The sequence below is a fragment of the Sphingomonas glacialis genome, assembly GCF_014653575.1.
GTDB classification, from domain to species: Bacteria; Pseudomonadota; Alphaproteobacteria; order Sphingomonadales; family Sphingomonadaceae; genus Sphingomonas; species Sphingomonas glacialis.
Genome location: NZ_BNAQ01000001.1, coordinates 677954 through 735624, shown reverse-complemented (window position 1 = coordinate 735624; position 57671 = coordinate 677954). Strand labels below are relative to the sequence as shown.

Sequence of the window (57671 nt, the reverse complement as noted above, 5' to 3'; positions counted from 1 at the left end):
TTGCGGGCCCCAGTGCGCCCACAGGCCAAGCTTGGCGTCGCGAAACCAGTCGGGATATCGATAGTTGGAGACGAGCGACGGCCAGTTGGGCTGGACCGGTCCGCGCGCCAGCCCCATTGGGCTTTGAGCGAGCGCGCCGCGCGCCATCGGAAGCGCCGCCATGCCGGCAAGGATCGAGCGCCGGGAGAAGGTCATTTGCTGCCTCGATTGCTCAGAGTCGTGGCGATCGAGGCGAGCGCAAGCGGGTGCATGATGGCATAGCCTTGCGGCGTCGGGTGAACGCCGTCGCTGGCGAGGCCCGGTTTCATGGCGCCGTTGGGCGCTGCGAGCGCGGCGAAATAATCGACGTACACGAAGCCGTTTGCCTTAGCGTAGGCGCGCAGCCAGGCGTTGAGCGTGGCGATCTGCTGAACCGGATGCTTCGACGGGCTCCACGGGAAGGCGGCGGCGGGCGGGATCGAGGCGAGAATCACCTTGATGCCATGTGCGCGCGCGAGTTCGGCCATGCTGGCGATATTACCCTCGACTGTCTCGAGCGTCGCCGCACCAGTATTGCCGGCAACGTCGTTGGTGCCGGCCATAATGTGCACTGCCCGCGGTTTCAGCGCGATCACGTCATCTCGGAACCGCGCCAGCATCTGCGGCGTCGTCTGCCCGCTGATCCCGCGATCGACTACTCCGCCCGAGAAGAGCGCCGAGTCGGAGTGGATCCAATTGTCGGTGATCGAATCGCCCATGAAGACCACGCGGACCGGCGCCCGGCTGGCCGCGAGCGCTTTATTGTCGGCGGCGTAGCGGCACGACTGGCTGAAGTCGCGCGTCAGCATGTGCAGGTTCCATACTTGCCAGCCGGCGCCGTCGGTCGGGCGGGGGTGTTGCCGACATGGTTGCGCCACGATGCCGACCGGATCGCCTGCATAGGGGTCGCCCGGCACATTGGTCTGCGCGTGCGCGGCCGGCGCCAATGTCGCCAGCAGCGGCAGCGTCCAGAGTAAGCGTCGAGCCATAGCGTGATCCTCTCCATGCCGGCTGTGTCCTGCGCGGCCGCGGAGCGAATGCGTGGCATAACCGATTTATCGGTGCATCTATAAAGTGAAATTTTATATATGCACAGGGGTCTCGCATAGCTGAAGCGGATTTCTGTGCGTCAGATGGCAAAGACCCCTTTGCTTACTCCGAAAGCTTGGAAGAGGTCGGGCCATGCCGATCCCGGCATGCTGCGCGGCAGGCGCACGCCGAAGCCATGCCCGCCCGCGTCGAACACGTGGAGCTCGCTCGGGCGCTTGAGCGCGATGAGCGCCGTGAACAGCCCGATGCTGTTGGCGACCGGCACCAGATCGTCATCGGCGGCATGGACCAGAAAGGTCGGCGGCGTATCGGCGGTCACGCCCGTCTCGACCGACCCGGCGTGGCGCAGTGCGGCGGGCGCATCGGCGCCGAGCAGCATGTCGCGTGACCCGCCATGCGTGAACGGCGCCTCCAGACTCACCACCGGGTAGACCAAGCCGACCAGATCGGGTCGCGCCGACACCGTGTCGATCCGGTCGACCGGCGCATAGACGGCTTCGCCGAAACGGGTCGCGAGCGACCCGGCAAGATGGCCGCCGGCCGAGAAGCCCAGAGCAGCGATCCTGTGCGGATCTACCCTGAACCGCGTCGCCTTGGCACGGATCAGCCGCAGCGCGCGCTGCGCGTCCTGCAGCGGCACGTGCGGCCGATCGGTCCAACCCTCGTTGGGCAAGCGGTACAGCAGGATGAAGGCCGTAATACCGCGATCGTTCAGCCACTGTGCCTGCGACGTCCCCTCATTGTCATACGATAGGAAGCCATAGCCGCCGCCCGGCATGATCAGCACCGCCGCGCCGTTGGGCCGAGCCGGTCGGCGCACCACCAGCACCGGTTCCGCGATCCCGCTGATCCAGCGATCGGGACGCAGCGGGTCGTGCGACTGATCGGCGACCTTGCGCACGATCGCGGCATGGCGATCGCCCGGTATCGCGCCGCCAACCAAAAGTGTTCGACGTGTCGGCATCACGTCACTCATCATTATTACCTTCCAGGGTGTTGTGGCTTCGTCGCGAGAGCGCCTCAGCGATCGCCTTCGCGGCGACGGGCGCCATGCGCGCATAGCCTTGTTCGAGTGGATGGATCCCGTCGGCGGTGTAGCGCGCGGTCATAAGACCATGTGGATCGACCAGCGCCGCATAATAGTCGGCATAAGCGTAATGCCGTCGCGCGCAAAAGGCGCGGAGCCAGGTGTTCAGCCGGCGGAGTTCGGCCGGGTCGCGTTTCTTGACGACGTCGCCCGCGGCATCGGTATAATTGTCGACCGGGAGTAATGCACCGAACACCACCGCAATGTGATGCTGGTCGGCGAGATCGGCCAAAGTCTCCCAATTGGACTCGATCTGCACTGCGCTCTCGTGCTGCAGAAAGCCCTGCACGTCGTTGACACCGGCGAGAATCACGACCGCAGCGGGTTGGAGCGCGACCACGTCCTGATGGAAGCGCAACACCATCTGCGCGGTCACCTGGCTACCAACGCCACGATTGACATAGGGGCGTCCTGGGAAGCTCGCCGCCAGGTCCCACCGGTCGGTGATAGAATCGCCCAGGAAGACCACGCGCCGCTCGCCGACGCGCGGCGGGGGGAGCGCGGCATTAGCACTTTGGTAGAGATAGCGTTCGCCGAAATCCTGCATCAGACTTGGGATCAGCTTGGCACGAAACGGGCCGAGCCACGGACCCCAGTCCTGATCGACCACGACGCGTCGATCGGGAGAACTCTGATATTGGTGCGGCGCGGCTAGGACGGGGCAGGCGAACGAGAGCGATAGCGCGAGCAGCGCGGACAAGGTGTCCTTCATGGTAACGCCCTCCATCCCAAAGCCTCTTCAGCATTGCCGAGCGTCGGCGAAGGCGACCGACTTGTATCGATCATGCGAATATTGTTCCAGCGTCGTCAGACAAAAGCTCGAGGTTATTACCGAAGACGCGTGGCGTCGGATGATGCTGGGTAGGAGATTTGGCGACATCAATGCCGTCGGCATCCGAATGGCGGGTTACTGCAACGACACACAAGGTAGGGCATATGGGTGTCAAGACGACGAATGTCGTGCGCTTCGCTCTCTCTCTCTCTTTCTTTCTTCCAACATTTTTAACGCGCGCCCGGCAGATCGATTCGCCCAATCGCCGTGTGGTGAGATCGGCCACGAAACCTGCACCCTGCGACTAAAATCTTCGAGCCCGCCGGCGCTTTTCGCGATCCGCCCGGGCGTCCCGCGATGCTGAAAGCTGTGCGCGGCGAAGTGTTTGGTGAACTGAACGTCCGTCGGTTCATATTAACCCGGAGACACGCAACCTTGATCTTTATCGTGACGTCATCGCGAGGTGCTGTCGGTCTAACGCGAACCGCTTTCTCCACGATGCATGTCCGACTTTTGTGCGCGGGCCTTATCCCATAACTGACCGCCACTCGGCGTGGGCGGCTGAGCGGCGTTCCTTGTAGGTCCTGCGATCGACGAGATGGCGTTCGAGGGTTAAGTGATTGTGGATGTTGGCGTGCACGTTGGCGAACTTTTGTAGGGTCTTCATCTGCCTGAATCTGAGCATCGCCCGCTCTCGTCGTCGGAAGGGCAGGTGGCTGTTTTCCACCCGGTTATTGGCCCAGCGAGCGACCTCCTGCTTCTCCTCGTTCCCAAGGTCCTTCATCGCTGCGCGATAGGAGCGAAGGCCATCGGTCCTGATCGCCTCCGGCGAGCCATGGCGCTTAAGCGTCTTGTTCATGAAAGTCAGCGCCGCGGCTTTGTAGCGCGTCCTGGTGACAAAGCTTTCGAGGATCTCGCCTTCGTGATCGACCGCGCGCCAGAGGTAAACCATCTCGCCATTAAGCTTCACGTACATCTCGTCGAGATGCCAGCGCCAGTGTCGGAAGCCGCGCATCCGGTTGACCCGCCGCCGCCGGATGTCGTCGGCGAAGAGTGGGCCGAACCGCCCCCACCATTGCCGGACAGTCTCATGGCAAATGTCGATCCCGCGCTCGAACAAGAGATCCTCGACGTCTCGAAGCGATAGCGGGAACCGGACATACATCATCACAACAAGTCGGATCACCTCGGGTGACGAGTTAGATCGGCGGAACGGGCTAGGGGGCAGGGCTCTCGATTTGCGGCTCATTGGGCCACGGTAGCGAACGCCTCGTTGGTCTGACAGAGCCGTCCTGACCCTAGCAATCGCGCTGCATCCGGAACATGCTATCGCTTGACGAAGGCACCCAGCGCCCTGGAGAATAGAGCTTGGCGGAAGCACTGAGCGCGGCAACGATGCATGCGTAGTGGGAGAAGTGGCGTGCGGCGAAATAAAGTGCGAGCGCTAATGCTCGCCGCACTGGCAACGGTCCTGACCGCCGGGCGGGAGCCGCCGCTTCGAGTATACGCCATCGACGTCGAGGGCGGCTTCGCTACCCTCTACGTGACACCTCAGGGGCACAGCATGTTGATCGACACGGGCTGGCGGGCCGGCCTGGGTGGCCAACTCGGCGACCCGGACAGCGTCGACCGTATCGTGTCGGTGATGCGAGAAGCTCATGTCCAGCGGATCAACACTTTGCTTGTTACGCACTACCACCGCGACCATGTCGGCGGAGCGGTGGAGCTAATGGCTCGTGTGCCGGTAGATCGGGTGGTCGACCACGGGCCGAACCGGGAGTTTCCACCGGCCGGACAGCAGCCTGGCCCGGACAGCACCGTCGTGCTGTACGCCGAATATATGAAGGCCACCGGGCAGCGCCCCCACATCGTGCTCAAGCCGGGTGAGCAGCTGTTCATCGACGACCTGCAGATTACAGCGGTCAACAGTGATCGCGCTACTGTTGCCGAGCCGCTGCCGGGAGCGGGGACGACCGGTTATGGCTGCGATCGGGCAACCGTCAACGACAAGCTGGGCGGAGAGGAAAACCCGCGTTCGCTGGGCGTCCTCATTCAATGGGGCGCTGCACGGATCCTGTCGCTCGGCGATATGACCTGGGACATGGAGAACAGCCTTGCTTGTCCGCTGGACCTGATCGGCCCCGTCGACGTGATGTTCGCGGACAATCACGGCTCTGACAACGCGATGAGCCCCGTGTTCGTCGATACAATCCGCCCCCGGGTTGTGGTGTTCAACAACGGCCCCCTGAAGGGCGCGGCGCCGAACAGCATACGCGCGGTACAGAGCTCACCTCGGCTCCAGGGCGCTTGGCAGCTACATCAAGCAGAGGCGTCGGGCGCCGCCAATGTTGCCTCAGAGCATATCGTGAACGTGTCGACACCCAAAGACGCGATCCACACGCTGCGGCTGAATTTGTGGCGAGATCGGGCGATTTCAGTGTTTAACGGCCGGACCAAAGCCACGGCTTGGTACCTCCCCACCTGACCGCTGTGCCCTCGGTCGAGCCCTGCGAAGTGTTTTAAACAGACGCACAGGGCTCTCGATTTGCGGCTCATTGGACCTCGGTAGCGAACGCCTCGTTAATTTGAAGGAGCCCACAAGGAGCATGCTTTGGGGGGGCGAGCTTAAAGGCTTTGTTTTGCTGATCGCCGCGAACTGCGTCCGAGCCTAAATGCTGCACTACCGGCTGCGGGCAGCCACACGACACTGCGACTGCTGACATCGGACGGCAAGGTCTCGAACTGGGGCCTGTTGACTATTCTTGCCTCCAAGTCGTGCTGAAAAGCTGCCAGCCGAGCGCGATGGTGTCAAATCGGGGTAGGCCCCTACGGTCGGCAAAGCTGCCGTGGCCACACGTCATGGACGGCGGCGCCGGGGGACGCTTACGCGATAGGTGGGCTCGTCACAGCAGCTTTCGCAACTTGCGCCGCCTCCGGTGGACATCTGCGCGACGATGCAGCAAAGTTCCACGCGGGAACATCAATTCTGCCGGAGTTCAACGACTTGATGAAGGTTCGCTGCATGCGTGTCGCTGCTTTGATGGGATGCTCTACCATCCTGTTTTCTATCGCCACGCTTGCCGGCGCGAAGACGTCGCCCCCTGCGGCGACGACCGAAGCAGGCGATCGCGACCAGACCACGCCGTCGCGTGACGAGCCGGGCAGCGGCGACCGGATGAACACGCTTCCCGGTGGCGGCGCGCGCGCGCAAAAGGCGCAAGCCGCCAAGCTTGGCGACTCGGACATCGCGACGGCGCCCGTGCAAGAGACGCGATCGGCGACGCGTCACAGCATTGTGATCGGCGGTCGTAGCATCGACTATCTTGCGACTGCAGGCACGGTGTCGGTGCGCGACGACGACGGCAAGCCAGTCGCAAGCATGTTCTACGTGGCGTATACCGCCGGTGGCGACGGACGCGCCAGCAACCGACCGGTGACCTTCATCTACAATGGTGGCCCGGGCTCGTCGTCGATGTGGCTGCACATGGGCTCGATCGCACCGATGCGCGTACAGACCGACAGCCCGCAATCCACCGCGAACGCGCCATTCCACATGGTGCCCAACGGCGACAGCCTACTCGACAAGTCCGATCTCGTGTTCATCGACGCGATGGGGGCGGGCTTCTCGCGACCGCTGGGTGATACCAAGCTGCAGACCTTCTGGGGCACCGATCCCGATATCGACGTCTTCGCGCGCGCGATCGAGCGCTACATGACGCTCAACGATCGTTGGAACAGCCCCAAATTCCTGTTCGGCGAAAGCTACGGCACGACGCGTTCCGCGGGTCTCTCCTATCGCCTGGCCCAGGACGGCGCGCAATTGAACGGCGTGATCCTGCTGTCGTCGATCCTGAACTACGGTCGCCGGGCGCTCGGGCTGGACCAGGACTTGATCAACTACATGCCGACCTATGCCGCGATAGCGGCGTATCATAATCGGTTGCCCAGCCCGCCGGCCGACCTCCAGGCGTTTCTCCAGCAAGTCCGCGACTGGACGCGCGGACCCTATGCGCAAGCGCTCGCCCAGGGGCAGACTTTGCCCGACGAGCAGCGCCATGCCATCGCCACGCAGATGGCCGCTTATACCGGGCTCTCTGCGCGCTTCATCCTCGACAATGACTTGCGCGTGCCGGCGTCAGCCTTTCGCAAAGAATTGTTGCGCGACCAGCGCCGCACGCTTGGGCGCTATGACGCGCGTTTCGAAGGAATCGACGTGGGCGCGAGCGGTGAATCGCCCGAATATGATGCGTCGGACACCGGCATCACCGGTGCATTCGTGTCAAGCTTTCACCATTATCTGACTAACGAGCTGCGCTACGAAACGAATTTGACCTACCGACCGACCTATTATTCGTCCGCGCTGAAATGGACGTTCGACCACCGTCCACCGGGCGCACGGGGTGGCGCCGGGCAGACGACTGAAGCAGATGTCGCGCTCGATCTCTCGGCCGCGATGCGGCAAAATCCGCATTTGCGTGTCTATTCGCTAAACGGGCTGTACGACTTGGCGACGCCGTTTTTCGGGACTGAATATGATTTGGGACATATGCAGCTGGACCGCAGCCTCACCCCCAACGTGCGCTTCGCCTATTATCCGTCGGGCCATATGGTCTATTTGAACACCGATGCGCTGCATGCGATGAAGCAGGACCTGGCGCGCTTCTACGACGATGCGGCACCGGGCGCCTCGTCGGTCCGTAAGACCATGGGCCCGCGTGAGGGCAAGCGCTGAAGTGCCGCCCCCCACGGGCCGCCCTGGCGGCCAGTGGGGAGGCTCAATCAATCTTCGCCGGTCGCGCTCTCGGCTTGCGGCATGTCGCCGTCGCCGTTGCCGCGCGTTTCCCACCACAAGCGCGCGCGGGTGCGGTTACCGGTGACCTGTGAATCGGCACCCAAAGCGGGACCCTAGTAAATTGTTGCCAAGCTATTGATTCTGCATCGGATCTTTACATGGGAAGGAACCCCGATCGGCGCCGATCTGGACCCCTTAATCAATCAAATTTTCTAAAAGATTACAAATACCTGCCTTGCTCAGAGCAAGTTCCCGCTTTGGCCGCCGATCTACACATATCGTTGAGGAGAGGTGCCCACGACACGTTGGAATTGCCGCGTGAAGTGGCTCTGATCTGCGTAGCCTAAACTCAGGCTAATTTGGGAAATGGGCTGGCCAGCGAGCAGAAGACGACGTGCTTCTGCCATACGGTGTTGGTCGCGGTAAGCCAGCGGGCTGAGACCGAACCTCTTCTTAAAAGTCCGGGCGAGGTGAAATGTACTGAGCCCGGTTAGGCTGCTGAGGTCGTGTAACCCGAATGCACCCGCATAATTCTCCGCGATAAACTGGCGGATATTGTCGGCTGCAACATGGAACGTTGAGGGTTCGGCTTTCCCAGACATAGCGCGGGGCTTTAACTCTTGAACAAGTGAGGAAATGGCACTTTCCTGTTCAAGTCTACCTGACTCCGCACATGCAAGAGTAGCATGAACCGCGCGCACGTGACAAAAGAGTTGGACCTGCTTTGACACCGGAGAATCGAACTGCGGCAACGTCGCTCCAGCGTCTAAGAATGATGCAACAATGAACTTTGGAACATACAACACCGAGTAACGCAGCGTATCCGCTCCAAGGGTACTGTTCGCGTGCGCTTCGGCTGGATTGAGGCGCAGGACTGTGCCTTCATCTGCAACGTGCTGGTTTCGGCCAACCGCAAGCATTTCAGCACCGGTGGTGACAGCCCCGATCACGTACTCTTCGTGGCTATGCTCGGGAAAGCGTCTGCCGTTGTACGCGACCGACACCAACTCGACCCCGGGCAGGAAGCGGGGACGGTAGAACCGGGCACCATCCGCTGAACAATCAACGCTCATGAATGCGCTTATAGTGGGGTGCCCACATCCAATCGGAGCAAGATCGTTCAATCCAGAATGGTCGGGGCCTGATAGCCGTGTGGTGTCGCCTAGCCGCGATACCCCGTTTTCTCGTGAGAATTTGTCGCATGAAATTCGCCAAACTGTTCCGCTGCATCCCGTCGATCATCGCCTTGCCACTGATGCTGCTGACGGCCGGTCCTGTCCAGGCGGATGATAAATCGCCGGCCCCCTTCGACGCCGCTATGGCTTGGTCATCGTTCGAGAAGCTGTTGCACGAGCAGTATGGCTACTTCGATCGGGCCGGCATCGATGGCGACGACATCCTTTCAACTTTTGCGGCCCGCGCCAAGGCTGCCCGCTCCGACAAGGAGTTCGTGGATACGCTTCAGCTTGTGTCCCACAATTTTGCAGACCCGCACTTCGTCGTCGGGCCGTTCGATCCGGAGGATTGGGCGACAATCCCGACGTCATCGGACCTCTCAGGTGTCTATGACGGCGCAACCTTCCGGACCGGGGCGGCAAGGTTCGGCGGCGATGCGCTTGCTAAGGGCGTCCGTTCGGGCATGAAAGTGATGCGGATCGACGGGAAGGCACCCCGCGCTGCAATCGAGGAAGTCACGGGTCGGCCGTTCACCACGCTCACCCCCGTGCAGATCGGGTTCGCGTTCAACGTGGCGCTGGCCGGCCGCTATCGGCACCCACGAACGCTGGAAGTGGCGTACGGGCATCAGCGACAAACCTTCGCCTTGGCGGCCACATCGGATCAATCGAAGCGCATCCAAACAGGCCCGCTCATTAGCATCGAGCGGAAGGGGACGCTCGGAATCGTTCACATCCAGAACTCGCTCGGCAATCAAGCGCTGATCGGCCAGTTCGCCCAAGCGTTGGCGACCCTCGCCGACACCACGGCGCTGCTGATCGATCTTCGTGATACGCCCAGCGGCGGTAACACAAGCGTGGCTCGTGGGATTATGGGCCACTTTGTCGATCATGACCTTCCGTATCAGATGCATGTCATTCCGAACGAGTCGCGCGTGCTCGGCCCGAAGCGGAAGTTCGTGGAGTACGTTGCTCCCTATGGGACCCGCTATGATGGAAAGGTTTATGTCGCGGGCGGACATTGGACCGGAAGCATGGGGGAAGGGCTGATGGTCGGGTTCGACGCGATCGGCGCCACAACGGTGGGAAGTGAGCTTGCCCATCTTCTCGGCGGCGTCAGCAACAAGACGATCGATGGTTCGACTGCCAAGATCGACATAGGCACTGAGCAGTTATTCACCGTCACAGGGCTGCCGCGCGCAGATTACAGGCCTCAACTCTATGTTGCGAATGCGGAGCGGGACGGGACCGTTGATCCAATCGTGGTAGCGATCGGTCGATAAGCTTTTCTCGCCATCGTCCTTTCCCGCAAACGAACCTCGTACAGGAACGATGTGTCACGCGGGTCGATCAGCCTTGTCACCGAGCGCCCCGGACTCTCCATTTCCCCAAAAACCGTTCCCAAATCATTTTTCTCAAAACAATGATCGGAAGACCTAGTTACGGGAATGCCGTCTTTGTCAGTGAGGGTATGCCCTGATAATTTACATAAATTGGACACGGATCGCGTCTCATCAGGGTCAGTCGCATGTGATTTCTGCAGTCCGTCGGCCGGTTTTAGAACCTGATAGGACAGAAATGACATCGATCGGGCTGCCATGGTACTGATCCGGGACCGAAAATCCGTCGACGATGGTCTCGTCGTGACAAACCATTCGACTTGCGCTGCAACCAGAGCGAACACCGTAGTCGTTGAGTCGCAGCCCTGATGCGGGCGCGTCCTGCCCTGCCGATGTAATCGGGCGGGGCTGAGGCTGGTGGAAGCGGCGCTGATGCCGCTCTCCGACACGGAGACCAGCCATGCCGAAGTTGAACGATATGCAGAGCATCCTGCTGTCCACCGCAGGCCAGCGCGACAGCGGCAGCGTGTACCCGCTGCCCGACACGCTGGCGAACGCGGACGACCGCGCAAGCAAAGCAATTGCGGCGCTGATCAAGCGCAGCCTTATGGAAGATCGCGAGACTGACGATGCTGTAAGCGTCGCCCGCGAGGACGGTGATCTGCGCTACGGCGTCTTCATCACTCCGGCGGGGCTCGCGGCGATCGGCCTGGGCGAAGGGGAGGGGGCTGGTTCGGACGTGACGCCGCCGATGCCCGCGCAGCCCAAGCCCGAACGCCAGACCAAGGCGGCTATGGTAATTGCGCTGCTCCAGCTTGAGGAAGGCGCAACGCTTGCAGAGCTGATCGTCGCGACTGGCTGGCTGCCGCATACGACGCGGGCGGCGCTGACCGGCCTGCGCAAGAAAGGGCGTACAATCGAGCGAAGCAAGCGCGACGACGCGACCTGCTACCGCATCGTGGCGGCGGGTTGACCATGGTGATGACCGTGGAAGAACAGATCGCCCGGCTGACGACGCTGTCGTCAGCCGACCTGCGCGAAACATGGACCCGGCTAACCGCGTCACCGGTGCCGCGGATCAGCCCAAGCCTGCTGCGCTTAGCGCTAGCATACGAGATCCAGGCCCGCGCGTTGGGCGGGCTGTCGCGCGAGACCACCCGCAAGCTCGATCAGCTGGCTGTGGCCAAGACCAAGACCAGCGCGGTGTCGCCGGGCATGCGGCTGGTGCGCGAGTGGGGCGGCAAGGCGCATGTCGTCACCATCGGTGATGACAAGGTGATCCGCTGGAACGAGCGCGAGTGGCAGAGCCTGTCAGAGGTAGCGCGCGAGATCACCGGCACGCGCTGGTCGGGACCGGCGTTCTTCGGCCTCAAGCGGAAGCTGGCAGCATGAAGCAGGTCCGCTGTGCCATCTATACCCGCAAGTCGAGCGAGGAGGGGCTGGAGCAGGCGTTCAACTCGCTCGACGCGCAGCGCGAAGCGTGTGCCGCGTACATCAAGAGCCAAGCCAGCGAAGGTTGGGTGGCTGCCCCCGACATCTACGATGATGGCGGCCTATCGGGCGGCACGCTGGAGCGTCCGGCGCTCCAACGGCTGCTGGTCGAGGTAAAGGCAGGCCGCATCGATATCATCGTCGTATATAAGGTCGACCGGCTAACCCGCTCGCTGCTCGACTTTTCCAAGCTGGTCGAAGCGTTCGATGCGGCGGGTACGTCGTTCGTCTCGGTGACCCAGTCGTTCAACACCACCACCAGCATGGGGCGGCTGACCCTCAACATGTTGCTGAGCTTCGCTCAATTCGAGCGCGAGGTGACCGCCGAGCGTATCCGTGACAAGATCGCCGCGTCCAAGGCTAAAGGTATGTGGATGGGCGGAACCCCGCCCTTGGGTTATGTTCCCAACGGTCGCAGCCTCACCGTCGTTGAGCCGCACGCAGAACTCATCCGGATGATTTTTGACCTATATATCGAGCGTCGCAACGTGCGGTCGGTCGCCGAGCAGCTCGAGCGCGACGGACACCGCTCGCCGGTCCGAACGACGGGCACCGGAAGAACCCATGGCGGTGTGCCGCTTAGCCGGGGACAGATCTATTCGATCCTCAAATGCGGCATCTATATTGGGGAGATCCACCATAAGGGACAAATTTATCCGGGCCTGCACGATGCGATCATCACACGCGAGACGTGGGACACTGCCCAGGCAATCCTCGCCGGCAATTTGCAGGGTGAACGCAGCGGCGACCGTGCCGCGCACCCGGCCATGCTCGCGGGCAAGCTGGTCGACGAGCAGGGCGAACCGCTGATCTCAACGCATGCCACCAAGGGCAAGGTGCGCTACCGCTATTACACCAGCCGCACGCTGCACGATCGCACCGGCGACGCCGGCATGCGGGTACCTGCGCGCGAGATCGAAGCCGTAGTGTTGAAGCGCCTCGCTTCACTGTTCGACGACGGACTGGCACTAAGCGCCAAAGCAGCGCTGATCGTCACGCCCAGCGACATCGCCACCCTTATGGCGCGGTCGGTCGAGGTAGGGGCGGAGGTCGCGATGCGGCGCTCCGCGCTATTCCAGGATCTGGTGCAGCAGGTGCGCATCCATCGCAGCAGCATCGAGATTGACTGCTCCGCCAGCGTCCTCGCCGAGGCGATCGGCGCACAACGCGAGGACGACAGCTCGGATGTGTTCACGCTAACCGCGGACGTCCGGCTGACGCGGACGGGCAGGGCGATGCGACTGATTGGACAGGGCGGTGCTGCCATTGCCTCGCCGCCGAACCTCTCGCTGATCAAGCTGGTGCTGAAAGCGCGGCGTTGGTGGGCGCGGTTGCGGATAGGCGACGTGGATATCAAGACGCTTAGCGAGATCGAGGGGGTGCAGCCGGCGTACATCACACGCGTGCTGCGGCTCGCGTTTTTGGCGCCGGCGGTGGTCGACGCAATCCTCACCGGCGCGCTGCTGCCGGGTGTCGATGGATCGAGACTAACGGTCACTGACGCGATCGATATGCTCTGGACGATGCAGCGGCAGCGGATGCTGCCGGCAGTTAATCGATGACCCATTCGGCTGGAGCCCGGTCAGTCAGTAACGACCCAATACCGGTCACTCGCGGCATGCTTTCGGCTTCTAAACAGCGGAGGTTGGTTCACCTCCCGACGATGCTTTTGAACGACCGCTAACCGCTGCCATCGTGCGCCCCATCGACCTGCTTGTCTCGCTGCTTTTCGCCAACAGTTGCGGATACGGACGCTCGATCGAGGTGGGCGCGCTGTTGGGCGGCGCTTGCTGACCGAGAGGCCTTCTCGAGTTCCGCCAACGCGAGCTGCTCGTAATCGGTCAATTCGTTGATGTCCGACATAAGCCTCATCTGAATGATTTTCCCCGACACGGGGACACCAAGATACGATTGCCCGGTCGGGTAGATGCACGCGGCGAACGAGATTCTTTGGCGCCCTGTTAGGCAAGAGCTGCCCACCCCGAACCTCATCTTTACCTTCTCGGAGTAGGCCGATCGCATGGGCGGTGACACATCAAATCAGATCGCTACGAAACAGATCGCTACGAAATCTGTCATCGCGACAGCCGCCGGCTATTTCGTCGCCGCAGCAGCGACCGTTTCAACCACCCGCTTCGACGGCGGAGTGGCCTTCCTCTGGGTCGCTACCGCTTTCCTCATCGCGAGGCTGGCAACGCTGCGGCCGAAGGCTTGGCTCGCACATCTTCTGGCCTGCGGAAGCTCAGGCGCGGCGGTGACCGCGCTGTTCGGACTTGGAGTAACAGCGGCAGTGCCACTGGCGATCGTCAACGTCTCCGAAGCCGTGATCGCCGCCACGTTGCTGAGACATATCCAGATACCGGAGCATCCGCTCGAGTCGATGCGTTGGCTGGCGGGCTTTGTCGTTACAACTGGGATGCTCGCGCCTGCCTTGAGCGGCATCGGCGGTGCGTCAGTCGCTGCGATCATAGTCGGTGCAGACATTACTACGTCATTCGCGAGATGGTTCGCGGGCCATTCGCTTGGGTCGCTGACGTTCACGCCCGTATTCATGCTCCTTTTCAGAAATGATCTCCGGGACTGGATCACGGCGGCGACCCGCAAGCGTGCTGCGGAGACGACATTGCTGCTGCTTCTGGTTGTCGGCGTGAGCTTTGCCGTCTTCGCCCAGGACAGCATGCCGCTCCTGTTCCTGCCGCTCCTTACCGTGATCTTCGCAACGTTTCGTGGAGGGCCGCTGACTGCCGCCATGTCGGTCGTCGTCCTAACCATTGTCGGATGTAGCCTTACCTTGCAAGGTTCGGGACCGATCAGCCTGCTGCATGGGACGATGGGCGACCACATGCAGTTCCTCCAATTCTATCTCGCCGCGACTGTACTCACCGTGCTGCCAATCTCGGCCGACCTTGCGAGGCGCACTAACCTGATCCGCGAACTGCGAGACAGCAAGGCGCGCTATCGCATGTTGGCCGACAACTCGACGGACATTATCCTCAATCTCGACGTCGATGGCCGGGTCCGCTTCGTTTCGCCATCCATAATGCAGCTGGGCGGGTTCGAGCCTTCGGACCTGGTGGGACAGAACGCGGCGCTGCTCGTCGTGCCTGAAGATCGCCTATCGGCGGCGAAGTCGCACATTCTGACGCTTCGGAGTGGCGGCGCGATGGTAAGTTTCGAATACCGAGCGCTCACCGCAAACGGCGCTGAACGATGGTTCGAGACCCGCAGCCGCGCAGTGTGCGACGACGCCGGGGCCGTGGAAGGCGTGGTCAGCGTGCTTCGCGACATATCCGACCGCAAGGTGATTGAGGCGCAACTGTTTTACGCAGCGTTGACCGATCCCCTGACCCAGCTTCCTAACCGCAGAGCATTCCAGCTGGAACTCGAGAGGCTAGTCGAAAACACGGAGCTGCAGCCGTTGTTCGGGTGCGTCGCCATTTTCGACTTCGACCACTTTAAACATGTGAACGACCACTATGGACATGAAGCGGGCGACCGCGTGCTACGTGAATTCGGACGCATCGCAATGGCGACTGTGCGGGGCGACGACGTCGTAAGCCGAATCGGGGGCGAGGAGTTCGCCGTCCTCCTTCGGCACTCTTCGCTCGATCAGGCAATGATCGTCTGCGAGCGGCTACGAGTTGCCATTGCCGAGATGGTAATCGTGGTCGACGGGCGCCCCGTCCGCGTCACGGCCAGCGGTGGCGTGGCCTCAATCGACCTCGAAGGCGCAGAGGATGTATTTCGAAGCGCGGATGCGGCGCTCTATCAGGCCAAAAGGGACGGTCGAAATCTGCTGGGGCGCGCGACGTGACGAGGCAGCTGCGCTTTCTCTGCATCGAGGACGACGCACTCAACCGACGGGTCCTGAGCGATATGTTAAACGTGGCCGGAGGACTGACTGACGAATGCACTAACGGTCCGGAAGGCCTTGCCCACCTCGACGCCACAGAGTTCGACTGCGTTTTGGTTGATTTGCGAATGCCCGGCATGGACGGTTACACTGTAATCGAGCGCATCCGCGGGCGCGGCGACGCAAAGGCACAAGTATCGATCGTCGTTATTACGGCGGAGAGCCCCGGGCCCGGCACGGCTCGCTGCTTGCGCTTAGGTGCCGACCGAGTGCTCAGTAAACCAGTCGTTATGGACGAACTGTTCAAGTGCATCGGCGAGATCCTCGGCGCGAAAGGTGCGTTCGTCATGTGACCGGCCTCATTAACCGTGTCGTAGATGATCGCAAGCGGGACTATTCCCTTTTAAAAACTCCTGCACAACCGGGTCGCGCGTCAAATAGCAGTTTGTCTACCATGAATTCTGGCGCGACCCGCTTTCCATCAAGTAAGCGTAGTCTGAAGGTCGCGGCCTATGCTGCTTCGGCTATGAGTTGCTCGTCTGCCCGGCGCCAGTTCCAGGGCATCAGCTCATCCCAACGCGATGGGGGCCAGTATCCGGCGATCTTCGCGATGACGTCTGCAATTTAGGCCTGCGGCTCCGTGGTGCGATTGTCCATTTCAAGCCCGGTGCCCGCACCGCCTGGCATAAGCACCGTCTCGGTCAGACGTTGATTGTGACGAAGGGGGTCGGCTGGACGCAGATCGAAGGCGGGCCCACGCTCGAATTCCAGGTCGGCGATGTGCTGTGGTGCCCGCCGGAGCACAAGCACTGGCACGGTTCCACCCCGACCCAGGCGATGACGCATATCGCGATACAGGAGTCGCTGAACGGGTCGCCAGTCCAGTGGATGGAGCAGGTTACTGACGCGCAATGTCGCGCCGGCCCAGCTACGCCCGGCGCCAAACGGGACCACTGACATTGGCATGACGAACGGTTGCGAACGGCTGGGGTCACCTTGATTCAGTGCACGAAGCCGCTGCGCGGCAGTGGTGTTGGCGGTGAGGTAGCGCGCCGGCGCTGAGGTTTGGCCCTTCGGAGGCGGTGGCGGACGATGGAGTTCCTTCAACGAGAGGAACTCATCATGGCGACTTACTCGATCGACCCACCCGTCACCCCGCTGCGTCAGCGCATGCTCGACGACATGGCGATGCGCGCGATGCGTGCGCGGACCCAGCACGACTATGTCCGTCACGACCGCGCCTTTGCGGCCTTCCTCGGGCGTTCGCCCGACACCGCGACCGCAGAGGACGTGCGGCGCTTCCAGCTTCATCAGCGCGAGCACGGCGTTAGCGAGTCCGTTATCAACGCCACGGTGTCAGCGCTGCGCTTCCTGTTCGAGGTGACACTCGAGCGGCCCGATCTGTCGCGGCGGCTGGTGCTGGCGCGTCGTCCCAGGAAGCTGCCCGACGTGCTGAGTGTCGACGAGGTGGCCAAGCTGCTCGAAGCGGCACCGGGCATCAAGTATCGCGCGGCACTGGGTGTGGCCTATGGCGCGGGCCTGCGCGAGTCGGAGGTGGCGTATCTCAAGGCCGACAGTATCGACAGCAAGCGCATGCTGATCCGAATCGAGGAGGGCAAAGGCCGCAAGGACCGCAACGCCATGCTGTCGCCGCAACTGCTCGAGCTGCTGCGGCTGTGGTGGCGCGAGGGCAAGCGGCGCAGCGTCCTGCTGCCGCATGGCTGGTTGTTCCCAGGGCGCAGCTACACCGATCCGATCTCGACGCGGCAGCTTCACCGCGCGGTCTGCGAGGCGGCTGAGGCGGCGGGGATCCGCAAGCGCGTCAGCCCGCACACGCTGCGGCACAGCTTCGCCACGCACCTGCTCGAACAGGACGTCGATATCCGCGTGATCCAGGTGTTGCTGGGCCACAGCAAGCTCGAGACGACCGCGCTCTACACCAAGGTCGCGACCCGTACGATCCGCGCGGTCACCAGTCCGCTCGATCGGCTGATGGCACTGATGGAGGGCAAGACCCCCGCGGGTTGAGCGGGTGCGCGCCGCACTCGAGGTCGCAGACATCTTCCGCAGCGCGGGGCCTGCATATCGGGCAAGCCATGCCGGGCACCTGAGCCTGCACCAGCTCAAGGTGATGTCGGCGATCGAGCATTGCCGCACCTCCGTCATGGGTGGGCACGTCGAAGCCTGCACCGACTGCGGGCATTGGCGGGTGGCCTATAACAGTTGTCGTAACCGGCATTGTCCCCGGTGCCAGAGTGCCGCCGCGCGCGCCTGGCTCGCCGAGCGCGAGGCCGACCTGCTGCCCGTGGGATACTTCCACGTCGTGTTCACGCTGCCCGCCGAGGTCGCCGACATCGCCTTCCACAACAAGGCGCTGCTCTACGATTTGCTGTTCAAGGCAGCGTCCGAGACGATGTTGACGATCGCCGCCGACCCGAAGCACCTCGGCGCGCGCATCGGTATCACCGCGGTGCTGCATACCTGGGGGTCGGCGCTGACCCATCATCCGCATGTCCACATGATCGTGCCGGGCGGCGGCATCGCGCGGGACGGATCGCGCTGGATATCCTCGCGACCCGCGTTCCTGCTGCCGGTCAAGGTGCTGGGCAAGCTGTTCCGCCGCCTGTTCGTGACCCGGCTGATGGCGCTGCACGCGGCGGGGCGGCTCGCCTTCTTCGGTGCCCTCGGCCACCTGGCCGATCACCGCGCGTTCCTGCGGCACCTGTCGCCGGTCCGCAAAAAGAACTGGGTCGTCTACGCCAAACCGCCGTTCGCCGGGCCGCAGGCGGTGCTCGCCTATCTGTCGCGCTACACCCACCGCGTAGCGATCTCGAACAGTCGCCTGCTCGCCTTCGACGAGGCCGGCGTCACCATGCGCTACAAAGACTATCGCCGCGCCGACGCCGACCGGCAGCAGGTGATGACGCTCGCGACGGACGAGTTCATCCGCCGCTTCCTGCTGCATGTCCTGCAGCGCGGGTTCCACCGCATCCGCCACTACGGCCTGCTCGCCGCTGCCACCCGCAAGGCGCATCTCGAACATGCCCGACGGTTGCTCGGCGTCGCGCCGCCGCCCAGTGACGCGCCCGACGAACCGACCGATCTCCGTCCGCCATGCCCGTGCTGCGGCGGGCCCATGGTCGTCATCGAGGCCTTCGAGCGCTGGCGCCAACCGCGCGCACCGCCACACTCCACCGCATCGACCGGAACCACCGCGTCATGACCCGGCATGGCTCGCCCCAACCGCGCTCCGAAAGTCCTGTGCTTCCGGCGGCGATACCGCTCGCGTTGGCGACAACGTCAGCCGAGCCGGCGCCGATCTCAAGCCCCGACCCTGGTCACCAGCTACGCGGCACGTCGCCCCTGCGCCCCACGTCCCGACCCGCCCATGCGCTTCCCACATGCCGCTCCCGCTCCCGCGCGGCAGGGCGAAAACCGAAAAACCCATAGGCACCGCGTGCTGCCCGCGGCTTCCTGCTTTGGAGGATATCGTACGCCTGCCGGCATCCGATATCCTTCACAGTCCCGGACATTCACGCCCGTGTCCAGTCTCCCCACCTTTTGCCATTCGTTCAGGTTGAACCGGTGGTCGGTGAGGGGGTAGAGATGGCCATCAGCTACGCATCGGATCGACTGACGCGTCACCTGCTCGAAGCGTGGTGGGCGCCCTGGCGGAATCCGACGTTGGCACACAAACTCATGGAACCACGTACGACACCTGACCAAAGACCAGGTTTCGCTGTAACCTACTTCAAAGGCCGGTCCGACCTATCCAGCCCACCCATGGTTGAAAATGCACGGGATGGGCTTATTTCATCAGTTATCGATGGGAGTACCGCTGATCAGTCTCCCCACTCAGCCCGCACGAATACTTCGATTTTGGCGGCACGGTCCTGCACCGCTTCCTTGTTCCATTTCAGACCAGCTTCGATTTCACGACCAACGGCCATAGTCGCGTTCATCCCGCATTCGACGTAGCGCAATGCCTTGTCTTCGGGGGGCTTGTCCTTCAGCGACGAGTTCACGCCCGGCGGAAGCATCGTCAGATTGCCAAGCCCGTGTACATATCCCTTCCCGGAACTCTGCGGCATGATGTGCTCGATAGACTTGGCCGGGTCGGCCGCCCAGACCTTCGCCCACTGGGAGTCATTGATCTTCACGCCGCTGGTGGATGCGAGATGTTCCTCGTAACGGAAAAGTAGGTACCGAACCTCCTCATTGTAGCCCCCATACCACTCGTCCCAAGTGCCCTCATCGATGATGTCATCAATGTCAAAGCCTTCAGCCAGACCGCCGAGCGCCTCCAGTATCTCGTCCGCGCCCATCTCGTTCTTTAAAACATCGTAGCCCAGACGGATGTACTCGCCGACCTTGGTCCGGCTGTCCTTGCCGGCCAGAGTGAAGATCCTGAACGTGACCCGTTCCCACGCACCAAGCAGCATCGCTTCGGTCTTCTCGTCAAATTCCCGAAGCATGATGGCGATGGCAAGGAACCGAGCCTGCCCGATGCGGGTCACGGCCGCTCGGCGCTGATCGTTGTGCAGGTCCACCACCTTTGCGACCACCACCTTTAGCCAAGCTGCCGCCTTCACAATCGTCGCCAGCTTGGTCCCGGCAGCCTTCAGTAAGGCCGCCGACGCATCTTGTTCGCTGAGGACACGGTTCGGACGAGCATCGTCCGACCAAGTACCCGCGAACCGAAGCGCCTCGTCTCCGAGATCATCGTCGAGGCCGAGCCGGCGATAGACGTCCTTCCAGATGGTCTGCATCTCATGCAGCCCATCCGCTCTCGATCCCTTCTCCACGTATTCGTAGATCGACGCCATGAGCTGGCTCTTCGTCTTGTCGATCCACCGGACGTCCAGACCGCGGCTGTTGAGGACCTCGAAGACCCTGTACACCGTGCCTTCGTCATCGAGTTCGTGGTAGATCATCGATAGCTTGTGACGGATCGTCGCGACCAGTTCGACCAGCGTACCGATCTCGGTCCACTTGGCGACGAACGCCTCGCACTCCACCGCTGCATCGATGACGTTCTCGTCGGCGGCCGTGACGATTGCGTCCTGTCTGATGTTGCCGTCCCTGACGTAGCTCGCGAACACGTCGCTGCTGTCGTGGTTGGTCTGTAGGAGCACGAGGTTGTGATCGTCTCCCTTGACCAACAGCCTTCTGAGATCGTCGCTTATCTTGCCCTCTGTCTGATCGGCGGCGTCTAGCGCCTTCTCGATCGCCTTGATGAGGATGATGAGCGTTGTGATGCGCTGCTGCCCATCGACGAGTTCAACAACGCCGAACTCGTCGGCATCTATCATTCGCGTGTCCCGTGCCAGTCCGACGACGGTCGCCATGAAGTGATCGCGACCAGTCCGGTGCACCTCCCTGATGTCCTCGAAAAGATCAGTGCGCTGCCGCTTCTGCCAGGAATATGCGCGCTGGTAGTCGGGGATACGGAAAAGCCTGCTCTGCATCAGCTTGGCGACGGTGAAGTGCTGGGGATTGAGACGCATGATTGCTCCTGGCCATTAATCGACCCGAACCTAACGATCGCAGACGGCCTTGCCAGAAGTATCGGCGCACCCGTGCACGGTGACGCTGCAACCGAGCGTCGAGGGAATGCTCCGGCCGCTGTCGCAGAAGCGCGGCGGGCAGATGTGACCGGGTGTCGCCATCGCCGACCGAGCGGTAATCTCGATCTGTTCCCGATTGAGTTTTGCGAATTGCTGCTCGCTTGGAAAAACGGGATTTGGACGTCTCGGGATAAGTCCGCAGACAGACTGACCGAGAGCAGGCGGCTGCCGCCCAAGTACCTAGTGACGCTTGATCGGCGGCTCCTGTCAGATCCGGACGTTCGGGCCACCACGGAGGAACGACAATACCTGGTCGAGAGCCGCGCCAGCGCCTCGGCGCTGACCCAAGCACTGCCGCACCAGCGTCGAGATGATCCAGAAATTCCATGCGGCGCATATCGAGAATCCGTTGCACGCGGCCTTGATTAACTTGCGCCAGGCTAAGCGCGCAGGCGTCCGGCACCCGTCGCCTACGAGGATGATGACCATGCCTAGCCTAGCCTAGCAGGACAGTCCCGATGGGCGCGAGCCGTTCACCGGTTCGCGAACACCTCTTGCGGGTGCGACCCCGGATCGGTGCCCTTGCGGCGCCGATCCGGGGTCGCACGAGCATCCGCCCGTTAAGGGCGCAGCGCGATCAGCACCGTTGACTCTTCTGTGTGTATCGTACACGGTGTGTGCATCTTACACAGGAGGCTGTAATGGAACATGAGCTGGTAGGGATCAACGAGATTGCCGTAATGTCTGGAGTTTCCAGTCAGGCGGTGACGAACTGGCGTTCACGCTCGGCTGATTTTCCATTGCCGCTCACGGAACTTGCCTCTGGTCCGGTGTTTCGAAAGTCGCAGGTTCGCGCGTGGCTGAAGCGTAACAACCGAAAGCTCGGTGCTCTTAAAGACGAGTCCTCCTATTACTCGCGCTTAAAAATCAACCGTAACGACGACGATCAGCTCGCGGCGTGCATCGAGAATATCGTTGATCGACTGCAAGATAACACCACCACCGGGGACAGCCCAGGCATGCTGCTGGGTAAAATCCAGTCTGGCAAAACCCGTGGTTTCGTAGGCGTGATCGCAAAGGCGTTTGACAGCGGGTACGACATCGCCCTGGTGCTGACGAAGGGAACCAAGACGCTATCGGCGCAGACCGTGAGGCGCTTGAGCGTCGATTTCGCAGAATTTATCGAAGACGACGAATTTCTGGTGCTTGATATCATGAACTTGCCGGGCAAGTTGACCCGGAGCGAACTGCGGCGAAAGATCGTCGTTGTCGCTAAAAAACAGGCAAAAAATATGGAGCGACTGATCGCCTTTATGGGTGCTCATGACGGCCTTCAGAACCGTAGAGTCCTTATCGTCGATGATGAGGCCGATTTGGCGAGCGTGCGGTTCGTCAAGAAAAAGGGCGAAACGGTCGTGACGCAGGGTACGATCGCGGATCAAATCGACCAACTCCGCGCAATGAGCCGGGGCGTCGCGTTTCTTCAGGTCACTGCTACGCCTTATTCTCTTTATCTTCAGCCGAAAGGCTACGAGGAGACGTCCGACGGGGGGAGTTACGTCTTTAAGCCCAAGCGTCCCGCTTTCACCGAGCTACTGCCGATCCACGGCGGCTACGTCGGTGGTGATCAGTATTTTGGCGCTTTCGATGACAGTGATCCCTGCACGAAATTGATCGTTGAAGTCTCTGAGGATGAGCAGGACGCGCTGCGCCGACCGGACAAGCGACGCATCAATCTGAACAACGTTCTTGAGAGCGATAATACTGAGGGGCTACGGCGAGCGATCACGACATTTGTGGTGGCGGCGGGCGTGCGGCAATGGCAGCAGCGTGAGACCGGCGTCAAAACAAAAAAATATGCGATGGTCATCCATAATGACATTCAGCGCGCAGCGCATGCGTGGCAGGATCAGGTGATTGATTGGATTTTCGAAGCGACCGTTAAAGCAGCCGAAAGCGATCCCGCGCGCCTACGGCCGATGTTCGATGCGGCTTATGATGATCTGGCGGTGTCGGTCGCCAACGATAAAGGGCGAATGCCGCCTCGCGATGAGGCGTTCGACGCCTTCATTGACGCGTTGCAGAGCGACGATGTCGTTGTCGAGAAAGTCAATTCGGATGGAGACGTCATGGCGCTGCTCGACGCCAACGCCGAGCTTAAGCTTCGGACGCCTTACAACATCTGGGTGGGCGGCAATATTCTGGATCGCGGCATCACGATTCCGAACCTGATTTCATTTTACTATGGGCGTAACCCAAAAACGATGCAGGCGGACACCGTGTTGCAGCATTCCCGCATGTACGGGAATCGTGATTTGCGGGATCTCGCCGTCACGCGCTTTTATACCTCTCGCGCCGTGTACGATCGGCTCTACACCATAAACACGCTGGAAAATGCGCTAAGACGGGCGTTTGAAACCGGCGCCAACGATAAGGGCGTCGTTTTCATCCAGACTGACGCTGCGAGTCGGATTAGGCCTTGCGCGCCCAACAAAATAGCGCTCAGCGACGTCGTTGCGGTGTCTGCGGACGACATGCTTCTTCCGACCGATTTTCAGACTAAGGGCGGGAGGGCGATGACGGCGGTGCAAGCTCTTCTCGAAAAGCTGATTAAGCCTGAATGGCGCGATACGGGCGAATTCATCAAGATCGACAAGAAGGCCGCTCGCGCCATTATCGACGCGATTGAAGATAGCATGGAATTTGACTCGGTGGACTTCGAGTGGGACGCGATGCGCGCCTTGATCGACTATTACGCCGACATTGACGAAGACGGCGATGGCACGTTGCTGGTGTTGGCCGAGACAGGCCGAAACCTGTCTCGCAGCGGATCGGGCGACAAGTCTGGACGGTCGATCCTCGGTACGGCGCTTCGGCGGAAAGTCTTGGACGAGCCGCGGTCTAAACCCGCGTTGGTGCTTCTACAGCAGCAGGGAGGGCGTGAACGAGGTTGGACGCAGCATCATTTCTGGTGGCCGGTATTTGCCGCGCCTACGGACGCCGAGCCGTGCGTATTCTCAACTAAAGCGGCGGCTTAACAGCGTCCCAGTCGGGTAGGGTGATGGCGGCGCATCGCGGTTTGTCACCCTGCCGTTGTAAGGCGGGGGCTTAAGTTCGCTCTTAATAGGCACGCGGCGGATTGACCCGGCGCTGGTCGTCGTCCGGCAGCGGCGGCAGATCGAACAACGCCCGGTCCTGATCGCGGGTCACATATTCGTCGATCAGCGCCCGCAGGGCCTGCGCATAGCGCCCGTCGAACAGCATATGCTCCAGCGCAAATGCACCCGCAATAATCTTGCGTCGGGTGTCGAGCTTCCGTTGCCGCTGTTTCCCGATCGCCTCGTATGTCTCGACCTGCCTGGTTGCCGGTCTCTGGCTTTATCGGCGGCCAGCTGCGCCCGGGCCATCCGTTCCGTGGGCGTGCTGATCTTTCGCCGTTTTGCAGTTGGTGCGGTCAGAAATCTTGTAAATCATCTTCGCAGCTAAATTTTTGGCTAGCGGCGTACCCGAATAGAATTTAGAACATGGTGAGAACAAAGTGCTGGACAAAGGCGGAAAAGGCGCCAATATGGCGCCATGAGCACAAACGGAACCAACGTGGCGGACCTGGACCGCATCAACCTTCGCCTGTCGGGCGAGACTTTCCAGGCCATTGATGCGGCGCGCGGCGCGCGTCCAGGCAGAATATCCCGCAACACATGGATCGCCGAAGCGATCGACGAAAAGCTCGCGCGCGACGCCGAGGCTGCGGACGCGACGACGCTGGGGCGGGTGCGCAATGCCTAGCTTCTATGAATTCTTCGCAGGCGGCGGCATGGCGCGCGCCGGTTTAGGCGCTGACTGGAATTGCCTGTTCGCGAACGACTTCGATCACAAGAAGGGCATGACCTATCAAGCCAACTGGGGAATGGGCGGCGAACTCAAGATTGGCGATGTGAAGAAGATCGGCGCCGCTGATCTCGCGGGCGTGGCGGACTTGGTGTGGGGATCATTCCCCTGCCAAGACCTGTCGCTGGCGGGGGGCGGGGCGGGACTGCAAGGCGAGCGCTCAGGCACCTTTTATCCCTTCTGGGACGTCGTTAAGGGCCTGATCGCGGACGAGCGCGCGCCTAAGCTGATTGTGCTGGAAAACGTCTGCGGCGCGCTGACGTCGCATGACGGCAAGGACTTTCAGGCGATCTGCCAGACCTTCGCGGACGCGGGCTACCGCTACGGCGCGCTGGTCGTGAACGCCGCGCTGTTCGTGCCTCAATCGCGCCCCCGCCTGTTCGTGATCGGCGTACATGAGGACGTTGAGATCGACCCGGCTTTGCTTGCGCCCGGTCCGATCGAGCCGTTTCATACGCGCGGCCTGTGCAACGCCACTGAGGGGATTTCGAAGAAGGCTAAGGCGGCTTGGCTCTGGTGGAACGTGCCGGCGCCGCCGCATCGCAACTCGACTTTCGCCGACCTGATCGAGGAAAACCCTACCAGCGTGAACTGGCATACGCCTGCGGAGACTAAACAGCTGCTGGGCATGATGTCCGCTCTTAACCATGCGAAGGTCGCGGTGGCCAAGCGCGCCAAGCGGCGCATGGTTGGCGGAGTGTACAAGCGCACCCGGCTGGATGAGCGCGGGGCCAAGGTGCAGCGCGCCGAGGTGCGCTTTGACGATGTGGCAGGTTGCCTGCGGACGCCCGCTGGCGGTTCCAGCCGTCAGACGATCCTCGTGATCGAGGGGAACACGATCCGGTCGCGGCTGATGTCGTCGCGGGAGACGGCGCGGCTGATGGGCTTGCCGGACGAGTATATATTGCCGAAGAACTACAACGAGGCCTATCATCTTACTGGAGACGGAGTCGCTGTGCCTGTTGTGCGTCATCTCGCCACACATTTGCTGGAGCCTTTGCTAGGTTTCGTCGCAGCGCGGATGCGTCAAGCCGCGTGAGCATAATCCCCTGCGAGCAAAATTTGGATTTACGCGATCAGATTGAACGCTTCGCAGAAGTGCTTAAGATGGAAGCCCACAAACTGGGCGACCACGGCCTTGACGAAAAGGATTTCTATAATTCCGGCCTGTTTCGCGGCGCGGTTGAGCGCGTCCGCGGCCAGTATTCGGCGACGATGCGCGGCAAGCGGGAATTCGTGCAGCATGTCCTGAACCACATGGAGGACGAGGAATTCATCGCGGGCTGGGATCTTACCGTAGACGCCAATCGCAACGATTACGTCGTCAGGCTCAAGAGCGGCCGCACCGCGATCATCGATCTGAAAGGGTGCCTCGACGGCAACAACACGACGATTTTTGAGCGGCCCGCGAACGCCGATGAGTTCGTCATCTGGAGCATCTGCACCAACCAGGGGGCCAATCCGCGGCGCAACGCCTGGTCCGGCATTCGTACCCGGCTCAGCGCGGAAATGATCTCCAGCAATCGGCCGGTCGATGGGCTGGTGATCTGGGATATGGTCTGCGGCACGCTTGGCCGGCCATGCCCCAAGCTCGGGGTGGACGCGGGCCGCCTCACGGACGTCGGCCCGTTCCGGACGCCGCCCGCCTGCATCTACCTGTTCCCGGCGGCGATCCCGTCGTTGGCCGCGCCGCACGCCGCTGCGCAGCCGCTTCTGGCGGTCGAGCTGTTGTCGGCGTTCCACCTGTGCTTTGGCGGGCTGGACGAGGAGGTGAATTATGTTGATTTCGATATGGCGAGCCAAGGGGCTGAGCTTTTGCGGAAGACCACCGTCCGCAGGGCGGGGGTCGTGCAGCAGGAATCGGAGATGACGCCGCTACGCCGGGTCTGATAGGGTTTCGGCATGACCGAACGAGACCCCGATTCCGTTAATTTCCCGCCATTCGAGACCGAGGACCTCCGCGCAAATCTGGCGCTGTATCTGGACAGCATGTTTACCGACGCCACCGGCGGGACGCGGAAGATTGGCAATTATAAATGGGGCGTCTACGCTTTCTTCGACTATGACGGCGAGCCGATCTACGTCGGGCAGACGAACGAGAGAGTGCGCACCCGCATCGGGCGACATCTGACCAATCAGCGCACCGACGCGGTTGCGATGTCGGTCCTTGATCCCTTCGAGGTGTTTGAGATCGAGGTCTGGCCGCTTCCTGAATTGCAGGACATCGGAAGAACCGATGCAGGCGCCAGGCAGCAGCTGGACGCGCTTGAGCGCTTCATTACTGAGCAGGCTGTTCAGGCATCGCAGTTCAAAGCGATCCTCAACGAGAAAGACCCGCCCGTCGGGACGGTCGCGATCACGCCTCCGCCATCGTTCAGGCAACGCATCGTGTCCGACCGGGTGTTCGAGTTGCGGTCGCATCCGGATTTCCGGATCGCGCGGCGGGCGCTGATCATCTCCCGGTTGGCACAGGTCGTCTCTGAACGAAAAGTGCAAGGCGGTTTGCGGCGCGTGCTCGTGACGCAGGCGAAGCGGCTGCAATGGCTCACCGACCGGCGCTACGAAGCGCTCGGCGGCGCGGCTTCGGTTGAAGAGGAAGGCGATGACGACGCCTGATGAGGTGCGCTCGCGCACCATGCGCGCCGTCCGTTCAAAGGACACCAAGCCCGAGCTGATCGTCAGGCGGCTTGCGCATGCGATGGGCTACCGTTTCCGGTTGCACCGGAAGGATTTGCCCGGCTCGCCCGATCTTGTGTTCCCGGGCCGACGAAGCGCCATCTTCGTCCACGGATGCTTCTGGCATGGCCACGATTGCGCGCGGGGCGCGACAACCGAAAACGAACGCCGATTATTGGTGCCAGAAGGTGGCGCGCAATCGGACGCGCGACATTCGCGTCGCGACCGAACTGACCGCCCTGGGTTGGCGCGTCATGATCTTATGGGAATGCGGTTTGCGGGATCAGGACGCGACCAGCGCGATGATCGCGGGTTTTCTCGGAAGGCGGGGCGTATGAGGAAAGTTCAGAGTTTCGGCGATAACCGCAACAAGGGGTGGTGCGTGCACTGCGGAGGTCCGAACGAGTCCCAAGATCATGCGCCGTCTCGCGTATTTCTCGATGAGCCGTATCCCGCTGACCTTCCGGCGACTCCTTCTTGCCTGTCCTGCAATAACGGGTTTTCCGCTGACGAGGCCTATCTCGCCTGCCTGATTGAATGCGTTCTGGCGGGAACGTGCGATCCGGGAAAAATCACCCGACCGAAAATCGCGAAGACGCTGGAAGGCAATCCGGCGCTCGCGGTGGAGATCGATCGAGGCCGCACCGTTACCGACGATGGCGTCGTGTTCTCGATCGATCATGGCCGCGTCCGGAATGTCGTGTTGAAGCTCGCCCGGGGCCACGCCGCGTATGAACTGAACGAGCCACAGCTCGACGAACCCGTAGATGTCCGCATCACGCCGATCACGCTGATGAACGAGATGGATTACGAGGCGTTTGAGCGAGACGACTATCAATTATCAGTCTGGCCGGAAGTCGGCAGCCGGGCAATGAACCGGCTGCTATTGGTCGGTGATGATGCGTTCGTGGAGGGTTGGTTGATCGTGCAGGACAACAACTATCGCTATCGAACCTCGCAGGACGGTGGTTTGCGAATACGCTTGTTAATCCGGGAATATCTTGCGTGCGACGTGCTGTGGGATTGATCACGTCGGTATGACGTTGCCTGAGCGTTACTGGCATTAGAACAGCAAGTGGGATGCCAGGAGCTGCTCGTCTTGCAGATGCAGGGAGAGATGAAATGAAGTCCCCGCGTATGGCTCCGATCCAGGCCCAAGACGAGATCTATGCCGAACCGATCGTAGGTCCGTTCAGGGGGTGCCGCGGCCTGCTCATTGGATGCCCTGCGTCACGCAATCCTGACACAGGTGCCAGATAGCCATCAGGACGCGTTGGTGCTCCTGTTCCATATCTGACGAAATACATAGCCCCGGACTCACATCTAGTGCCTAAGACACTATCACGTTTCAGCTGTGATTCGCGGTCCGATGAACGAATGGCCGTTTAACTCGCGTTGTCGCTCCAAAGGAGACAGGCCGCTTTCCACCCTAAATAGCCCAAAAACAGACGGTCAGCTCCTACGCACTCGATCGGCTCGGCGGTGCAAGATCTGTCCGTTCCGCGCCAGCTTCGCGCGCGGCGGCCAGCGTTGGCCAACCGTTTACCGCCATCAGCAGGTCCGCCTCAGCAAGCAGACAGCGCAACACATGAGCGCAGCCGTCTGCGCCACCAAGCGCGAGGCCATAGCTGTATGTCCGGCCAACCCCAACCAAGTCTGCGCCGAGCGCTATCGCTTTGATCACATCGCTGCCCGAGCGTATCCCGCTATCAAACAGCACGGGTATGCGGCCCGCGACCGCCGCCACGACCTCCGGTAGCATGTCGATCGCAGCGATGCCGCCATTGGCCTGGCGGCCACCGTGGTTCGACACGTAAATGCCATCGGCACCGGTATCTATCGCGCGTCGCGCGTCATCCGGGTGGCAAATGCCTTTTAGCACGATTGGCAGCTTGGTGAGGCTCCGCAACCACGCCATGTCATCCCACGTCAGAACCTTACCGAAGGTTGCAGCCCAAGTGCCAATCGCGGCGCGCATATCATCCTCGGGAGGCTTGGCGAGCAGCTTTCGAAAGGCGGGATCGGTAAAATAGTTCTGCAGCACGTGCCCGCGAAGTTGCGGAAAGTTCGCGACGTTGAGATCGCGCGGCCGCCAGCCGGTCACCCACGTATCAAGCGTCACGACGATCGCCTTAAACCCCGACGCCTCGGCGCGCCCGACCAAGCTGGCGGCGAGCTCGGGATCGCGCGGCGTGTAAAGCTGGAAAAGCGCCGCTGTGTCGCGGCAAGCAGTGCGTACTGCCTCAAGCGGGTCGTTGGACAGCGTCGACGCGATTAGCGGCACGCCGGTCGCTGCACTGGCGCGCGCGGCGGCAAGATCGCCGTGACCGTCCTGCGTGCACATGCCCGTGACGCCGATCGGCGCCATGAAAAGCGGGCTCTCCAGCTCGATACCGAACACTCGCGTTGAGAGGTCGCGCTTCGAGCAATCGACCATCATGCGCGGCACCATGCCCCAGTGACGGAATGCGTAAGCGTTTTCATCTTGCGTGAACTCGTCGCCGCAGCCGCCCTGCACGTAGTTCAGCACGCTCGGGGGCATCGCGGCCTCGGCGCGCACTTTCAAGGTGGCGTAATCGACTGGCCAGGTCGGTTGGACGCCCGACAAGCCGTTTCCGTAGATCAGGTTCTGATAGTCGCCGAAGTGCGTCATGGTCGATCTCCGTGACCAGCGTACCGGAGCCAATCACGAACGACCAGAGGTCAGCGAGGCGGGGCGCCGACCCGGTGGGGTAGCAGCTAAATCTGCAGAAGCCGGCCTAATTCGCGATATTCCACTTGTCTGCGCGCCCGAAGCGAGCAATCTGACACCGCTCCCGAGAGATCGGGGGCGGGGCTTAGTAACCTCAGAACAGAGAACTCGGTCACCGCGTAAGCGGAGGCCGGGTGGCATGCGCGCATGTCCAGCCGGTAACGGTAAAGGCGCATGCGCCTGATCTCTGACCAGGTTACTAACATCCGGCTTTTGCCGTCGCCCCGAGAGGACATAGGTGCGACGAGGAAGCCATCCGGTGGACAGTACTCGCACCCACACCGGAGGTGCGCCCATGACGCTGGTACTGATACGCGATGACGATGCGCCGACGATCGTCGAACGCGTGCCTCAAGGCGAAGCCCGGCGCGAGCACACGCTGCGCGACCTCATCTACGACAATCCAGCCATCCTGCCGGTCCGCGACATCGATCCGGGTTATGGGCGGCTGTTTACCGTAGCTCGCGAACTCAACGTCCCAGGAGTCGGGTTCATCGACGTGCTGCTGGCTGATGAGCACGGCCGGTTGGTTGTGGTTGAGTGCAAGCTCTGGCGCAACCCCCAAGCAAGGCGCGAGGTGGTCGGCCAGATTCTCGACTATGCGCGCGAGCTTAGCCGCTATGGATACGAGGATTTGCAGCGCCAGATCACCATCGCCACCCGCAGGCAAGGCAACGTCCTGTACGCCCTGGCGCGCGAGGCCGGTGGGGTGCTTGAGGAAGCGGTTTTCGTAGATCGCGTAGCGCGCGATCTAGAGGCTGGGCGTTTTCTATTGCTGATCGCAGGCGACGGGATCACCGAAGGCACTCGACGGATCGGCGAGTACCTGCGCGCGCAGCCCGGTCTCGCGTTCGAGTTCGCGCTGATCGAGTTTGCCGAATACCGGGCGAGCGACGAAGGCGGCACGACCCGGACGATCATCCAGCCTCGCATCTTAGCGCAGACGGTGACGATCGAGCGCCACGTTATCCGAAGTGAAGTGGCAGGTGTCAGCATAGACGCGATCGAGCCAGCGCCGGCAGCGCGTACGCGCGTGACCGTATCTGAGCCATCAGACTCTAGCCGCTCATGGCAGGGATTCGTCGACCGGTTCGTCGCCGAGACCGTATTTGACGACCCGGCGCAGCCCCCAGCGCGGCGCGGCGGCAACGGCTGGATCCGGGTGCCTCTCCCGGACGGGTTGTATGTCAACCTCTACCGATCCTCGACGAACCAACGGTGCGGGGCGCACGTACGTTTTGCAAGCCTTGATGGCGCAGCGTGGGAGCTGTGCCTCGCAGACCGAGATGCCATCGATGCCGAGTTCATCACGGCAGGTCTCCCTGCGCCCGACTGGGGCGGAGGCGAAGTGCCAGGGGTAGGGCTCGTCACTCCCTCCACCATCCCGTGGGACGCTGCTGAAGAAGACCGGATGCTGCGCTGGATGGGAGTGGCCGCCAACCAATTCGTCAACAGCTTCCGGCCCCGGCTACAGAACCTTCATGACTGATCCGCCGCACCTGTCCGACCTGTCCGATCAGTCATTCGTCGCGACACGGCCAATACCGCCGCGCACGGGCCTGTCAAAATCGCGGATCGCCATCTTCGAACAATGTGTGAAGCGCCTGTGGCTGTCGGTGCATATGCCCGAGCTTACGCTGGAGAGCGACGGCACGCGCCGGGTGTTCCGCATCGGACACGAGGTCGGGGCAGCAGCCTGCGCACTATACCCAGACGGCATCGAGATCGACGGGACGGCTGGTATGGGCGCTGCGGCTAAAGCAACGGCTGGTGCCCTTGTGCGAGATATTCGCGTACCGCTGTTCGAGGCAACGTTCATCCATGCGGGGGTCGCAGTCCGGGTCGATCTGATGATTCCCGACGGGGACGGCTGGCAAATCGCAGAGGTCAAAAGCACCACCAGCGTCAAACCATATCAGCGCGCCGACCTCGCAACCCAGCTTTGGGTGCTGGACGGTTGCTGCGTCAACGTCACGCGCGCATCCGTGCGCGTGATCGACCGCGCGTTCGTACTGCGAACGGAAGGTGACTACCGGGGATTATTCATCGACGAACCGGCGGGGGAGGGGCTCGCACCGCTGATTGCGGCGCGGGGCGATGTCGTCGCCAGCGCGGTAGCGACCTTGGCGGGATGTGAGCCCGCCATCCAACCCGGCGCACAGTGTTCCGAGCCGTTCGTTTGCTCGTTCGTCGGATATTGCAATCGCGACCTGCCGCCGGCGCCTGCGTGGCCGGTCACTTTACTGCCGGGCATGGCGGGCAAAACTCTCGCCAGAGCGATCGCCAAAGACGGTATCGATAATCTGCTGTTGGTCGATGCCGAGCGTCTGACCCAGCCGTTGCTCGCGCGGGTCCATGCGGCGACGGTGAGCGGCGTTCCGTATCATGATGCGGAGGCCATTCGCTGCGAAACCGACGGGTGGGCTTACCCGAGGACGTTCCTCGACTTCGAGACGATCGCGTTTGCGGTCCCGCGCTGGGTTGGAACCAGCCCCTATCAGCAGATCCCGTTCCAATTTTCTGCCCACGTCGATCACGGGGAAGGCGATCTTGAGCACACCGAGTTCCTGTCGACCGACGGTGCTGATCCGCGTGCCGCTTGCGCAGCGGCGCTCGCAAGCTTGCCGATGACCGGGGCGGTGGTCGCGTGGAACGCGCCGTTTGAGCGCTCGTGCCTGTTGCAGCTGGCGAGCGCTGTTCCCGGCCACGCCACGGCGCTGCGGGCGCTCGCCGGCCACTTGGTCGATCTGCTACCGGTATCGCGGCAGCATTACTATCACCGCGACATGCGCGGCAGCTGGTCGATCAAGGCCGTGCTGCCAACGCTCGCCCCTGAGCTTAACTACAACCAACTCGACGGAGCGCGGTCAGGAGTTGAGGCGCAGGATGCGTATCTCGAGGCGATTGACGCCGCTACCTCGCCCGAGCGCCGCGAACTGCTTCGGCACGGACTGCTCGACTATTGTCGGCTCGATACGATGGCGATGGTTGTGGCGCTGAAGCGCCTGCGCGCGTGATGGCGACATACGGCTAGCGGAACGTGGTCTCTTTCAGTATTGTTTCTACGCGCCCATGCCTTAAGGCATGGGAATCCCACGACGTCGAACGAACTGAGTGCGCTCGACCCGCGTCCTGCGTCCATCGGGCTCGCGTTCAACGCGAAGCGAGCGATCTTTCCATTTTGCCCAGTCAAGAAATTGCGACAGCGCATCGATTTGATCGAAGAACCGGCTTGTGGGAAAGTTTCGAACTTCGTTCAGAAAGTTATCGAGCCACGGGGCTTCGTTGGGGATCGCGAGCATGCCATCTTCGATCATCGCCAACTGACCGGTCATGCGAGTAATTTTATCGTTTTCAGGTCGCACAAGAGTGACCCGGATGCCGTATCGAAAACGTAGATCCTGGTTCAATTGTCGACCGCTTGATGCCTCTTCCAGAAGGATCCTGTCGGGCTTGAACCGCTTTTTGAGGGAAAGAAACATGTCAAGAAGCTGCGGATAAAGCAGTCGATCGCGCATGATGTGAATGATGTACCACCGGCCGTCGCGATATCCAGCTGTGATGCAAACGGAATACGCCGCATTCGGGTCGTCGCTTGTGGCCGTGTCCCAGCTTTGAGCGATCAGCGAGAACGACGAAAGGTCCACGCCGTCGAGATCGAATCGCGGCATCTTTGCGATCGGAATGACGTTACCGCCGAGCGCTGTGACCTGCTGAAGATATTGGATCGTGAACTGCATCGGCCCCATGCTCCGACGGAGGTCATCGAGCACGGCTCGTGACTCGTCATAGGGCCGCAGCACCTCGCCGATCGGACGAGGATATTGCCGACCAAACCCGATATCGTAGATCCGTTCCTGGTCATCATACGCCGGCAAGCTCAGATGCTCGGCACCGGCTTCGATGAGTTTGCCCGGGAGATCGTCCTCGCCGAGCCGCTGCTGGATCGAGATGATGACGCCGCGTCCCTTGTTATTGAGGCGGGTCAACAGCGTGCTTCGGTAGAACCGATCGACCTCGTCGCGACGAGCTGCACTGGCATAGTCATCTGCCTTAATCGCGTCATCGATGATGATGATGTCGGCGCCGAATCCGGTTGCCGCGCCACCGACGGTCACCACCCGACAGCCACCGCCAGCGGTCGTGCGCAGAACGCCTTCTCCTGCACCGCCGGGCATCAAGCGCGAGGCCGGAAACAAACGTCGGTAGATCGGATGCATCATGACGGTGCGAACGCGTTCAAGATGTTCGCGCCCAAGCTTATCGCCATAGGTCGCAAACATGATCTTCAGCGCGGGCGACTGTCCCAATATCCATGCAGTGAAGATGGCGGCGGTGACCGATTTCAGATTGCGTGGCGGCACGTTGATGACAAGCCGCCGCGAGCGCCCGACCGCAGTCTTCTGGAATGCCTGGCACATCGCTAGCAAATACCAATCCATCCGCAGCGGTCGTTCTCCGGGATGGAGGATGCCGAACGCGATGGGGAGGAACGCGACCAGAAAGCCGCGCATCAGCGCAGCACTTTGAAGCGACGTTGCCTTGAGCTGCCCCTCGGGCTGACTAGTGATCCTCATCACTTGCCTCCCCCGGGTTCCCGTCCCAATCCCCTTCATTCCAGGCGTCGTCACCCGCCGATTGGCCAGGATCGGGTCGACCGGTCGCGCGGTCAGCCAATGGGTTTAGGCCAGTTGCGCTGGCTTCACCGAGCTGAAGCGATGTGAGAAAACTTCGCAGCACGGCCTCGTCCTTCGCCGGATCATAGGCTTCGGCTATTCCAGTCTCGGACACGGGATCGGGGTACAGATCGCGCGCGAGCGCATTGAGCCTGGCAAGATCCTTATAATTGCGGCTGGATATTGGTCCTGTCACGATCAGTCGGCTGATCAGGTCGCGCGCAGGGGTCTTTTTTACTTTGCCTCCCTCCCTGGTAGTGTGTTTGCGATCCAACTCAGCGCGTAGCAGGCTGTTTTGACTTTTTGATCCTCGAGGACGCCCGGGGCCCCCCTTGTTGCCAATTTGGAATTGGTGCGCTTCTGGCGCTCGGCAGTAACCTACCGGATAATCGCCCAGGATACGCTCCTCTTTCTTGGCGCGCGGGGTTTGTCGGTAAGAGTGAGCTCGCTTGGGGACGCTACTGGTAGCGGCTAAGTTGATAGCGGTTGCCGCTTCTTTCGCTAGCCGGGCTTCGTGGTCGGTATCGGCTGGCGGCGTGACCGGGGGCGCGACTACGGGCGGCTGCGGACGCTTGCGCGGGGGTGGGTTTACAAACCCTGGAGCTTTTGGCGATTCCATGTTCTTGACCTTTCAAAAATCGAAAGGACCGACCGGCGCTAACAACAAGCACGCCGACACGATCCCGGTTAAGGGTTCCGGGCATGCCTGGTGAGCATGTCCGGTATCGTATCGTGCAAACGCTGCTTCTTGTCGGATGCCTGTTTGAACACCGCCGCCCCACCGGAGCGACCGTGCTCCATTGTCAAATCATACAATGTCGGTCAAACGAAAAACGAGATAATATTGTTTAATAACAAAGGTCTAAGGACGAATTTCATTGTCAACAGTAGGCTTGGCTTCCACCAGCCTACGAGCCTTGACCTCTTCGAACGTCTCGCCGGTCGCGTCCAGACGCGCTTCGCCCCTGGTCAATTTTTGCCAGCGGTCGATGGAGACATCGACATAGCCGGGATCGATGTCGATGCCGTAGGCGATGCGGCCTGTACGCTCGGCTGCAAGCAAGGTCGTGCCCGACCCCATGAACGTATCGAGCACGATGTGTCCGCGGTTGGTGACATCGCGGATCGCATCCGCGACAAGCGGGACCGGCTTTGGAGTTGGATGGGCGACGAGCTGATCCATCCGGCCGCGCCCGAAGCTGTTGACGCCAGGGTAGCGCCATACATTCGTGCGGTAGCGCTTGTTTTTGCCCAACTGGACATTGTTGATGTGCGAGGCCTTGCCGTGTTTGGCGATCGCGACCAGCTCGTGCTGCGAGCGGAGCAAGCTTCCCATGCCAGCGTTCGTCTTTACCCAGACGGCAAGGTTGATGAGATCCAGTTTGGCCTCTTCCATCGCAAGCTGCAGTGCAAGGAGTCCTCTCCAATCCATGCACATCGCCAAGATCGCGCCGTCAACCAGATGCGGCAAAAGCGCCTTCATGTTAGCCGCCAGAAAGTCACGGAACTGGAGCGCTGACATCTCCCCCGACGCCATCGCGAACTCGGCATGCTTTACCTTGCCAAGCCCGCTCACGTGGCCGTTGATCTTCACGTTGTATGGCGCATCCTGGAATACCATCGTGGCGGCCGCACCTGCCATTAGAACGGCATAGCTCGACGGCTCGAGCGAAGAGCCGACAAGCAGCCGATGATCTGCCATCTGCCACAGATCACCCAGCCGACTGACCGGTGTCGTCGGGGGTTCCGGAATGTCGTTATCGATGCCGTCGCTCGGACCTTCCGCGTCTGACGCCTCGGGCGGATCGAGCATCACGTCGATTTCGGGAAAGGTCCAGCCGACCGTCTCGATGCTGAACCCCAGATCGATCGTCGTCAGCTCTCCGAGTTCGACGACCAGCATCTCATCGTCCCAGCCGGCAAGCTCCGCCAACCGGTTGTCCGCGAGCCGATACGCCCGGATCTTGTCAGGGGTGAGATGGCGGACACGAAGAACCGGCACATGTTCGAGGTCAAGCAGCTTTGCTGCTTCCCATCGGCCATGCCCGGCGATGATCGTACCGTCCTCTTCCGCGATGATCGGGTTGTTGAACCCGAATGTCTCCAGTGACTGAGCGATCAGAGCGACCTGACGCTCGTTATGTTTTCGCGCATTGCGCGCATAGGATTTGAGGAGTGCTGTCGGTACCGTTTCAAGCGGGCCGAGGTTGGGGACGGGGGGCTTACCAGCTTTAGTCGTTCGGGGCTTCGTCATCGTCATTCACCTACAAAGACCCCTCGCGGGGTCAGTTAAGGTGAGACCGGACCAAGCACGACCAACGCCGATCGTGCTCGGCACGGATCTCACCGTGCCAAGCCCTCTCGACAAGGCCAGTCGTACCATTTTTGCATGCGATGGCAAGCGCGGCGCGGGGCCCCTTCATCCCCGTGGCCGGAGCCGGACCGGTGCTGCGTCATACCGATCCGACGGCATCCACGGTTCCGGTTTGGCGGTACGCAAATTCCCGTTTTAGGTTTACGGGAATTTTTGATATTCCCGCTGTTCTTTCAGTTACTTGGTCTAGGCAAGAACCGGGCGATCGCCCAGTTTCCTCTAGATTCGCGTTTTAACCACCTAAAAACGCGAATCTATCACCGGGTAAACGCGAAAGCTTCCTGGGCTGTATTTGTAGCCTTACGGGTGTCGCGGGCGAGCCCATGACTGACACTTCCTCTTTGCGGCAGCCGGCGTGAGTTTTTAACTTAGGGGGGCGGTAAGGTCCGTCGGCCGAACCGTACGACGCCAATAGCAGCCGGAGAAAATCGGTCCGTTCTCGCGCAAACGCGCCAGAGAATCATTCTCCGGGATATGAAACGGGACCCGAACACGGCGAAACCGCGCCGTTTTCGGCCCGGTTCGCGCCGGATATTAGATTGCCATGACTGGCTGGCGGAGCGGGAGGGATTCGAACCCTCGATACGCTTTTGACGTATACTCACTTTCCAGGCGAGCGCCTTCGACCACTCGGCCACCGCTCCGCATGTCCTGGACAGGAGGGTGGCCCTAGAGCGTCGCTGCCCGCTGTGCAAGCATTCTGCTGCGCGCGACAGGGATTGCCGCCGCCGTGCCGAGCGGGCAGGTTGGCGGGATGCCGATGCTGCTCCCGCTTTTCGCCCTGCTCGCCGCCGCCCAGGCCGCCCCCGCGCCCGCGCCCGCCCCGAAGCCGACCGCGGCGCAGCTCGCCGCCGCCGCTCCGGCGAGTGCCTGGGGCGCGATCGACCCGCAGGATCTGCTGCTGATTGACTTTGCCGACGGACGTCGCAGCATGATTTGGCTCGCCCCCGCTTTTGCCCCGGTACACGTCGCCAATATCCGCACGATCGCGCGGAGCGGCTGGTGGAAGGACGCGACCGTCTACCGCGTCCAGGACAATTACGTCACGCAATGGGGCGATGCGACCGAGAAGAAGCCGCCTGCCGCCGGGATCGTCCCCAAGCCGCCGGCCGAATATGAATGGGCGTGGGGTGCGCACGGCGTCGCCGTCGACAATCCGTATCGCGATGCCTATGCCACCCGGACCGGCTTTACCCCAAGCGGCTGGGCGGTCGCGGGCGATGGTGCGCGGCAGTGGTTGCCGCATTGCTACGGGATGGTCGGCGTCGCGCGCGACCTTGCGCCCGATACCGGGACGGGGGGCGATCTCTATACCGTGATCGGGCACGCCCCGCGCCATCTCGACCGCAATATCGCGCTGGTCGGGCGCGTGATCGACGGGATGGCGGCGCTCTCGGCCTTGCCGCGCGGGACGGGCGGGGGGCTCGGGCTGTACGAGGACCCAAAGCAACGCGTGCCGATCAAGCGGATTGCGATCGCGGCCGATCTGCCCGCGGCGGAACGCCCGGCGTTTGAATATCTGCGCCCCGATGCGCCGGTCTTCGCCGCGACGCTAGAGGCGCGGGCCAATCGCGGCGGGCCGTTCTTCACGGTGCCCGCGGGTGCGACGGATCTGTGCAACGTGATGGTGCCGGTGCGCGTGGTAGGGCGCTAGGCGCTGGTAAGACGCGTTGCGCGGACGCGGGCTCGGCGAGCCGTACCGCGCAGTGCGATAGCGCGCCGGTGGTGTCCGGTCTCCTCGCTTTACAGCGTCTTCGCGTCTCGCGCCCGACCTGGCGGCCCCGGCCGGCGCCGGGGCGACGATTGCGGTCGCGGCTACGCCTCTACCGTCACGAACGTATCCATCACGCGTTTGCGCCCGGCGCTCTCGAAGTCGATCTCGAGCTTGTTGCCCTCGATCTCGGCGATCGCGCCATAGCCGAACTTCTGGTGGAACACGCGCATCCCGACCGAGACGTCGGCGCGGCCCTTGTTGCCGAGGCTCACCGCCGAAGCGCGCGATTCCTGGACGCGGCTTGGCTCGCGCGTGAAAGTCCGGTTCGTGTAGCCACCGCCGGGCTTGGCGGAATCGACGCCCGCCGCGCGCTGCCAGCCGGGGCCGCGGCCGGTACCGCGCGCGACGTCGGCAAACGGGTCGGCGCGTTCGGACCAATTGGCACGCCACAGGCTCTCGCCGCCCGCCATGCTCGACTCGGCCTCGATATGCTCGGGCGGGAGCTCGCCGACGAAGCGGCTCGGGATGCTGCTCGTCCACTGGCCGTAGATGCGGCGGTTGGCGGCGTGGAGGATGATCGCGCGGCGCCGTGCGCGCGTGATCGCGACATAGGCGAGCCGGCGCTCCTCCTCGAGGCTCTTGGTGCCGCCCTCGTCGAGCGAGCGCTGCGAGGGGAACAGCCCTTCCTCCCAGCCGACCAGGAAGACCGTGTCGTATTCGAGGCCCTTGGCGGCGTGGATCGTCATGATCGTGACCTTGGGCTCCTCGGCCGCAGCCTCATTGTCCATCACGAGGCTGACGTGTTCGAGGAAGGCGCCGAGCGTCTCATATTCCTCCATCGCGCGGACGAGTTCGGTGAGGTTCTCGAGGCGCCCCGCCGCCTCGACCGATTTCTCAGCCTGGAGCGCGGCGGTATAGCCGCTTTCGTCGAGGATGATCCGCGCGAGTTCGCCATGCGGCAGCTCGGTCACCTGCGCGCGCCACCGCGCCATGTCGATCACGAGATTGCCGAGCGATTTGCGCGCGGCGCCGCTCAGTTCGTCGGTATCGAGCAGCCGCGCGGCGGCGGTGACGAGCGGGGCGTTCTGCGCGCGCGCGAGCTGGTGGATCTTGGCGACCGCCTTGTCGCCAAGGCCGCGCTTGGGGACGTTGACGATGCGGTCGAAGGCGAGATCGTCCGCCGGTTGCGCGACGACGCGCAGATAGGCAAGCGCGTCACGAATCTCGGCGCGTTCGTAGAAGCGGAAGCCGCCGACGATGCGGTAGTTGATGCCGGTCGCGATGAAGCGGTCCTCGAACTCGCGCGTCTGGTGCTGCGCGCGCACCAGGATGGCGATCTCGTCGAGCGACTTGCCACCGCGTTGCACGCTGTCGATTTCTTCGCCGACGCGGCGCGCTTCCTCGGGGCCGTCCCACACGCCGAGCACCTTGACCTTCTCGCCCGCGTCGAGCTCGGTCCAGAGTTGCTTGCCGAGGCGGCCGCTATTGTTGGCGATCACGCCCGAGGCGGCGCCGAGGATGTGCGGCGTGCTGCGGTAATTCTGCTCGAGCCGGATGATCTTGGCGCCCGGGAAATCCTTTTCGAACTTGAGGATATTCTCGACTTGCGCGCCGCGCCACGAATAGATCGACTGGTCGTCGTCGCCGACGCAGGCGATGTTCTTGCGCTCCTGCGCGAGCAGTCGAAGCCAGAGATATTGGACGCTGTTGGTGTCCTGATACTCGTCGACCATGATGTATTTGAAACGGCGCTGGTAATCGGCGAGCACGTCGCGGTCGCGCTGCAGGATGACGAGCATGTGGAGCAGCAGGTCGCCGAAATCGCAGGCGTTGAGCGCCACGAGGCGTGCCTGATAGGCGGCATAGAGTTCCTGCCCGCGGCCATTGGCGTAGAGTTCGCTCTCGCCGGCATCGATCTGCGCTGGGACGAGGCCCTTGTTCTTCCAGCCGTCGATCAGCCCGGCGAGCGAGCGCGCGGGCCAGCGCTTCTCGTCGAGATCGGCGGCCTGGATCAGCTGTTTCAGCAGGCGCAGCTGGTCGTCGGTGTCGAGGATCGTGAAATTGCTTTGCAGCCCGACCAGCTCGGCATGGCGGCGCAGCATCTTCGCGCCGATCGCGTGGAAGGTGCCGAGCCACGGCATCCCCTCGACCACGTCGCCGACGAGCATGCCGACGCGGTGGCGCATTTCGCGCGCGGCCTTGTTGGTGAAGGTGACGCTGAGGATCTCGCTCGGCCACGCTTTGCGCGTGTTGAGCAGGTGCGCGAGCCGCGCGGTGAGCGCGGCGGTCTTGCCGGTGCCCGCGCCGGCGAGGACGAGCACGGGGCCCTCGGTGGTGAGCACGGCGTCGCGCTGTGGCGCGTTGAGGCCGCGCAGATAGGGCGGATCCTGATCGGTAGGGGCGGGGAGACTCATCGGTGAACAGGTAGGGAACGGTACGCCCGCGGGCAAGCGCTTCCGCTTATTCGGCGGCGAGCGCGGTCGCGTCGATCCTGCCCGCCACCAGCGCGCGGCGCGGTGCGGCGAGCGTGTGCATGACGTCGAGATAGGCGTCGGCGGCATGTTCGACGGTGAACGCCGCGGCGGCGGCGCGCCGGGCCGTGACGACTGCGCGATCGTCGAGCGCGATCGTCGTCATGGCGCGCGCCAGTGCCGCGCAATCGCCCTTCGGCACGATCGCGCCGAAGGCACCGTGATCCAGCAGATCGCGCATGCTGACGCAGCAATCGGTCGCGACGATCGGCAAGCCGGCGGCCAGCGCCTCGATCAGCACGGCTGGGACCCCCTCATAGGTCGAGGACAGCACGAACACGTCGGCCTGCGCCAGCCACTGGTCGAGCGGGTCGGTATGCCCCGGCATGTGCACCGCGTCGGCAATCCCGAGCGACGCCGCGAGTCGTTCGAGGCTCGCGCGTTCGAGGCCCTCGCCGAGGAGCGTCAGCGTATCACCCGGCGTCACGACGCGCGCGAACGCCTCGAGCAGCAGCGCGAAATTCTTCTGCGGTGCAAGCCGACCGACCGCGACATAATGGCGGCCGGGGCGACCGCGCGATGCCGCATCGCGCGCGGCGGCGAGCCGGGCGAGATCGTCCGCGCACAATGCCGGATCGGGGATGACGCTGATCCGGTCGACCGCGACCCCGGTCCGCTGCGCGATTTCGTCGCGCATCGCGGGCGCCATCGCAACGAAATGGTCGATGTAGCGCCCCTGGATGCGCAGCCAGGTGCGGTAGAATGCGCGCACCGGCGGCGACATGTCGGGGCGCTCGAGGCAGTTGCTGATCTTCGCGACGATCGGCGGGCATTTCCGCCCGAGCAGCAACCGCAGCACGACCGCGAGCGCGGTATAGGTATTGCCCGCGCAGAACAGGATGTCGGGACGGTCCACCCCGATCATCGCGGGAAGCCCGCGCGCGAGTGCGACGAACCCGGCGAGCTGGCCGGCCGCCGGTCGAACGCCGACTTGTCGCGTCGCGCGCAACGGTTGCGGTGGCGCGACGCGGGCGTCGGCGAGCACCACCTGCGCGTCGAAACCACGCATGCTCCATGCCGCGTGGAGCCGTGCCGCGACGCGTTCGACGCCGCCTGGCGCGAAACTGTAGAGATAGGTGAGGATCCGCAGCGGGCCAGCAATCGGTGGATGCTGGAACGGGGCAGGGGGGGGAGCGATCAGCGGAGGCTCGGCAGTATCGACTTGCGCCGTCGCGATAAAAGCCGTGCCCACCCAAATCTCTCCTGCGCCCCCCGGTCGCGTCGAAACGCTTTAGAGCGCGGCGGCGCGACACGCAAATCGCATTACGCCATGGGCTAGGCATCGCCTCGCGGAGTCGACGCTCGCGGTGAATCCTCGAGGTCGCGCCGGGCTACGAGCCGACCGTTGCTTGAAATAGCGCGATTTTCCGGGCGCTGGCTCCCGACTCGGCGGCACCGATGCGGCACGCGAGCCGCGCACTGTCATCATACCGTAACAGAACCCAGCGAAGGCCATAGATGACATGGCGACCACCTTTCTCGCGTCCCCCGAATCGGCGACGGACGCATCGCATGGGCCACGGCTCGACCATAAACTGCATCCCGCGGGGCGCTGGATCTTCTTCGGCGTGCTGTTCGCCGGGATCGCCTATGCCGCGTACAGCATCTTCACCGACACCGCGAACGTCGGCGAGGGGCTGGCGCTCGGCACCTTCGCGTTTCTCGGGCTCGCGCTGCTGATCGCGCTGGGGTTCGAATTCGTCAACGGCTTCCACGACACTGCCAATGCCGTCGCCACCGTCATCTATACCCACTCGCTCCCCGCACCCGTTGCGGTGGTGTGGTCGGGATGCTGCAATCTGCTCGGCGTGCTGCTGTCGAGCGGGGCGGTCGCTTATACGATCGTCACGCTGCTGCCGGTCGACCTGATCCTGCATGTCGGCAGCAACGCCGGGTTCGCGATGATCTTCGCGCTGCTGTTCGCCGCGGTGCTGTGGAACCTCGGCACCTGGTATGTCGGGCTTCCCAATTCGTCGAGCCATGCTCTGATCGGCTCGGTGCTCGGCGTCGGCTTCGCCAACCAGTTGATCGCCGCGAACACCGGCGGCACGTCGGGGGTCGATTGGTCGCAAGCGCTCAACGTCTTCAAGGGGCTGTTCTTCAGCCCGCTGATGGGCTTTGCCGGTGCGCTCGCGCTGCTGTGGCTGATGAAGCGCGTCATCCGGAACCCCAAGTTGTATGCCGAGCCCGAGGGCCAGACGCCGCCGCCGCCGGGGATCCGTGCGCTGCTGATCGGCACGTGCACCGCGGTGAGTTTCTTCCACGGCAGCAATGACGGGCAGAAGGGCATGGGCCTCATCATGCTCATCCTGATCGGCTGCGCGCCGACCGCCTATGCGCTCAATCGCACGATGCCCGAGCGCGACATGCCCGCCTTCGTCCAGACCGCCAACCAGGCCGCCGGCGCATTCCGCGCGCATGCTGGCGATGCTCCGGACGGGACGGTGGACGCGGCGCGCACGACGCTGACCAAGGCGCTGCGCGTGCGCGAGGTGCTGTCGCCGCAGGTGTTCGGCGCGATCGATACGCTGTCACGCGACGTCAGCCAGCGCATCGAGGGCTATGGCACGCTGCAGAAGGTGCCGGCCGCGGCGACGCCCAATTTGCGCAACGACATGTATCTCGCGCTCGATACGATCAAGCTCGCGGTCAAGGACAAGGACAAGGCGGCCAAGACCTTCGCGCCAGCCGAGCTGAAATCGATCAACAGCTATGCGACCAATCTCGAGCATGGCACGCGCTACATCCCGTATTGGGTGAAGATCATCGTCGCGATCGCGCTCGGGCTCGGCACGATGATCGGCTGGAAGCGGATCGTCGTCACCGTCGGCGAGCGGATCGGCAAGACGCATCTGACGTACGGCATGGGTGCCGCTGCCGAAATCGTCGCTGCGGCGACGATCGCCGGGGCGGATTTCATCGCTGTGCCGGTGTCGACGACGCACATCCTGACGAGCGGCGTGGCGGGTGCCTCGGTGGCGAATGGCGCCGGGCTGCAGATCACGACGCTCCGCAACATGGCGCTGGCGTGGGTGCTGACGCTGCCCGCGGCAATGGCGCTGTCGGGCGGGCTGTACTGGCTGATGCTGACGCTGTTCGGGCTGTCGCATCACGTTTGAGCTAATCTAAAGCCCCTCCCCTTCAGGGGAGGGGAGGGGTTGGGGTGGGGCCGTGCCGCGACTCAAACGCTGGCGGTCTCGGTGAGACATCCCCCACCCCCAACCCCTCCCCTGACGGGGAGGGGCTTATCTGTTCAAGCCCGCCGCAGCAGCGTGATCCGCGCCTTGCCGTGGACGCGCGAAACGTCCTCGACGAACCCGGCCACCTCGACCAGCTCGGCCTTGGCGGTCTCGATGCTGATCCACGTCGCCTCGCCGATCCACCCCAGCCGGTTGAGTTTGTCGAGCGCAACCGCGCCCGCGCCGCTGTCATAGGGCGGGTCCATCACGATCAGATCGAGCGGCTTGGCGGCAAGCCCCAGCGCCAGCACCGACTGCGCCCGCACGTCGGCGCCGATTTCCTTCGCGCCGCCCAATTTGGTCAAGTTCACGCGTAGCGCATCGAGCGCGGGCTTGTCCTGCTCGACGAAGATGCACGACGCGGCGCCGCGTGACAGCGCCTCGATCCCGAGCGCGCCCGAGCCTGCGAAGAAATCGGCGACCGCCAATTCCTCGAAGCTACCGACGCGGCTGGTGAGCATCGAGAACAGCGCCTCGCGCACGCGGTCGGCAGTCGGGCGAGTCGCGTCGCCCTTGGGCGCGACGAGCGGGCGGCCGCGCCATTTTCCGGCAATGATGCGCATCTTACTTCCTGGTCCGGCTCTTGTGGATCTTCACGCGCGCCGGCTTCGACGGCGCGGCGCGCGCCTTGCCCGCGGTGCGCGGCGTCGCCTTGGCGGGTTTGCGCTCGGCGGTCTCGGTCGGCGTGGCGGTGCGGCCCGGCTTGGCGCGGACGTTGCGGCCGAGTTCGGGGCTGAACACCTTCGGCCGCTGGCCCGGCGCGATCGCGCGCGGGGCAACGGGTTCGGTGCCGGCCTTCGGCTTGGCGTCGTAGAAGCGTTTCACCTTGGTGGCCTTGGTCAGCACGACCGGATCGCGGCCGGGCTGCGCCTGGCGCGTCGGTTCGGCGAACGCCGCCTTGTCGGCGCGGTTGGCCGAGGTCTTGGTGATGCGCCGCGCGGGCTGCGGCTTGGGCGTCGGGGCCTTTGGCGCGGACGGAATCTGCTGCGGCCCGCGCTGCTCGCGGCGCGGCTTCTCGACCAGCTTGGGGGCTTCGCCGCCACCTTTCCGCGTCGGATCCTTGCGGAAGCTGACGACGTCGTGCTGCTTGACCTCGCCAATCTCGCCGACCGCGAGATCGCCGAGCAGGAACGGGCCGTAGCGCGTGCGGATCAGGCGCGAGACCTTGAGCCCGAGATATTCGAGCACGCGGCGCACTTCGCGGTTCTTGCCCTCGGTCAGGATCATCTCGATCCACACGTTCGCGCCGGTGCGGCGCTCGAGATTGGCGTTGATCGAGCCGTAGCGAATGCCCTCGATCTCGACGCCGTGGATCAGCTCCTCGAGCTGCTCCTGCGTGATCGGGCCGTACGCGCGGGCACGATAGGCGCGCTCGACGCCTGTCGCAGGAAGCTCGAGCTGACGCTTCAATTCGCCGTCGGTGGTCATGAGGAGCAAGCCCTCGGTGTTGAGATCGAGCCGGCCGACGGGCACGAGCCGCGGCAGATCGTCGGGCAGCTGGTCGTAGATCGTCTGGCGCCCGGCGGGATCGCGCTCGGTGACGAGCAGGCCGGGGGGCTTGTGATAGAGGAACAGCCGCGCGGCGGCAGGCGCGGCGATCGGCTCGCCATCGACGGTCACCCCGGTGAGCGATTGCAGGATCGTCGCGGGCGTATCGAGCACGACGCCATCGAGCGCGACGCGCCCCTCGGCGATCATGCGTTCGACTTCACGCCGAGACGCGACGCCGGCGCGCGCGAGCAGTTTTGCGATCCTCTGTTCGTCTTTGGGTCGCGTCGAAGGTCGCGGGGGCTCGTTCGAGCGGTCTATTGGGGTAGGGGGCTTGGACACACTCGCCTGATACCCAATTTATCTCGTGTTGTGCGCACAAAATAATGTGTGCCCAATCTCGTAGCCGCGCGTTAAGGCACGGGTGCGTAACGAGGGCGGTGCGCGCGCTACCATTGTGGTGGCCCCAGAAAAAAGACGGGTATTTCCTGCGATGCTTTTCGCGAAGAAGAAGCGGCGGATTTCCAACCTCTTGCTTGTCGAAGACGAGCCGTTGGTGGCGTTCGACACCGAGCATTTCCTGCGGGATGCCGAATATTCTGTGGTGGCCACGGTCGACCGCGTCGCCGATGCGCTTGCGGTCATCGGGCGCGAGCGCGAGATCGATCTGGTGCTGGTCGACATCAGCTTGGCCGATGGCAGCGGGCTCGACGTCGCGCGCGCGGCGCATGGCGTCGGCGTGCCGGTGCTGTTCGTGACGGGCTCTTGCCCCGAGGGCGGGCGTGAAGTCGCCGCAGGGTGCCTGGCGAAGCCCTATGCGCAGCGTGATTTGCTCGCGGCGATTGCCGCAATCGAAGCCGTGCTCGAGGGGAAGAAGCCCAAGCGCATGCCCAACGGCTTCAGTTTGTTCGTGACCGTAAGCTGATCGCTCGCCCCGGTCCGTGACGGGGTGACGATTGGGAGGTTCCTCCGACGTGATTTACCGCTAGTCTCGCGCTTTAACGAGCAAGGGGCGAGTGACGAATGGATGCGGTGACCGGGCGCGACCCGAATTGGTGGGACGGTGTCCGGCCGTATCTTGAAAAGGCACCGTTCGCCGCGCTGGCATTGGGGATCTCGTCGGGCTTCCCGTTCGCGATGATCGGCGCGACGCTGACGACGCGATTGGCGCAGAGCGGCATCACCAAATCGACGGTAACCGCGTTCAGCCTCGCCTTTCTGGTCTACAACCTCAAATGGATCTGGGCGTGGGTCGTCGACGGCGTCCACGTGCCGCTGATCGGGCGGCTCGGACAGCGTGTGTCGTGGCTGATCGTCGCCGGGTTGCTGGTGATGGCGGCGGTCGCCAACCTCGCTTTGGTCGATCCAAAGGCCGACATTTACGCGACTGCGATCGCGGCGATCCTGGTCGGCGCGGCGGGGGCGACCTTCGACATCGTGATCGACGCGTATCGCATCGAAATCCTCGAGCCGCGGCAATTGGGCGTCGGCTCGGGCATGTCGCAATATGGCTGGCGGCTCGGTTCGGCGGGCGCGGGCGCGCTCGCTCTGGTCGTCGCGGCGCGCTTCGGCTGGTCGAATGCCTATCTGCTGTGCGGCCTGTTCGCGCTTCCCGCGATGATCGCGGGCCTACTCTACGGCGAGCCAGAGCGGCACCGCGAGCCCGATGCACGCGGCGGGATCGCCAATCTCGGCGCGTCGATCATCGGGCCGTTCGTGCAATTCTTCCAGCGGCAGGGCGCTTTGCTCGTCTTGCTGTTCATCCTGATCCACAAGATCGGCGACACGCTCGCCAATCTGACCTTCCGACTGCTGTTCGACTCGCTCAAATTCACCAATGACGAGATCGCCTTTTACGACGTGTGGATCGGCTTCCTCGCCTATCTCGTCGGGATCTTCATCGGCGGGTTGATCTATACGCGGCTGGGCATGAAGCGCTCGGTGCTGATTTCGCTCGTGCTGATGATGGTGTCGAACCTCAGCTTTGCCGGGCTGGCGATGGCGGGGCATTCGAACCTCGGCATGGCGGGCGCGATCGGCTTCGAGAATTTCTCGAGCGGGATCGGCGGCGTCACCGTCGTCGCCTATTTCTCGGCGCTGACCAATTCGCGCTTCACCGCGGCGCAATATGCGCTGATCTCGGCGGCGACGAGCATCGTCGGGCGCGCGGTGACGGGCACCACCGCGGGCGGCCTGATCGACGCGATGGGCTATGTGAACTTCTACCTGCTGACGACGGTCGCGGCGCTGCCGGGCGTGCTGCTGTTCTGGTGGATGAGCCGCAAGGGGCTGATCGACGCCTCGGTCGGCGAGACCGAGGATGCGCGACCGGCCGGCTAGCGGCTTCACCCCGTAACCGGTCGCCCGGCATCGGCGAACGCCTGCGCCAGCGCGGTGACGCTGGCGAGCACGCCGTCAGGACGACGCACGCCGATCAAGTCGCCGAGCAGCAGCCGTGCGGTTTCGGGGGCGGTCTCGGCGCGGGCGACGATCGTCAGGATCGCGGCCTCGGCGCTCGTCATCCGCAGACAGCAGCACGGCGCGATCGCGATCGGGCAAGTCGCGGAATGTGCGAGATCGGCCATCATCGTCCGGAGCAACAGCAAGGGCCGGCGAAACGCTGCGCCAAAGCTGTGAAACAACGCCTGCGCGCCGTGCGCGTCGTTGAGGCCGTTCGCGCCGAGCCGGCGGAATGCGAACAGCAGCAAGCGCGCATTGGGGTCTTCCGGCATCGCATTCGGCAAGCTGGCGGCGAGCCCCGACGGGCGCTGTGCGGGGCTGGGCGAGGGGGCTGGGCTGAGACTCATGAGGGGATGCTCCGTTGCTGAGAGCATCCTCTGGCATTCGCTATTGCAAGTCAATCGCAATAAAAGCGCGTTAGTCTGGCGCCTCGAGATTCGCCGAAAGCGCTTCCCCGGCGAGGTAGAGCGAGCCCAGAATCAGCACGATCGGCGGCTCGGCCGGATCGGCGATCGTCGTGATGTCGCGCAACGCACCCGCAATATCGGCGCTGGTATGGGCTGCGATCCCGAGGTCATGCGCAACCGCGGCGAGCGCAGCGGGCGCGTGATGCTCGTGGTTCGGGACGGGCACCGCGTGAAGCGTCGTCGCCAGCCGCGCGAACGGGGTGAGCAGCCCGACCGGATCCTTGTTCGCGAGCATGCCGAGCACGAGATGCACTTCGCTCCGCCCGACGGCGGGATGTGCGATCGTATCGAGTGCGGCTGCGATCGCCTGTGCTGCGGCAGGGTTGTGACCGCCGTCGAGCCACAGCTGGCTGCCTGCTGGAAGCTGGTCGAGTAGCGGGCCGGGGTGGAGCCGCTGCATCCGCGCGGGCCAGTGCGTCGTCTCGGCGGCGATGCGATAGGCGTCGGCTGGGATCGCAAGCGTGGATTGATGCCGCAGCAGCGCTATGGCGAGCGCAAGGTTCTCGGGCTGGTGCGGGCCCGCCATGCGCGGGAGCGGGGTTTCGATCGTGCCATTGGCGTCGGTATAGATCAGGCGATCGCTTTCCACCGTGAAGTGCCAGTCGTCGCCCGCGGGCGCTGGCTTGGCTCCGACCGTCCGCGCGACCGCAGCGACGCGTGTTGCGATCGGCGCGGGATAGCGCATCGTGACGAGCGGAACACCCGACTTGGCGATCCCGGCCTTTTCGCCCGCGATCTCCCCGAGCGTTTCACCGAGAAAGCTCTGATGATCGATCCCGAGTTGCGCGATCCCGGTGACGATCGGCGCCGGCACCACGTTGGTCGCATCGAGTCGGCCGCCAAGCCCGACCTCGATGATGCACACGTCGGCGGGCGTGCGGCTGAAGGCGAGGAAGGCGGCGGCGGTGGTGACTTCGAAGAAGCTCGCCGTCAGGTCGGCGGCGTGATCGAGCACTTCGGCGAGCAAGGTCGCGAGGGCATCGTCGGTGATGAGGGTGCCGGCGAGGCGGATCCGCTCGTTGAAGCGGACCAGATGCGGGCTGGTGTAGACGTGCGCGGTAAGCCCCGACGCTTCGATCGCCGAACGCAGGAACGCGCAGGTCGAGCCTTTGCCGTTCGTGCCCGCGACATGGATCACCGGGGGCAGGCGGTGGTGCGGATTACCGAGTCGGTCGAGCAGCGCCGTGATGCGCTCGAGCCCAAGGATGTCGGCGCCGGGGGAAAGCGACCAGAGCCGGTCGAGCTGGGCTTGGACCGCTGAGTCGGTGGAAGTTGCGTGATCGGGCATTTCAACTCCTCCACTCCCGCTTGCGGGAGGGGGTAGGGGGTGGGCGCGCGCTATCAGCAAACGATACGCGCGTTGAGAGCGCTAGCCCACCCCGGCAGGCGTAGCGCGCGTGCATAGCGCGCCAACCCCCCGGCCCCTCCCGCAAGCGGGAGGGGCGTTGGTTGCGCTACGCAGCGATCTTCGCGCCGCACAGATAGTCGATCAGGCTCGCCAGCGTCGCGCGCAGGTCGCGGCGATGCTTGACCATGTCGATCATGCCATGCTCGAGCAGGTATTCCGCGCGCTGGAAGCCGTCGGGTAGCTTCTCGCGTATCGTCTGCTCGATCACGCGCTGGCCGGCGAAACCGATCAAGGCGCCGGGCTCGGCGATCTGGACGTCGCCGAGCATCGCATAGCTCGCGGTCACGCCGCCCGTCGTCGGATCGGTCAGCACGACCATATAGGGCAGTCCGGCATCGTGCAGCATCGCGATCGCCACCGTCGCGCGCGGCATCTGCATCAGGCTGAGAATGCCTTCCTGCATCCGCGCGCCGCCGGCGGCGGTGAAGATGATGTACGGGCAATTCTCCTGGATCGCGGTCTCGACGCCGCGGATGAACGCCTCGCCGACCGCAAGCCCCATCGATCCGCCCATGAAGGCGAAGTCCTGGACGCCGATCACCGCCTTGCGGCCCTCGATCGTCCCGCGCGCCGTGATCAGCGCATCGCCTTCCGACGTTGCGACGCGCGCGGCCTTGATTCGATCGACATAGCGCTTGGTGTCGCGGAACTTGAGCGGGTCGTCGGGCACCTTGGGGAGCGGCACGATCGTGTAGCTGCCTTTGTCGAACACATATTCGAAGCGCAGCAGCGGCCCGATGCGATCATGATGGTCGCAATGCGGGCAGACGTGGAGATTGTCCTCGAGCTCCTTGTGGAACGTCATCGTCCCGCAGCTCTTGCACTTGTGCCACAGATTGTCGGGCGTTTCTTTCTTGACGGGGACGACATAGGCGAGCGCGTTGCGGACGCTGGTGAGCCAGCTCATGCGGGAACTCCTTCGCGGGCGGTGCGGATCGCCGCCGACAGGGACTGGATATAGGCGCGCACGGCGTGCGGCGCTGCCGCGCCATGTTCGGCGACGAGCTCGACGATCGCCGAGCCGACGACGACGCCGTCGGCGACCTTGGCGATTGCAGCGGCCTGTTCGGGCGTGCGCACGCCGAAGCCGACCGCGACGGGGAGGTCGGTATGCGCCTTGAGCCGCTTGACCGCTTCGTCGATCGAGGTCTGCGCCGCCTGCTGCAGCCCGGTGATGCCGGCAACCGAGACGTAATAGAGGAAGCCGTTCGCGCCATCGAGCACGACGGGGAGGCGGGCTGCGTCGGTGGTCGGCGTGGCGAGGCGGATCGGCGCGATGCCCTTGGCGCGCAGCGCGGGGCCGAGTGCGGGGTCTTCCTCGGGCGGGATGTCGACGCAGATCACGCCGTCGACGCCCGCTGCATGCGCGGCGTCAGCGAACCACGCGCCGCCACGGATCGTCATCGGATTGGCATAGCCCATCAGGACCAGCGGGGTATCCGGGTGGCGCGCGCGGAAGTCGGTCGCGATCGCGAGGATGTCGGCGGTGCGCGTGCCGGCGAGCAAGCTGCGGATGTTCGCCGCCTGGATCGCGGGGCCATCGGCCATCGGATCGGTGAACGGCATGCCGAGCTCGATCACGTCGGCGCCGCCCTCGACGAGCGCGTCGAGGATCGCAGGCGTCGGGCCGTCACCGGCGGTGACGAAGGTGACGAGCGCGGGGTGGCCCTTGGCGAAGGCGGCGGCGAGGCGGTTACTCATCGGTCGTCACTCCGGCCTTGTGCCGGGGTCCACTGTGCAGCGAGCGCAACGCAAGAGTGTCGGACTGGGGAGTTTGCGGCTTGGTGGACCCCGGCACAAGGCCGGGGTGACGATGCCTTCTGGACGGCGCTCATAGCGCCACCCCGAGCGCCTCGGCGACGGTGAAGATGTCCTTGTCGCCGCGCCCGCACAGGTTCGCGAGGATGATCTGGTCGCGGTCCATTTCGCGCGCGCGCTTCGCCACCGCGGCGATGGCGTGGGATGGTTCCAAAGCGGGGATGATGCCCTCGGTGCGGCACAGCAGCTGGAACGCATCGAGCGCCTCGGTGTCGGTGATCGAGGTGTATTGGACGCGGCCGATCGAGTGCAGCCAGCTGTGCTCGGGGCCAATGCCCGGATAGTCGAGCCCCGCCGAGATTGAATGCGCCTCTGTGATCTGGCCGTCTTCGTCCTGCAGCAGATAGGTCTTGTTGCCGTGGAGGATGCCCGGCGTGCCGCCGGCGAGCGACGCCGCATGCTCCTTGTCGAGCCCGCGACCCGCCGCTTCGACGCCGAGCATCATGACGTCGCTATCGTCGAGGAAAGGATGGAACAGCCCGATCGCGTTCGACCCGCCGCCGATCGCCGCGACGAGCATGTCGGGCAGGCGGTTAATCCGCGAGAGCATCTGCGCGCGTGCCTCGATGCCGATCACGCTTTGGAAATCGCGGACCATCTCAGGGTATGGATGCGGGCCGGCAGCGGTGCCGATGATGTAGAACGTGTCGTGGACGTTGGCGACCCAGTCGCGCATGCCCTCGTTCATCGCATCCTTGAGCGAATGCGATCCGCTCGTCACCGGGCGGACTTCGGCGCCGAGCAGCTTCATGCGGAACACGTTGGAGGCCTGCCGCTCGATGTCCTTGGCGCCCATATAGATGATGCACGGCAGGCCGAAGCGCGCGCAGACCGTCGCGGTGGCGACGCCGTGCTGGCCAGCGCCCGTCTCGGCGATGATCCGCGTCTTGCCCATGCGCATCGCGAGCAGGATCTGCCCGATGCAATTGTTGATCTTGTGCGCGCCGGTGTGATTGAGCTCGTCGCGTTTGAACCAGATTTGCGCGCCTTTGCCCTCGGGCGCGGATTCGCGCAGCGCTTCGGTCAAGCGCTCGGCGTAATAGAGCGGGCTCGGGCGACCGACATAATGTTCGAGCAGATCGTCGAACTGCGCCTTGAAGGCCGGGTCGGCCTTGGCGGCGCGATAGGCGGTGTCGAGCTCGAGCACGAGCGGCATCAGCGTCTCGGCGACATAGCGGCCGCCGAAGTCACCGAAATGGCCGCGCTCGTCTGGCTGGGTGCGGAAGGAGTTGGGAGCGTTCATGCCGTGCCGTTTAGCACCTGGCGCGGGCGTGTCGAGCCGGGTGCGGCGTAAAGCCCTCTCCCGCCTTCGCGGGGGAGGTTTTGGTGAGGGTCTTTTTCTTGAGGCGGGGTGCGCGGCCGAAGAAAGAAGACAGAAGACCCTCACCCAACCCTCTCCCATGAAGGATGGGAGAGGGCTTCAAGATTAGAGGTCGTTTACCGCCTGTAGGAACGCGCGGATTTTCGTGACATCCTTGATCCCCGGGGCGCTTTCGACGCCCGAGGAGACGTCGACCAGCGTCGCGCCGGTCATCGCCACCGCCTCGCGCAGATTGACCGGATCGAGCCCGCCCGACAGCAACCATGGCAAGGGATGCCGGAAGCCCTCGAGCAAGCTCCAGTCGAACCGCACGCCCATCCCGCCGGGAAGCGCGGCACCGGGCGGCGTCTTGGCATCGTAGAGGATCCGATCGGCGACGCCGCCAAAGTTTGCCGCCTCCGCCAAATCGGCGCGCGTCCGCACCGCGACCGCGCTCCACAGCGGCAGGCCGGTCCGCGCCTTGATCGCGGCGCTGCGCGCAGCCGGGGTTTTGTGGAGTTGCAGAACGTCGAGATGCCCAGCCGCGATCGCGCGGTCGAGCAACGCGTCATCGGGGTCGACGAACACCCCGACACGCTGGACATGCGCTGGCACGCGCGCCGCGAGTTGCGCGGCACGATCGCGCGATAGCGTACGGGGCGACGGCGCATAGAACACGAATCCGACATGGCTCGCGCCGCCGTCGATCGCGGCGTCGAGCGTTTCGGGGGTCGAGAGACCACAGATTTTCGCGCTGATCTGCATGACGGTTCGACGGTTCCTCAGCGCTTGCTCAGAGCGTCGCTGCGATCGCGCGCGCGGCCGCGTCGGGATCCTCGGCTTGCGTCAGCGGGCGACCGATCACCAGGATCGACGCGCCCGCGTCGATCGCTGCGCGCGGGGTGACGACGCGCTTCTGGTCACCGACCACGCCGTCGGCGGGCCGTACACCTGGCACGACGAAGAAACCTTTGGGCCAGAATCTATGTGCGGCGGCGACTTCCTCGCCCGAACAGACCACGCCATCGACACCCGAGTCGCGCGCGAGTTCGGTCAAGCGCAGGACCTGTTCGTGCGGATCGCCCATGCAGCCGATCGACTTGAGGTCGGTTCCATCGAGGCTCGTCAGCGTCGTCACCGCGACCACCTTGGTGCCCGCAGGCGCCGCCGCCTTGGCATCCTCGAGCATGGCGCGTCCACCGGCGGCATGGACCGTGAGGATCGCCGGCGCGAGATCGCGCAACGCCATGATCGCCTTGGCGACGGTGTTGGGAATGTCGTGGAGCTTGAGGTCGAGGAAGATCGGCAGGCCGAGCTCGGCCATGTCGCGCACGCCGGCGCGGCCATTGGCCATGAAGAATTCGAGCCCGAGCTTGATCCCGCCGACATGGTGGCGAAGCTTGCCCGCCATTGCGTGCGCCTTGGCGAGATCGGGCGTGTCGAGCGCGACGTAGATGCGGTTGCTCATGCCGGGTCGACCGGATGGACGACGACGACGGATTCGGGGCTGAGCGTCGAGACCGGCACGGGTGCCGCGGTGACGCGCAGATCGTGCAGCGCACGCTCGGCTGCGGTGAGGCGATTGCGCAAGCGCCAGCGCAACGTCGAATGCCACAGCAGCGTCGGCACGAGCCCGGCGAGGAAGGTCAGCAGCAGCAGCAGCGGCAAATTGACCAGTGCTTCCATCCCGCCCCACAATTTGATCGGCACGCTGGTCCAATTGCCGAGCGTGAAGACCGCCGCAATGAAGGCGAGAAGACACCAGAAGAGGATTTTGAGGAACTGCATGACGGCAGCGTAATGGCAATGCGGTGGGTTGCCAACCTGCTGCGTCGTTCGCCGCTTCAGCCGATCTCGCGGCGCAGCGTCTCGAACAGGCCGGGGACCGCGGTCAGCTTCTCGGCTTCCTCGTCGAGGATCGCGAGGAACGCCGCGCGCTTGATTGCGGCGGTGCGTCCAGCCTTGAGCGTCATGCCCGGTTCGAGCGCTGACAGGACGATGTCGATCATCCGTTCGGCTCCGTGCAGCCGGCCCCACAGATAGTCGTTCTCACGATAGGCGCGACTGAAGAACGCGCCGAAGCTGTTGAACTGGATGCCCTTCAAACTTGCTTCGGCGCCGCCGCTGCGAATGCTCGCGGCATCGTCGGGGCAGATCCGGTCGACCTTGATCGGGTCGAATTCGTCGAGCCCTTCGCCTTGCAGCAGGGGGAGCGTCGCGACATCGAAATAGGGGAAGCCGAGATAGGTCAAGAGGATCGGACGCTTGATGTCGCGGCTGAGCCCGGCGAACGCCGCTGCCAGGCGCGCTTCGGTGCGGCTGTCGAGCGCCTTCAAGTCCATCGCCGTGCCCAGCGCGTCGAGCAACGGTCCGGCATCGCCGCGCAAGCCCTGCACCGCGTCGCGCAACGCGCCGTAGCGGTCGGTCCGCTTGCGCTCCAGATATTCGGCAAGGCTTTCGTAGATCGCCTCGCGGATCCCGGAGAGTTCGGCCTCCGGCTGGTCGCCCTCGAGATCGGTGATGCGGCGCGCGAGCAGGCGCAGCCGACGCAAGCGAAAGCCCAGGTCGAAGGTGCGCAGGAAACCGATCGTCGCGCGGCTCGCTCCGCCGGCGAGGCTTGATTGCATATCGTCGAACCCGCGCGCGCTGACCGCCTCGGCGATATGCCCGCGGATCCGCCGCCAATGCTGCCCGCCGGGCTCGCCGCCGGCATGGTACAGCAAGTCGGTGATCGCCTCGACCACGCCGTTGATCTTGAGATGGCCGTACGCGGCATAGCCATAGCCCGCGCTCTTGGCGGCGGCGGCTTGCGCGCGGCGGCGCCATGTCGCGAGCCGTGCCGCGGTCGGCGAATCGAGGAACAGCGTGTAGCCAAACAGCGCCTCGACTTGCTTTTCGACCTCGGGCCGGATCCCCGCGATGATCGAGCGCATGCGCTCGATCTGGCGCGAGCGCGTGGCGATCTCCTCGAGATTGTCGCGGATCGGCTGCGCGCGCGGCAATTCGGTGACCGCGCCGAGGATCGTCTGGAAGAAGCCCGGGACTTCGCTCCGCGTCGCACCGAACACCAGCGCGCCGCGCGGGTTGGGGTCGATATAGACGAAGCGCCGATCGACCTGGCGGCGCGCAGGACGCTCGCGCAGCGCTTCGATCGCGGGGCGGAACGGCGCGTTGTTGAGCACCGAGCCATCGATCAGCACCGCGCTTTCGGCGGCGTTCACGGCGAATTGCCGCGGCAGGATGCGTTTGAGGAAGGCGGCGCGGCCCGGCCAGCTGGCCTTGCGCGTTTCGAGCACGCGGTCGAGTTCGCCGACCATGAAAGGCGGGAAGGCCCCCGGAAAGCTCGACGTCGCGCGCCCGGCAAAGGCGAGCTCGGCAGGGTCGGCGAGCGTCTCGCCGGCGATGCCGTGGTCGCTGAACGGGACGATTACGCGGTGTTCGGTTTCGACCACTTCGGGCGGCGAATTGAGCGTCAGCCGTTCGGGATGGCCACGGAAGTCGGTGACGGTGACGAACAGGTCGAGCGGCTGACCCGGGGGGAGCAGGCGCGGTTCGCGCGGTGAGGCGGCCATCGCTGCGAGCGCATCGAGGATCAGCCCGGTGAAACGCTCGCCGCCAAACGGCGGTTCGAACCAGCGCGAGCGGATGAAATGCGAGAGCTTGGCGCGGACTTCCTCGCGCTCGCCGGGCTCGACGGTCTGGTCGATATCCTCGCCATCGCGCCGCCCCGCCATC

General features: G+C 63.6%; 50 protein-coding genes and 1 tRNA gene (2 of these 51 running past the window's edge). 23 read left to right on the top strand and 28 right to left on the bottom strand.

What is annotated here, in order from left to right; all coding sequences use genetic code 11:
- The 6 genes from IE187_RS03525 to IE187_RS03500 all read right to left on the bottom strand — a co-directional run.
- Nucleotides 1–195: the beginning of an alpha-L-fucosidase gene (locus IE187_RS03525; RefSeq protein WP_189675116.1), read on the bottom strand. The gene continues 1434 nt to the left of window position 1, outside the view; only the first 195 of its 1629 coding nucleotides appear in the window; its start codon is at nucleotides 193–195; its stop codon lies beyond the left edge, outside the window.
- Nucleotides 192–1007, bottom strand: coding sequence for an SGNH/GDSL hydrolase family protein (locus IE187_RS03520; protein ID WP_189675115.1), 816 nt, complete (start codon nucleotides 1005–1007; stop codon nucleotides 192–194). The genes IE187_RS03525 and IE187_RS03520 overlap by 4 nt, the downstream gene beginning before the upstream one ends.
- A gap of 140 nt (nucleotides 1008–1147) precedes the next feature.
- The gene (locus IE187_RS03515) at nucleotides 1148–2032 is read right to left on the bottom strand and encodes an alpha/beta hydrolase (protein ID WP_229839208.1); all 885 of its coding nucleotides are present in this window, start codon (nucleotides 2030–2032) and stop codon (nucleotides 1148–1150) included.
- Nucleotides 2033–2036: 4 nt separating this feature from the next.
- The gene (locus IE187_RS03510; protein WP_189675113.1) at nucleotides 2037–2867 is read right to left on the bottom strand and encodes a GDSL-type esterase/lipase family protein; all 831 of its coding nucleotides are present in this window, start codon (nucleotides 2865–2867) and stop codon (nucleotides 2037–2039) included.
- A 70-nt stretch (nucleotides 2868–2937) separates the two neighbouring features.
- Nucleotides 2938–3213 (bottom strand): hypothetical protein, encoded by a 276-nt coding sequence (locus IE187_RS03505; RefSeq protein WP_189675112.1) that lies wholly within the window; start codon nucleotides 3211–3213, stop codon nucleotides 2938–2940.
- A 240-nt stretch (nucleotides 3214–3453) separates the two neighbouring features.
- Nucleotides 3454–4176 carry an IS6 family transposase gene (locus IE187_RS03500; protein ID WP_189675111.1) on the bottom strand — a complete coding sequence of 241 codons (723 nt, stop codon included), beginning with the start codon at nucleotides 4174–4176 and terminating at the stop codon, nucleotides 3454–3456.
- Nucleotides 4177–4374: 198 nt separating this feature from the next.
- Between IE187_RS03500 and IE187_RS03495 the strand changes: the two genes are divergently transcribed.
- Together IE187_RS03495 and IE187_RS03490 are read left to right on the top strand one after the other, a co-directional pair.
- Nucleotides 4375–5412, top strand: coding sequence for a ComEC/Rec2 family competence protein (locus IE187_RS03495; protein ID WP_189675110.1), 1038 nt, complete (start codon nucleotides 4375–4377; stop codon nucleotides 5410–5412).
- A 537-nt stretch (nucleotides 5413–5949) separates the two neighbouring features.
- Entirely contained in the window at nucleotides 5950–7659 is a 1710-nt protein-coding gene (locus tag IE187_RS03490) for a S10 family peptidase (protein WP_229839207.1), read from the top strand.
- Nucleotides 7660–7988: 329 nt separating this feature from the next.
- Here IE187_RS03490 and IE187_RS03485 read toward each other — a convergent pair whose 3' ends face one another.
- A complete protein-coding gene (locus IE187_RS03485) occupies nucleotides 7989–8792 on the bottom strand; it encodes an AraC family transcriptional regulator (protein WP_189675109.1) in 804 nt (267 codons plus the stop codon).
- A 128-nt stretch (nucleotides 8793–8920) separates the two neighbouring features.
- On the opposite strand from IE187_RS03485, the gene IE187_RS03480 reads away from it, so the two are divergent.
- From IE187_RS03480 to IE187_RS03465, 4 genes are all read left to right on the top strand, one after another.
- Entirely contained in the window at nucleotides 8921–10177 is a 1257-nt protein-coding gene (locus tag IE187_RS03480) for a S41 family peptidase (RefSeq protein ID WP_189675108.1), read from the top strand.
- Between the two features lie 517 nt (nucleotides 10178–10694).
- On the top strand, nucleotides 10695–11207 hold the full coding sequence (locus IE187_RS03475) for a DUF3489 domain-containing protein (protein WP_189675107.1): 513 nt from the start codon (nucleotides 10695–10697) through the stop codon (nucleotides 11205–11207).
- Nucleotides 11208–11209: 2 nt separating this feature from the next.
- The gene (locus tag IE187_RS03470) at nucleotides 11210–11626 is read left to right on the top strand and encodes a DUF2924 domain-containing protein (RefSeq protein WP_229839206.1); all 417 of its coding nucleotides are present in this window, start codon (nucleotides 11210–11212) and stop codon (nucleotides 11624–11626) included.
- The gene (locus IE187_RS03465; protein ID WP_189675106.1) at nucleotides 11623–13287 is read left to right on the top strand and encodes a recombinase family protein; all 1665 of its coding nucleotides are present in this window, start codon (nucleotides 11623–11625) and stop codon (nucleotides 13285–13287) included. Before IE187_RS03470 ends, IE187_RS03465 begins: the two co-directional genes overlap by 4 nt.
- 118 nt (nucleotides 13288–13405) lie before the next feature.
- Here the strand turns inward: IE187_RS03465 and IE187_RS03460 are convergent, their stop codons facing one another.
- Nucleotides 13406–13588 carry a hypothetical protein gene (locus tag IE187_RS03460; protein WP_189675105.1) on the bottom strand — a complete coding sequence of 61 codons (183 nt, stop codon included), beginning with the start codon at nucleotides 13586–13588 and terminating at the stop codon, nucleotides 13406–13408.
- A 157-nt stretch (nucleotides 13589–13745) separates the two neighbouring features.
- On the opposite strand from IE187_RS03460, the gene IE187_RS03455 reads away from it, so the two are divergent.
- The 5 genes from IE187_RS03455 (at nucleotide 13746) to IE187_RS03435 (ending at nucleotide 18801) form a co-directional block, all read left to right on the top strand.
- The gene (locus IE187_RS03455) at nucleotides 13746–15539 is read left to right on the top strand and encodes a sensor domain-containing diguanylate cyclase (RefSeq protein ID WP_189675104.1); all 1794 of its coding nucleotides are present in this window, start codon (nucleotides 13746–13748) and stop codon (nucleotides 15537–15539) included.
- Entirely contained in the window at nucleotides 15536–15931 is a 396-nt protein-coding gene (locus IE187_RS03450; RefSeq protein ID WP_268249483.1) for a response regulator, read from the top strand. Before IE187_RS03455 ends, IE187_RS03450 begins: the two co-directional genes overlap by 4 nt.
- A 217-nt stretch (nucleotides 15932–16148) precedes the next feature.
- Nucleotides 16149–16535 (top strand): (R)-mandelonitrile lyase, encoded by a 387-nt coding sequence (locus IE187_RS21245; protein WP_438810917.1) that lies wholly within the window; start codon nucleotides 16149–16151, stop codon nucleotides 16533–16535.
- A gap of 165 nt (nucleotides 16536–16700) precedes the next feature.
- Entirely contained in the window at nucleotides 16701–17606 is a 906-nt protein-coding gene (locus IE187_RS03440; RefSeq protein WP_189675102.1) for a tyrosine-type recombinase/integrase, read from the top strand.
- A gap of 4 nt (nucleotides 17607–17610) precedes the next feature.
- Entirely contained in the window at nucleotides 17611–18801 is a 1191-nt protein-coding gene (locus IE187_RS03435; RefSeq protein ID WP_189675101.1) for an IS91 family transposase, read from the top strand.
- 619 nt (nucleotides 18802–19420) lie between these two features.
- Here the strand turns inward: IE187_RS03435 and IE187_RS03430 are convergent.
- Nucleotides 19421–21085: a DUF262 domain-containing protein gene (locus IE187_RS03430; RefSeq protein WP_189675100.1), complete on the bottom strand. Its 1665-nt coding sequence runs from the start codon at nucleotides 21083–21085 to the stop codon at nucleotides 19421–19423.
- A 761-nt stretch (nucleotides 21086–21846) separates the two neighbouring features.
- Here IE187_RS03430 and IE187_RS03425 point away from each other — a divergent pair.
- Nucleotides 21847–24183 carry a Z1 domain-containing protein gene (locus IE187_RS03425; RefSeq protein WP_189675099.1) on the top strand — a complete coding sequence of 779 codons (2337 nt, stop codon included), beginning with the start codon at nucleotides 21847–21849 and terminating at the stop codon, nucleotides 24181–24183.
- Between the two features lie 82 nt (nucleotides 24184–24265).
- Here IE187_RS03425 and IE187_RS03420 read toward each other — a convergent pair whose 3' ends face one another.
- Nucleotides 24266–24409 (bottom strand): DUF8583 domain-containing protein, encoded by a 144-nt coding sequence (locus IE187_RS03420; RefSeq protein ID WP_189675098.1) that lies wholly within the window; start codon nucleotides 24407–24409, stop codon nucleotides 24266–24268.
- A 312-nt stretch (nucleotides 24410–24721) separates the two neighbouring features.
- On the opposite strand from IE187_RS03420, the gene IE187_RS03415 reads away from it, so the two are divergent.
- From IE187_RS03415 to IE187_RS21240, 5 genes are read left to right on the top strand one after another with little or no spacing between them, the layout of a single operon-like run.
- Complete coding sequence (locus IE187_RS03415) at nucleotides 24722–24931, top strand: hypothetical protein (RefSeq protein WP_189675097.1); 210 nt, start codon at nucleotides 24722–24724, stop codon at nucleotides 24929–24931.
- A complete protein-coding gene (locus IE187_RS03410; protein ID WP_189675096.1) occupies nucleotides 24924–26072 on the top strand; it encodes a DNA cytosine methyltransferase in 1149 nt (382 codons plus the stop codon). The genes IE187_RS03415 and IE187_RS03410 overlap by 8 nt, the downstream gene beginning before the upstream one ends.
- A gap of 23 nt (nucleotides 26073–26095) precedes the next feature.
- Nucleotides 26096–26923: a hypothetical protein gene (locus IE187_RS03405; protein ID WP_229839204.1), complete on the top strand. Its 828-nt coding sequence runs from the start codon at nucleotides 26096–26098 to the stop codon at nucleotides 26921–26923.
- A 12-nt stretch (nucleotides 26924–26935) separates the two neighbouring features.
- Nucleotides 26936–27649, top strand: coding sequence for a GIY-YIG nuclease family protein (locus IE187_RS03400; protein ID WP_189675094.1), 714 nt, complete (start codon nucleotides 26936–26938; stop codon nucleotides 27647–27649).
- Entirely contained in the window at nucleotides 27636–28736 is a 1101-nt protein-coding gene (locus IE187_RS21240; protein ID WP_229839203.1) for a very short patch repair endonuclease, read from the top strand. The genes IE187_RS03400 and IE187_RS21240 overlap by 14 nt, the downstream gene beginning before the upstream one ends.
- Before the next feature lie 432 nt (nucleotides 28737–29168).
- On the opposite strand, the gene IE187_RS03385 is transcribed toward IE187_RS21240, so the two are convergent.
- Entirely contained in the window at nucleotides 29169–30362 is a 1194-nt protein-coding gene (locus IE187_RS03385) for an alpha-hydroxy-acid oxidizing protein (protein ID WP_189675093.1), read from the bottom strand.
- Nucleotides 30363–30756: 394 nt separating this feature from the next.
- On the opposite strand from IE187_RS03385, the gene IE187_RS03380 reads away from it, so the two are divergent.
- Complete coding sequence (locus IE187_RS03380; RefSeq protein WP_189675092.1) at nucleotides 30757–31950, top strand: PDDEXK family nuclease; 1194 nt, start codon at nucleotides 30757–30759, stop codon at nucleotides 31948–31950.
- The gene (locus IE187_RS03375; protein ID WP_189675091.1) at nucleotides 31943–33478 is read left to right on the top strand and encodes a DUF2779 domain-containing protein; all 1536 of its coding nucleotides are present in this window, start codon (nucleotides 31943–31945) and stop codon (nucleotides 33476–33478) included. The genes IE187_RS03380 and IE187_RS03375 overlap by 8 nt, the downstream gene beginning before the upstream one ends.
- A gap of 60 nt (nucleotides 33479–33538) precedes the next feature.
- Here the strand turns inward: IE187_RS03375 and terL are convergent, their stop codons facing one another.
- The 4 genes from terL to IE187_RS03355 form a co-directional block, all read right to left on the bottom strand.
- Nucleotides 33539–35038 (bottom strand): phage terminase large subunit, encoded by a 1500-nt coding sequence (gene terL / locus IE187_RS03370; RefSeq protein ID WP_189675090.1) that lies wholly within the window; start codon nucleotides 35036–35038, stop codon nucleotides 33539–33541.
- Entirely contained in the window at nucleotides 35025–35756 is a 732-nt protein-coding gene (locus IE187_RS21235) for a DUF5681 domain-containing protein (protein ID WP_229839202.1), read from the bottom strand. The genes terL and IE187_RS21235 overlap by 14 nt, the downstream gene beginning before the upstream one ends.
- Nucleotides 35757–35999: 243 nt before the next feature.
- A complete protein-coding gene (locus IE187_RS03360) occupies nucleotides 36000–37397 on the bottom strand; it encodes a site-specific DNA-methyltransferase (protein ID WP_189675088.1) in 1398 nt (465 codons plus the stop codon).
- A 667-nt stretch (nucleotides 37398–38064) separates the two neighbouring features.
- Nucleotides 38065–38155, bottom strand: a tRNA-Ser gene (locus IE187_RS03355).
- Between the two features lie 110 nt (nucleotides 38156–38265).
- Between IE187_RS03355 and IE187_RS03350 the strand changes: the two genes are divergently transcribed.
- Entirely contained in the window at nucleotides 38266–39165 is a 900-nt protein-coding gene (locus IE187_RS03350; RefSeq protein WP_438810909.1) for a peptidylprolyl isomerase, read from the top strand.
- Nucleotides 39166–39326: 161 nt separating this feature from the next.
- Here IE187_RS03350 and IE187_RS03345 read toward each other — a convergent pair whose 3' ends face one another.
- Together IE187_RS03345 and IE187_RS03340 are read right to left on the bottom strand one after the other, a co-directional pair.
- On the bottom strand, nucleotides 39327–41639 hold the full coding sequence (locus IE187_RS03345; protein WP_189675086.1) for an ATP-dependent helicase: 2313 nt from the start codon (nucleotides 41637–41639) through the stop codon (nucleotides 39327–39329).
- A gap of 46 nt (nucleotides 41640–41685) precedes the next feature.
- On the bottom strand, nucleotides 41686–42948 hold the full coding sequence (locus IE187_RS03340; RefSeq protein ID WP_229839201.1) for a glycosyltransferase: 1263 nt from the start codon (nucleotides 42946–42948) through the stop codon (nucleotides 41686–41688).
- A gap of 271 nt (nucleotides 42949–43219) precedes the next feature.
- On the opposite strand from IE187_RS03340, the gene IE187_RS03335 reads away from it, so the two are divergent.
- The gene (locus IE187_RS03335; RefSeq protein WP_133188994.1) at nucleotides 43220–44875 is read left to right on the top strand and encodes an inorganic phosphate transporter; all 1656 of its coding nucleotides are present in this window, start codon (nucleotides 43220–43222) and stop codon (nucleotides 44873–44875) included.
- 134 nt (nucleotides 44876–45009) lie between these two features.
- Here IE187_RS03335 and rsmD read toward each other — a convergent pair whose 3' ends face one another.
- Nucleotides 45010–45558 carry a 16S rRNA (guanine(966)-N(2))-methyltransferase RsmD gene (gene rsmD / locus IE187_RS03330; RefSeq protein WP_189675085.1) on the bottom strand — a complete coding sequence of 183 codons (549 nt, stop codon included), beginning with the start codon at nucleotides 45556–45558 and terminating at the stop codon, nucleotides 45010–45012.
- A gap of 1 nt (nucleotide 45559) precedes the next feature.
- Complete coding sequence (locus IE187_RS03325; RefSeq protein ID WP_229839200.1) at nucleotides 45560–46693, bottom strand: pseudouridine synthase; 1134 nt, start codon at nucleotides 46691–46693, stop codon at nucleotides 45560–45562.
- Between the two features lie 283 nt (nucleotides 46694–46976).
- Between IE187_RS03325 and IE187_RS03320 the strand changes: the two genes are divergently transcribed.
- Nucleotides 46977–47408, top strand: coding sequence for a response regulator (locus IE187_RS03320; RefSeq protein WP_189675084.1), 432 nt, complete (start codon nucleotides 46977–46979; stop codon nucleotides 47406–47408).
- 98 nt (nucleotides 47409–47506) lie between these two features.
- Entirely contained in the window at nucleotides 47507–48823 is a 1317-nt protein-coding gene (locus IE187_RS03315; protein ID WP_189675083.1) for an AmpG family muropeptide MFS transporter, read from the top strand.
- Nucleotides 48824–48828: 5 nt separating this feature from the next.
- On the opposite strand, the gene IE187_RS03310 is transcribed toward IE187_RS03315, so the two are convergent.
- From IE187_RS03310 to IE187_RS03270, 9 genes are all read right to left on the bottom strand, one after another.
- Entirely contained in the window at nucleotides 48829–49290 is a 462-nt protein-coding gene (locus IE187_RS03310) for a DUF6628 family protein (protein ID WP_189675082.1), read from the bottom strand.
- Nucleotides 49291–49360: 70 nt separating this feature from the next.
- Nucleotides 49361–50698 (bottom strand): bifunctional folylpolyglutamate synthase/dihydrofolate synthase, encoded by a 1338-nt coding sequence (locus IE187_RS03305; RefSeq protein ID WP_189675081.1) that lies wholly within the window; start codon nucleotides 50696–50698, stop codon nucleotides 49361–49363.
- Between the two features lie 166 nt (nucleotides 50699–50864).
- Nucleotides 50865–51725, bottom strand: coding sequence for an acetyl-CoA carboxylase, carboxyltransferase subunit beta (gene accD / locus IE187_RS03300; protein WP_133188982.1), 861 nt, complete (start codon nucleotides 51723–51725; stop codon nucleotides 50865–50867).
- Nucleotides 51722–52519 carry a tryptophan synthase subunit alpha gene (gene trpA, locus IE187_RS03295; RefSeq protein WP_189675080.1) on the bottom strand — a complete coding sequence of 266 codons (798 nt, stop codon included), beginning with the start codon at nucleotides 52517–52519 and terminating at the stop codon, nucleotides 51722–51724. Before trpA ends, accD begins: the two co-directional genes overlap by 4 nt.
- Nucleotides 52520–52649: 130 nt before the next feature.
- Nucleotides 52650–53879 carry a tryptophan synthase subunit beta gene (gene trpB, locus IE187_RS03290; RefSeq protein ID WP_189675079.1) on the bottom strand — a complete coding sequence of 410 codons (1230 nt, stop codon included), beginning with the start codon at nucleotides 53877–53879 and terminating at the stop codon, nucleotides 52650–52652.
- Between the two features lie 183 nt (nucleotides 53880–54062).
- Entirely contained in the window at nucleotides 54063–54701 is a 639-nt protein-coding gene (locus IE187_RS03285; protein ID WP_133188977.1) for a phosphoribosylanthranilate isomerase, read from the bottom strand.
- Between the two features lie 28 nt (nucleotides 54702–54729).
- The gene (pyrF, locus tag IE187_RS03280) at nucleotides 54730–55404 is read right to left on the bottom strand and encodes an orotidine-5'-phosphate decarboxylase (protein WP_133188975.1); all 675 of its coding nucleotides are present in this window, start codon (nucleotides 55402–55404) and stop codon (nucleotides 54730–54732) included.
- A complete protein-coding gene (locus IE187_RS03275) occupies nucleotides 55401–55724 on the bottom strand; it encodes a hypothetical protein (protein ID WP_189675078.1) in 324 nt (107 codons plus the stop codon). The genes pyrF and IE187_RS03275 overlap by 4 nt, the downstream gene beginning before the upstream one ends.
- Before the next feature lie 56 nt (nucleotides 55725–55780).
- Nucleotides 55781–57671: the 3' portion of a patatin-like protein gene (locus IE187_RS03270; RefSeq protein ID WP_189675077.1), read on the bottom strand. The gene runs 407 nt beyond the window's last position; 1891 of the gene's 2298 nt are visible here — the last part of the coding sequence; its start codon lies beyond the right edge, outside the window; its stop codon occupies nucleotides 55781–55783.

Bases quoted from the DNA above. Each gene is read 5' to 3' on its own strand.
- IE187_RS03520 (WP_189675115.1), bottom strand. From the start codon at position 1,007: ATGGCTCGACGCTTACTCTGGACGCTGCCGCTGCTGGCGACATTGGCG.
- IE187_RS03515 (WP_229839208.1), bottom strand. From the start codon at position 2,032: ATGCCGACACGTCGAACACTTTTGGTTGGCGGCGCGATACCGGGCGAT.
- IE187_RS03510 (WP_189675113.1), bottom strand. From the start codon at position 2,867: ATGAAGGACACCTTGTCCGCGCTGCTCGCGCTATCGCTCTCGTTCGCC.
- IE187_RS03500 (WP_189675111.1), bottom strand. From the start codon at position 4,176: ATGAGCCGCAAATCGAGAGCCCTGCCCCCTAGCCCGTTCCGCCGATCT.
- IE187_RS03495 (WP_189675110.1), top strand. From the start codon at position 4,375: ATGCTCGCCGCACTGGCAACGGTCCTGACCGCCGGGCGGGAGCCGCCG.
- IE187_RS03490 (WP_229839207.1), top strand. From the start codon at position 5,950: ATGCGTGTCGCTGCTTTGATGGGATGCTCTACCATCCTGTTTTCTATC.
- IE187_RS03485 (WP_189675109.1), bottom strand. From the start codon at position 8,792: ATGAGCGTTGATTGTTCAGCGGATGGTGCCCGGTTCTACCGTCCCCGC.
- IE187_RS03480 (WP_189675108.1), top strand. From the start codon at position 8,921: ATGAAATTCGCCAAACTGTTCCGCTGCATCCCGTCGATCATCGCCTTG.
- IE187_RS03475 (WP_189675107.1), top strand. From the start codon at position 10,695: ATGCCGAAGTTGAACGATATGCAGAGCATCCTGCTGTCCACCGCAGGC.
- IE187_RS03470 (WP_229839206.1), top strand. From the start codon at position 11,210: ATGGTGATGACCGTGGAAGAACAGATCGCCCGGCTGACGACGCTGTCG.
- IE187_RS03465 (WP_189675106.1), top strand. From the start codon at position 11,623: ATGAAGCAGGTCCGCTGTGCCATCTATACCCGCAAGTCGAGCGAGGAG.
- IE187_RS03460 (WP_189675105.1), bottom strand. From the start codon at position 13,588: ATGTCGGACATCAACGAATTGACCGATTACGAGCAGCTCGCGTTGGCG.
- IE187_RS03455 (WP_189675104.1), top strand. From the start codon at position 13,746: ATGGGCGGTGACACATCAAATCAGATCGCTACGAAACAGATCGCTACG.
- IE187_RS03440 (WP_189675102.1), top strand. From the start codon at position 16,701: ATGGCGACTTACTCGATCGACCCACCCGTCACCCCGCTGCGTCAGCGC.
- IE187_RS03430 (WP_189675100.1), bottom strand. From the start codon at position 21,085: ATGCGTCTCAATCCCCAGCACTTCACCGTCGCCAAGCTGATGCAGAGC.
- IE187_RS03425 (WP_189675099.1), top strand. From the start codon at position 21,847: ATGGAACATGAGCTGGTAGGGATCAACGAGATTGCCGTAATGTCTGGA.
- IE187_RS03420 (WP_189675098.1), bottom strand. From the start codon at position 24,409: ATGCTGTTCGACGGGCGCTATGCGCAGGCCCTGCGGGCGCTGATCGAC.
- IE187_RS03415 (WP_189675097.1), top strand. From the start codon at position 24,722: ATGAGCACAAACGGAACCAACGTGGCGGACCTGGACCGCATCAACCTT.
- IE187_RS03410 (WP_189675096.1), top strand. From the start codon at position 24,924: ATGCCTAGCTTCTATGAATTCTTCGCAGGCGGCGGCATGGCGCGCGCC.
- IE187_RS03400 (WP_189675094.1), top strand. From the start codon at position 26,936: ATGACCGAACGAGACCCCGATTCCGTTAATTTCCCGCCATTCGAGACC.
- IE187_RS21240 (WP_229839203.1), top strand. From the start codon at position 27,636: ATGACGACGCCTGATGAGGTGCGCTCGCGCACCATGCGCGCCGTCCGT.
- IE187_RS03385 (WP_189675093.1), bottom strand. From the start codon at position 30,362: ATGACGCACTTCGGCGACTATCAGAACCTGATCTACGGAAACGGCTTG.
- IE187_RS03380 (WP_189675092.1), top strand. From the start codon at position 30,757: ATGACGCTGGTACTGATACGCGATGACGATGCGCCGACGATCGTCGAA.
- IE187_RS03375 (WP_189675091.1), top strand. From the start codon at position 31,943: ATGACTGATCCGCCGCACCTGTCCGACCTGTCCGATCAGTCATTCGTC.
- terL (WP_189675090.1), bottom strand. From the start codon at position 35,038: ATGAGGATCACTAGTCAGCCCGAGGGGCAGCTCAAGGCAACGTCGCTT.
- IE187_RS21235 (WP_229839202.1), bottom strand. From the start codon at position 35,756: ATGGAATCGCCAAAAGCTCCAGGGTTTGTAAACCCACCCCCGCGCAAG.
- IE187_RS03360 (WP_189675088.1), bottom strand. From the start codon at position 37,397: ATGACGATGACGAAGCCCCGAACGACTAAAGCTGGTAAGCCCCCCGTC.
- IE187_RS03350 (WP_438810909.1), top strand. From the start codon at position 38,266: ATGCCGATGCTGCTCCCGCTTTTCGCCCTGCTCGCCGCCGCCCAGGCC.
- IE187_RS03345 (WP_189675086.1), bottom strand. From the start codon at position 41,639: ATGAGTCTCCCCGCCCCTACCGATCAGGATCCGCCCTATCTGCGCGGC.
- IE187_RS03335 (WP_133188994.1), top strand. From the start codon at position 43,220: ATGGCGACCACCTTTCTCGCGTCCCCCGAATCGGCGACGGACGCATCG.
- rsmD (WP_189675085.1), bottom strand. From the start codon at position 45,558: ATGCGCATCATTGCCGGAAAATGGCGCGGCCGCCCGCTCGTCGCGCCC.
- IE187_RS03325 (WP_229839200.1), bottom strand. From the start codon at position 46,693: ATGATCGCCGAGGGGCGCGTCGCGCTCGATGGCGTCGTGCTCGATACG.
- IE187_RS03320 (WP_189675084.1), top strand. From the start codon at position 46,977: ATGCTTTTCGCGAAGAAGAAGCGGCGGATTTCCAACCTCTTGCTTGTC.
- IE187_RS03315 (WP_189675083.1), top strand. From the start codon at position 47,507: ATGGATGCGGTGACCGGGCGCGACCCGAATTGGTGGGACGGTGTCCGG.
- IE187_RS03310 (WP_189675082.1), bottom strand. From the start codon at position 49,290: ATGAGTCTCAGCCCAGCCCCCTCGCCCAGCCCCGCACAGCGCCCGTCG.
- IE187_RS03305 (WP_189675081.1), bottom strand. From the start codon at position 50,698: ATGCCCGATCACGCAACTTCCACCGACTCAGCGGTCCAAGCCCAGCTC.
- accD (WP_133188982.1), bottom strand. From the start codon at position 51,725: ATGAGCTGGCTCACCAGCGTCCGCAACGCGCTCGCCTATGTCGTCCCC.
- trpA (WP_189675080.1), bottom strand. From the start codon at position 52,519: ATGAGTAACCGCCTCGCCGCCGCCTTCGCCAAGGGCCACCCCGCGCTC.
- trpB (WP_189675079.1), bottom strand. From the start codon at position 53,879: ATGAACGCTCCCAACTCCTTCCGCACCCAGCCAGACGAGCGCGGCCAT.
- IE187_RS03285 (WP_133188977.1), bottom strand. From the start codon at position 54,701: ATGCAGATCAGCGCGAAAATCTGTGGTCTCTCGACCCCCGAAACGCTC.
- pyrF (WP_133188975.1), bottom strand. From the start codon at position 55,404: ATGAGCAACCGCATCTACGTCGCGCTCGACACGCCCGATCTCGCCAAG.
- IE187_RS03275 (WP_189675078.1), bottom strand. From the start codon at position 55,724: ATGCAGTTCCTCAAAATCCTCTTCTGGTGTCTTCTCGCCTTCATTGCG.